We start from the raw sequence: 55,222 nt of genomic DNA, 5'->3' as shown, positions 1-55,222 counted from the left end.
GCAGGGCCGCCACTTCGGCCATCATGCGGTTCAGTTCCGGCGGCGGCCAGGCGCCCTTGGCGCTGATCACCCACAGGTCCACATCCTTCGGCGCCAGAGCGGGCGAGACGCCGCGATCCACGGTGACATCCCAAAGGGCGGCCCACCGATGCTCCAGCCCCCCGGTGTCGTCCCCGAGGGTGGACCAGTGAAGGCGCGGCAGTTGGGTCATACACTCCTAGTCTGAATTCAGCCTAGATGCAGATGTTTGCGGGTCAAGTCAAAAAAATGACGGCGAAATCCCCGCCGGCCCCGCGGCGTGCGATGGCTTGCCCTGCGGCGTACGATGGAAGGAGCCTCCGGAGGTTCCCATGGCCCTGACGGAATCCACCATGGTCCCGCTCGGTACGGCCTGCCCCGACTTCACCCTGCCGGGGGTGGACGGACGGCTCTGGTCGCTGCACGACTTCCACTGCCCGGCCCTGCTGGTGGTGGTGATGTGCAATCACTGTCCCTATGTGCAGTCCGTGGATGACCGCATCAACGCCCTGGCCAAGGCCTATGCGGGCCGCTGCGCCGTGGTGGCCTTGAATGCGAACGACGCCGTGACCTACCCGGACGACAGCTACGAGGCCATGCGGGCCCGCGCCCGGGCCAAGGGTTTCGTCTTCCCCTACCTCTGGGACGAGGAGCAGACCGTAGCCCGCCGCCTCGGCGCCGTGTGCACCCCGGACTTCTTCCTCTACGATGCGCACCGCCGCCTCGCCTACCGGGGCCGCCTGGACGACAACTGGAAGGATGCCACCCGGGTTACGCATCGAGATTTGAAGGAAGCCATCGACCGCCTGCTGGCTGGGGAGGAGCCTTTGGAAATCCAGCACCCGAGCATGGGGTGCAGCATCAAGTGGAGGTCCTGATGAGGCCCGGTCCGGCCTTCCTCCTGGTTCCGGCCCTGCTGGCACCCTCCCTTTGGGCCCAGGCCCCCCATGGGCTGAAACTGGGCGATCCCTGCCCCCCCTTCACCCTTCCGGGCACGGACGGGCGCACCCATGCCGCCGAGGCGACGGAACCCCTGCTCATGGTGGTGTTCCTCAGCACCGAGTGCCCCTATGTGATGGCCACCCAGGCCCGCATCAACGCCTACGCCAAACGGTACGCAGGCAAGGTGGCGGTCCGGGCCATCAACGCCAACAATGTGGAGACCCATGGCCGCGAGTCCCTGGCCGACATGCAGGCCCAGGCCAAAGGGCAGGGCTTCGCGTTCCCCTACCTCAAGGACGAGCCCCAGGCCGTGACCCGGGCCTTCGGCGCCGTCTGCACGCCAGATTTCTTCCTGTTCGACCACGCGCGGAAGCTGGCCTACCGGGGTCGCCTGGATGACAGCTGGCGCGACCCGTCGAAGGTCACCGTGCGCGACCTGGAGGCCGCCACCGAGGCCCTCTTGGCGGGCCGGCCCGTGGCGGCGGAGCAGATCCCCAGCCGCGGCTGCAGCATCAAGTGGAAGTAGGCCGGCGGCGCCTCTTCTTCGCCCTGCCCCTGCTGCCCCCGCTGCAGGAGGCCCTGGGCCGCTGGCAGAGCCTGTTACCGGGGGACGCGGGGGAGGGCGCAATGGCTGGCGCGCGCTGGTGCAGGCCCGAGGGGCTCCACCTCACCTTGGCCTTCCTCGGTGAGTGTGCCGAGGAGGCCCTGCCCCATCTCGGCGCGGTGGGCGAAGCCGTGGCCGGGCGCCGGAAGGCCTTCCTCCTCCGCACGGCGGGGCTCGGCGGCTTTCCGAGCTTCGGCGCGGCGCGGGTGCTCTGGCTGGGCCTGGAGCCCTCCCCTGCGCTGGAGGCCCTGGCCGCGGACTTGCGCCATACCCTGGGCGCCGCCGGAGACCCCTTCGAGGCTCCCCCGTTCCGGGCCCACCTCACCCTGGCGAGGTTTCGCCAGACTCGACCCCTCGCCGGATCCACGGCGCCGACCCCTGCGACCTTTGCGGCGGACCGGTTCGCGCTCTTCGAGAGCCGGCCCCAGGGATGTTACGCGCCGCTGCAGGTCTGGCACTTGCAGACGGTATGATCGGAGGTTTCGCTGGAGCCTCTGATGCGTCTCACCCTCCTGCCCCTCTGCCTCGCCGCCGCCACCGCACCCCTCTGCGCTCAGTGGGACCTGCGCCTGGAGCTGCCGCGGCCCTCCGGCCAGAACCTGCCCCAGACCCTGATCTCCGGCACGGGGCAGCTGGCGGCGGGTGACTTCGACACGGGCAAGGGCTTCATCGCCTCCGTCAACCACCAGATCTTCCAGGTGGGCCCCCTGCTCAAGCTCGAAGGCGGTCTTGAATACTCCCAGTTCACGGCCGACGGCCGCCTGGCCACGGGCGCCACCGCCCAGGGCACAAAGCTGAAGCAGCAGGGCGCGGGCCTTGGCTTGAACGCCCAGCTGTGGGTGCCCTTCGTGGGGATCGCCGGCGAGATCGGCCTCATCCAGCGCTTCCAGCGCTACACCGTGGACACGGCCGGGGCCGGCAGCGCCAAGGACCTGAGCCGCACCTGGCTGCGGGTGGGCGCCCGCTGGCGCATCCCCTCCGTGGTGGTCCACCCCTACCTGGCCGCCAGCTACCAGCAGCCCGTCACCAAGGACCGCCCCGTGAAGGTGGGCAGCGCCTCCGACCTGGCCACCTACTTCGCCGCCCAGGGCAGCGGCCAGGAGTTCGAGCGCCTGTGGACCTTCGGCGTGGGGGTGTCGTTCTGATGCGTGGGCTCCCCGCTCTCCTGACCCTGGTTCCCGTCCTCGCCCCGGCCCCCCTCCTCGCCCAGAAGTCCCCAGCTCCGACCCTGCCGACCCGGCCCCGCCTGGTGGTGGTCGTGTCCGTGGACCAGCTCTCCGCCGAGCTGATGCAGACCTACGGCCCCGAGCTGACCGGCGGCCTCGCGCGGCTGTCCAAGGAGGGCGTCTTCTTCACCGAGGCCTACCACGACCACGGCTTCACGGAGACGGGCCCGGGCCATTCCGTGCTCCTGTCGGGGCGCTTCCCGGCCAACACCGGCATCGTGGAGAACCGCTGGTTCGACCGCAGAGCGGACCGCCTGGTGTACTGCGTCGAGGATGCCGCCGCCAAGCCACTCCCCGCCACAGGCCTCTGGGGCTCTTCCAATGCCCGCTTCCTGGGTGATGGGCTGGGCGACTGGCTCCAGGCGCAGGTCCCCGGCAGCCGCGCCTTCGCCGTCTCGGGCAAGGACCGGGCCGCGATCTTGATGGCCGGCCGCAAGCCCACCGCCGCCTACTGGTTCAGCGGAGCAGCCGGCTTCGGCACCTCCACCACCTATGCCGAGCGCCTGCCCGAGTGGCTGCTGCGCTTCGATGGTGAGCTGCAGGCGCGGTTCGCCACCCGGAGCTGGTTGTGGACCAAGACTCCCGGCACGCCCGAGGGTCGCGTGGCCACCTGGACCTTCCCAGGACAGGTGATCCGCAACGGCGCCCTGCCACGCCTCATCCAGGGCGCGGGCATGCCCCTCGACAAAACCTTCGAGGCCCGCTTCCGCAAGTCCCCCTTCCTCGATGAGGTCACCCTGGAGGCCGCCGAGGCGCTGATGGACGCCGAGAAGCTGGGTCAGGGTCCGGCCACGGATCTGCTGGCCCTGAGCTTCTCCGCCACGGACTACATCGGCCACAGCTACGGCATCCTGGGCACGGAGATGCGGGACCAGCTGCACCGCCTGGATCGCACCCTGGGCCGCCTGCTCGAAGTCGTGCGTCGCCGCGATCGTGGGGCCTGGGTGATCCTCAGCGCCGATCACGGCGGCATGGACCTGCCCGAAGCCCTGTCGGACCAGGGCTTCCCCGCCCGGCGCGTGAACCCGCCCATCTTCCTGAATGAGCTGCGCGCCGAGCTCAAGGCCACCTTCAAGGTGGACGCCGATCTCATCCTGGAATCGCCCGAGCCCAACTCGCTCTACCTGCGGGAGGGCGCCCTGAAGGCCACGGGCCTCGACCGGAAGGCTGTGCTCGCGCGGATGCAGGCCTGGCTGCGGGCCCGGCCCGAGGTGGCCGACGCCTTCACCGCCGAGGACCTGGCCGCCACCGACCCCAGCGCCACCGGGAGCCCCCGGGACAGCAGCCTGCGCGTGCTGCTGCGGCGCAGCTTCCGCGCGGACCGCAGCGGCGATGTGCTGGTGGCCTTCAAACCCTGGGTGGTCTTCGGCGTGCCGCCCGTCGAATGGGCCACGGGTCACGGCACTCCCTATGCCTACGACCGCCGCGTGCCCCTCATCTTCTGGGGTCCCTGGAAGGGGGGCGAGCGGCCCAGCCCCGTCCGCACCGTGGACCTCGCCCCCACCCTGGCGCGGGAGCTGGGGATCCAGCCCGGAACCGTGGACGGCCGCGCGCTCGACCTCCGAAAAGAGGAAGGACTGCCAAGCTCACCCCCCAGGCACCAAGGAAAGAAGTAGCCCGGCCTTTCTTGGTGCCTTGGTGGCCATCCGTTGGCCATTCGGCTTTTCAACTGGTCAGGAGTCCCCATGACCCTTTCCCGCGATGCCACCATCGTCATCCTCACCGGCGCGGGCATCTCCGCGGAGAGCGGGCTGCGGACCTTCCGCGCAGCGGACGGGTTGTGGGAGAACCACCGGGTGCAGGATGTGGCCACGCCCGAGGCCTTCCACCGGAACCCGGCCCTGGTCTACCGCTTCTACAACGAGCGCCGGCGGAGCCTGGCGGCGGTCCAGCCCAATGCCGCCCATGTGGCCCTGGCGCGGTTCGAGCGCGAGTGGCCCGGCGAGGTCCTGCTGGTCACGCAGAATGTCGATGACCTCCATGACCGGGCCGGCTCGAAGAACCTGCTGCACATGCACGGCGAGCTGCTCAAGGCCCGCTGCCTCGCCTGCCGCGCCGTGGTGGCCTGGCCCGGCGACCTGGATGCCGACGACCACTGCCCCACCTGCCGGCGCGGCCGGCTGCGCCCCCACATCGTCTGGTTCGGCGAGATGCCCCTGGAGATGGAGCGCATCTACCAGGCCCTGGATCGCTGCGCCCTCTTCGCTGCCATCGGCACCAGCGGCCATGTGTATCCCGCCGCGGGCTTCGTGGAGGCCGCCGCCCCCGGCGCCCGCACCGTGGAGCTCAACCTCGAGCCCAGCCTCGTGGCCGACGCCTTCCAGGAGCAGCGCGTCGGCAAGGCCACGGAGCTGGTGCCCGCCTTTGTGGCGGAGTTGTTGGGGGACTGAACCCGGCGGCGGGAAGTGGCCCCGAAGCCCAAGGCTGCGCCGGGCAACGCCAGAGGCCGCAGAGGCCCGGGGCGGTGACGAAGAAGGCGGCCAGGATGGACATGCTGGTCGAAGCCACCACCGGGTGGACAGGAGGCCCAGGGCCGTGCGGGCTGCAGGGGATATATGGAAAGGCCCGCTGAGGGGTGGATGATCCAGCCCCAGAGCAGGGTGGACAAGACAAACCCGGCTCTGGAAAAGTCGAACAGGAAGGAAACGGGTCATGTCATGGGCTGGCCCATGAAGGTGCGTAAAACGCCTTTGTCTGCGTCATGCCACTGGCGGAGAGAAGCAAGCATTAGCAGGGGTGGCCGAAGGCGGTGGCCGAGCTGAATCCCGAGTTAGGCGTTAAACCTATACCCTTAAAATTGAATCGTGTATTTTTTAGCTTTATTATCTTCACCCTCACCAAATCCGAAGGGCGGATTGCCTGCTTTGATTTTCATTTTAATATTGATCACAGTTCCTTTATCTCCAACCAAAACCGCGACTCCTGGAACTACATCACTTACTTCCTGAGAAGTTTTGGTCTCTTGGGAACCCCAAAAGGTTGGTTTTGAATCCTGAATTATTTTTGTTTCGACAATACAGGTGTAGGTACCATTGAATTTTTCATTACTTTTATAATCTGTGGCTGTCATTTTTCCACTGGGCGCAGACAAGGCTGTTAATTGAATCTCCATGGAAAAAATATTTCCGTCCGAAAGGCTTATTATTTTCCCGGGAAGCATGGAGCCAACCGGATAAGGATCGGGTGCCATACAACCGACCATTAGGGCTGGAATAATGAAGAATAGAGCTTTTTTCATGTTGGCCTCTTTCATGAAAACCCGTTTGGGTTGGGGTTATAAAATCAAATCGCAGGGGTATGATATAAAATTTGATGCAATTTAAATAATTTATATATACCTGCGATTGGCCATTGAAATCATAATCAGTATTTAATGCTAAATTCGGCGAACCCATCCAAGGCCTGCCTGAATTTCCAAAAAATCGACTAAGCTCGAACATCTGCTCGAGAATTTCGCCCCATCCTACCCACGCCCTTGGAAAGGTCCAGTTAAAACGAGTCCAGGGTCAGCTTTTCTTGGGTGCCGGTCTTCAGCCTTTCAGCAGCCGCTCTTCCGCCAGCCGCAGCATGTGCTCGCAGGCGAGGACGCCGTCCTGGTGGTTCATGCGCTGGAAGTGGCTGCGCAGGTGGCGCAGGGTGCGGGGGACGGCGGGGGCGAAGTGGGCCTTGCGGCGGTGCACCAGCTGGTGGCCGAAGGTGCCCAGGGCCTTGAGGTTCCGCTGGAGGGCGCTGAGGTTCAGCTCCTCCAGGAGCGCCTCGTGGTTCCAGCCCAGCTCATCCTGGAGGGGTCCCACCAGGAGGCGGCCGGCCTCCCGGGACCAATCCCAGTAGCCGTCGTAGAGGATGCTGGCCAGGTCGTAGGTGGCGGCGCCGCGGCGGGCATCCTGGAAGTCGATCACCACCAGCCGGTCGCCGTGCACCATGAGGTTGCGCACATGGAAGTCGCGGTGGGCGAAGAAGTGCGCGCGGGTCTCCAGGCTGGCGTGGGCCTCGTCCATCATCCGTTCCAGCCAGCGCGGCGGGTCCTTCTGGAGGAAGTCCCGGAAGAAGTTCTGGCGGCAGTAGTCCCACTCGAACTGGAACTTGGCCTGGTCGAAGGCCCGGCCCATGAAGAAGGCGTGGGGCGGCGCGCCCAGGGTGAGGGGGCCGGCCAGGGTGGCCAGCAGCCAGCCGGCCTGCCGCGCCCAGTGCTGCTCTTCCTCGGGATGCGCCACCAGACGACTTTCCAGCGTGTCGTCTCCCAGGTCCTCCACCAGCAGGCAGCGGTCCTCGTCATCGCAGGCCACGATGGTGGGCACCCGCAGCACGGGATCCAGGTAGGCCTGCAGGGCCCGGAATTCGAAGTAGGAATCGTCGCTCTTCCCAGGCGCATCCAGCGGGTGCAGCACCACCAGGGCCGTGCCCAATTGCGGGTGGGCCGCGCGGAAGTATTGCCGCGCCCCGACATCCCCCGCCAGGGGCCGGGCATCCGACAGGCTCCAGCGGGCCAGGGCGCGGTCAAGGCGGGAATCCATGCCTCCAGAGTACTCCCGGAAGGCCCGACGCGCGGAGGCGATCCCGGGGCAAGGCGAGGAGCGGGGCTAACCCGAACTACGGAAGCTTTCGTAGGCATGGGACTCCCGGGGGTTCCATGCTCCTGTCCCTGCACCTGGCACTGAACTTGGCCAAACACCTGCCCGGCCGCTGGCTGGTCTGCCTGTGGGCCGGCCTCCTGCCCCTCCGGGCCGACGATGCGATCGACGCCTTCATGCGCCAGCAGATGGACCGGGCCCACATCCCCGGCGCCGCCGTGGCCGTGATCCGGAACGGCCGCCTCGAGAAGCTGGCCGCCTACGGCACCGCCAGCCTGGAAACCGGCGTCCCGGTGACACCGGACACGCCCTTCCAGATCGCCTCGGCCACCAAGCTCTTCACGGGCGTGCTGCTCATGCAGCTGGTGGAGGAGGGCAAGGTGGACCTCGACGCGCCCATCTCCACCTATGTGGGCGAGGTGCCCGCCCCCTGGCGGTCCATCACCGTCCGCCACCTGGCCGCCCACGCGTCGGGCATGAAGCCCAAGATGGTGGGCGAGCCGGGTCAGAGCCTTGCCCAGGTGATGAAGGCGGCCCAGGCCCTGCCGCTCGCCGCGGCACCCGGCGCGGTGTCGGCCTATGGATCGGATGACTTCTCGGTGCTGGCCCTGATCCTGGAGAAGGCCGGCGGCCGGCCCTTCCCCGACCTGCTGCGCGAGCGCGTGTGGAAGCCTCTGGGTATGAACCGCACCGCCTTCGAGGATGTCACCGAAGTTGGGGCGGTGCGCACCGCGGAGGTGATTCCCGGGCGGGCCAGCGTCTACCAATGGCGGGGCGACCGCCAGCGCCTGCACTGGTTCCTCTACCCCGTCCACGCCTATGCCGCCGGGGGCGCCTTCGTGAGCCTGCAGGACGAAGCCAGCCTCCTCCTGGCCATCGACCAGGGGCGCCTGCTCAGCCCCAGGAGCCGGGAGGCTCTGTGGACGCCTTTCCGCCTGAAGGACGGCCGGCCTGCGGGCTTCGGCGCCGCCTGGAGCACGGGCACCCTGGCGGGCCGGCCCACCACGGGCCACAGCGGTGGCCCGGCCCTCTCCGATGTGCTCTACCTCCCCAAGGAGCGCCTGGGGGTCATCGTCTTCACCAACCAGCAGCGCCTCTTCCCCAGCCTGGCCCGGGCCTTGGCCGCGCGCCTCCTCCCGCCCGGGCCCTTCGCAGCCGAGGCCGCCCCGGCGGACCCCGACGCCCCGCTGACGGCTCGCCATCGCGCCCTGATCGAGGCGCTGGGCCGCGGCCAGGCCGATCCCGCGGCCTTCAGCGGTGAGGCCGCCGCCGCGCTGCCCGAGGCCAAACCCTGGCTCGATCTCCAGCTGCAGCCCTATGGCCCCCTCACCCGCCTGGTCTTCCAGGCGGAGCGTTCGGAGGGTGGCCTTCGCGTGCGCACCTATCGGGCCTTCCACGAGAGCGGCGCCACGGTGGCCTGGACGCTCACCCTGGAAGGCCAGGGCCGCATCTCAGACTTCGACCTGAAGGAGGAGTAGCCCTCAGAGCCCCAGCCGCACCTGGTTCCCGTCCTCCTCGAACCACAGGGCGTCGGCGTCGGCCATGGCGGGATGCAGGGCGGCGCCGGGGCCCAGGACGCAGCGGGTGAGGCGCCCGGTAGATCCCTGGGGGAGCCGGGCCGCGGGGTGGAGGTAGCAGCCGGGCAGGCGGCCTTCCTCCTGCGGGGCCAGCTCGGCGGCGGTCTCGATCAGGGCCCCGGCGGTGCCCACTTCGCGCCAGGGGAAGGGCTCCACCACCACGCCCTGATGGCCCATGGGGAGCGCGGCCAGGCGGGGCCGCAGGTCGTTCACCTCGCTGGGCCCTTCAGGCAGCAGGGCCAGGGCCTCCGGCGACCAGGCCGCGGCGCCGGTGAAGTGATAGGGACCCCAGGGACCCGCCACGCCCTTCGGCAGCACGCGGCCCTCGTGGTCCATCCACACCGGGTTCCAGTCGCCGCCGGGATGGGGTACCAGCAACCAGCTGAGGGTGGCCCGCGCCTCGCGGTGCCGCGCCCGCAGAACCTCGAAAGGTACCTCATCGGCCCAGATGTCGGCGTTCCAGGTGAGGAGTTCCCCGGCCACGCGGCCCCGCGCGTGCAGCAGGCCTCCGGCACTGCCCAGCAGCTCGGGTTCGTCGAAGACCTCGAGCCCCTCGGCCACGGCCCGCAGCCGCTCGGGCCACAGGTGGGCGTTGCAGCCGAGGCGCCTTGCCCCTCCCTGCCGCAGGGCTTCCGCGCCCCACTGGAGCAGGGGACGACCTCGGAGCGTCCAGGCGGGCTTGGGCAGGCAGCGGCTCAGCACCCCCATGCGGGTGCCCAGCCCCGCGGCCAGGAGGAACCCCTCAATCGCTCCCGGCATCACCGTTCCCGGGGGGCAGGGGCTTCAGCAGGAACTGGCCCGGCGCCAAACCGCGCATGGAGAGGACGCGGATGCGCCAGCCCTGGAGCCGCAGCTCGTCGCCAGGGCGCAGCACGCGGCCCAGGCGCTCCTGGAAGAAACCGCCGAGGCTGACGGAGCCCGCCTCGGCCTGCAGGTCCAGCCGCAGGTGATCCACCAGCTGCTCCAGCATCACATTGCCCTGGGCCAGCCAGGCACCGCCGCGGGTCTTCCGCAACTGGATGGCCTCGCGGTCGAACTCGTCCTGGATCTCTCCGACCAGTTCCTCCAGCACATCCTCGAGGGTGACCAGGCCATCCACGCCGCCATGCTCGTTCACCACCAGGGCCAGGTGCTGCTTGCGCTGCTGGAACTCCAGCAGCAGGCCCTGGATGAGCTTCATCTCAGGCACGAAGAAGGCCGGGCGGGCCAGGGCCCTCAGGTTCACGACGCCGCCGCCATCCTGCATGGCCCAGAGCAGGTCCTTCATGTGGATGACGCCCACCACGCGGTCCAGGTCGCCCTCCACCAGCGGGAGGCGGGTGTGGACGGTGGTGCGGGCGAGGGCGAGGTTCTCCGCCAGGCTGTGGGCCAGATCGAAGCACACCACGCGGGCCCGGGGCACGGCGATCTCCTTCACTGTGCGGCGGCTGAAGTCGAACAGGTTCTCGATGAGCTCCTTGCGGTCCAGCTCCAGGCGGCCCTCGGCCTGGCTGCGCTCGAGCATGCGGCGGAACTCGGCCTCCGAAGGCAGCATGTCCTCGGCGTCGGCCTCGGGGTGGACGCCGAAGATGCGCAGGACCATGTGGCTCAGGCGCGTCAGGCACCAGGTGAGGGGGCGCACGAGGCGGGACCAGGCCAGCAGCGGCCCGGCGGTGCGCAGGGCCCAGGGCACGGCGGCCCGGATGGCCAGGCTGCGGGGCACCAGCTCCGCCAGCACCACATCCAGGGTGGTCATCACCAGCAGGGCCAGGCCCGAGCTCAGGGGGGCCACCAGCGCGGGCCAGGGCAGGTGGCCGAACGCGGCGCGGAAGCCGTGGCTGAACAGCTCCTCGCCCACGGCGCCCAGGGCCAGGGCGCACAGCACGATGCCCGCCTGGATGGAGGAGAGGTGGTGGCCCAGGTTTCGATGCACCTCCAGGGCGAAGGCCGCCCGGGGATCGGCGCCCACCAGGGCCTCCAGCTGCGTGGACCGCACGCGCACGGCGGCGAACTCGGCCATGACGAAGAAGGCACTGGTCAGGAGGAGGGCGGCGCAGATGAGGGCCGCGGCGAGGTTCACGGAGGTCAGCCCTTCGCGAGGTCGGAGCCGCGGCGCAAGCGCTCCTGGACTTCCTGGAGCAGGGCGTCGAGGCTCTGGAGGCGCTCACGGTGCTCGGAGAGCTGGCCGTGGACGGCCTGCTTCTCCTGCACCAGGGCGCTGTGCGCATCCTGCTGGTCCGCCAGGGCCTGGGCCATGCGGCTCAGCTGCGCCTCTTTCTGATCCAGGCCGTTCATCAGCTCCAGGCGCTCGCCATCGTGCTGGATGGTGGCCTCGTCGAGCCGCTGGCGGAATTCCGCGACCTGGTCGCCCAGCTGGGCGGCCTCCTCCCGGCTGACCGCCAGCTGCTGCTCCCGTTCCTGGAGCTGGGCCTGGCTGGTCGCCAGCTCCTCCTCCACCTGCCGGAGGCGGGTGCTGAGCTCGGCAAGGTCCCGGCCCTGGCCGCGCATGGTGGCCTCCAGACCCGCTACCTCGAGCTGCAGGACATGAGCCTTCTCCTTGTACCCCGCCACTTCCAGCAGGGCGGCCTGGTGGACGCCCTCCAGCGTGGCGTGCTGGCCGACAAGTCCTTCAAGCGTGGCGTTCAGCTGGCCCTGGGCCTCCAGGGCCGCTTCCAGGGCCTGCTGCTTGCCGGCGAGGGCCTCGTCCTTGGCGGCAAGCGCCTCCCCGTGGCTGAGGCGGGCGGCTTCCAGTTCCTGGGCCAGCTCCTGCGCCTTGGCGCGGAAAGGCTCCAGATCCAGGTTCTCGTGGAGCAGGCGGTCGCGCTCCTTGAGCAGCTCGATGGCACGCTGGGCCTTGTCGCCCACCTGCTGGTTCAGGGCTTCCACCTGGGCGATCAGGTCGGCCCGTTCCCCCAGGGCCTCCTTCAGCTGCGCCTTCAGGGACTCGGCCCCCTCGCCCTCCCGGACCTGGGTCTCCTGCAGCTGGCGCAGGGCCGTTTCCGCTTCCGCGAGCCGCGCCTTCAGGCCTTCGGCCTCCCGGTCCCGGCGGGCCGCCTCGTCGAGGTTCAGGGTCACGGAGCCCAGGTGCTGCTGGAGCTCCCCCTCGGTCTGGCGGAGGCGCTGATCCTTGGTGCGCAGCTCCTCGCGCAGGGCCGCCACCTCGGTTTCCAGCTGGTGGATCCGGGCGTTGTCCCGAGGGGCATCTTGGACGGCCGTCGCCAGGCCCGGAGTCGGGACTGTCGCCGGGCCTGCCGACGGGGCGAAGGCCGCCGGTTCCGCGGCGGCGGCCGGGCCATCCAGGGCGTTCCTCAGGCCATCCAGCCAGTCGTCGCCCAGCTCCGTGTCCACCAGCTCGCCCAGGGGATTGTCAGGGTCGAGGACGCGACCGGGCACCAGGGGCGTGAGCGCGGCCACAAGGGCGCTGGGGGCGATGGGCTTGTGGAGGTAGAGGTCGGCCTTGCCCTTCAGGCTCTGGTGGCGGCGGTATTCCTCCTCCGTGGCCTTGGCGCTGATGAGGGCCACCTTCAGGCCCTCCAGGGCCGCATTCTTGCGCAGGCTGGAGCAGAGGGCGTAGCCCTTGTTGTCCGCCACCTCCACGCAGATGAGCACCGCGGCGAAGTCGCCGCGCTCCAGGCGCGGCACCACACCCTCCGGCGAGGCCGCCACCTCGAGGTCGAAGGCCGCCTCAAGGCTGACCTGGTGCTCCTTGAGGAAGCTCCGGTCGCTGTCCACGAGGAGGAGGCGCTGGCCCATGATCGATCCTTAGCCTGGGTTGAACCTTCGAGTCTAACTGAATCAAGAAAGCCCCGGCAGTACCGGGGCTTTCTTGCTCGAAGGGGCCTCCCTCAGCGGGGCGGGATGGCCAGGGTGACCTTCTGGGCCCCGTTCGGGGACTGGATATAGAGCAGCAGGGTGCGACCCAAGGCCTTCTTCACCTGGGCGTTGAACTCGGCGAGGCTGTTCACGGGCTGGCGGCCCACCTCCGTGATGACCATGCCCTGGGCCAAGCCCCGGTCCGCGGCCGGGGAGCGGGGATCCACGGAGGTCACCACCACGCCCTTGAGCCGGTTCTTCACATCCAAGGGCTCCACGGTGAAGCCGTAGGCCTTTTCCAGGTTGATGCTCTTCAGGTCGCCCTGGGGCTTGGGACCCTGCTCGTCCTCGGGCTCTTCGCCGGCCTCGCGGCGGCGCTGGTCCTCGAGGGCCTTCCGGTCGCCCAGGGTGGCCGTGACGGTGAGGCTCTTGCCGTCCCGCCAGAGGGTGAGCTTGAGCGTCTCCCCGGCCCGGCGGCTGGAGACCATGGTCACCAGGTCCTCGGGGCTTCGGACGGGCTGGCCGTCGAGGGCCGTGATCACATCCAGGCGTTGGACGCCGGCCTTGTCGGCCGCCTGGCCCTTCTCGACGGTGCTCACCACCACGCCCGCCTTCACGCCCAGGGCATCCTGGTAGGCCTGATCCAGTTCCAGGGGGCCGATGCCGAGGTAGCCGCGACTCACGGGCTTGCCGCTGCGCAGCTCCTTGATGATGCGGTTCACCTGGCTGATGGGCACCGCAAAGCCGATGTTCTGGCCCGCGGGGTTGATGGCGGTGTTGATGCCGACCACCTCACCCTTCAGGTTCAGCAGCGGGCCGCCGGAGTTGCCCCGGTTGATGGCAGCGTCGGTCTGCAGGAAGGAGCTGACGCCGGTATCGAGCTTGCGGCCCTTGGCGCTGATGATGCCCTGGGTGACGGTGTGCTCGAGGCCGAAGGGGTTGCCGATGGCCACCACCCACTCGCCGATGCGCAGCGAATCGCTTTCGCCCAGCTTGGCGAAGGGCAGGTGCGCCGCGTCGATCTTGATGAGCGCGATGTCCAGTTCCTTGTCCTTGCCCAGCACGGTGGCCTTGTAGCTCTTCCCGTCGCTGGTCTTCACTTCCAGGGCGTTGTCGCCGCCCCCCATGCTGGCGATGACATGGTAGTTCGTGAGGATCTCGCCGGCGGGCGAGATGATGACGCCCGAGCCGCCAGACACGGCCCGCTGCTCATCCTCCCCGCCCCGGGGCGTGCGCCGCTGCTGGGGTCCGCCGGGGCCGAAGAAGAAGTCGAAGAAATCCTGGCCGCCCACCTGGGGGTGCTGAAACTGGCGGTTTTTCACGAAGCTGGTGTTGGTGATGGCCACCACCGTGGGATTCAGCTTCTCGGCAACCTCCGCGATGGGCGGCAGACGGTCCAGCCCCTTCGCGTCGACCACCACCGGCCGCTCTTCCTGGGCCGAGGCCTGCCATCCATGGCTGAGCCCCATCCCCAGGGCCATGCACCCGGCCGCAAATGCCGACAAACCCAGAACCTGCTTCACCTGACGATTCATGGAACTCCTCACTCGGCCGGATCCCCGGCATGCCCCTTCGATGACCGCAGTCCCCCGAAGGTTCCCGCTGGCCTTCCCGGGCCGCCCCGGATACTCTGGATGGTCCAACGGCGGCTGTAGCTCAGTTGGTTAGAGTACTGGATTGTGATTCCAGGTGTCGCCGGTTCGAGTCCGGTCAGCCGCCCCAGATTGAAAAAGGCCCCCACCCGGGGGCCTTTTTCAATCTGGGAATGGCTGGACCCGAACCGGCGACCCTGGGCTCGTGGAGACAGCGCGGAGCGCTGTCGGGAGCGGGATCGGCGGACGGCGCACCCGGGCGCGGCCCGTTCAAGGCCACCCCCCGGGGTGGGTCCCGTCTCCGGCCCGCCCCAGCCCAGGGCCCGGAAGCCCACCTTTCATTGTTTTTTACCTCCGCGACCCCATTCTCACTGGCGAAATCCCCCTTCCACCTTTAGGATTCGGGCAGCATCCGGAGTTTGTCTGTCGAACGAGCACCCCAAGGGACTGGACCTCAAGGGCTTCCTGCTCAGGATCGACCGTCTCGATGCGATCAGCCGCCTTCAGCAGGCCGAGTCGCGCATCAAGGCGCTGGAATCGCGGGTGGAGGAACTGAGCCTGATGGAGTCCGCCACCGGACTGCCCAATCACCGGCACTTCGCCGACCGCTTGTCGCAGGCCCTGCGCCTGGCCCAGCGCCACGGCCACATCATCAGCGTGCTGCTCGTGGACCTGGACCGCTTCAAGCGCGTGAATGACCTGCTCGGCCACCAGGGTGGCGACGAGGTGCTGAAGCAGGTGGCGCAGCGGTTGCAGGAACCGCTGCGCCAGGGCGACACGATCGCCTGCATCGGCGGCGGCCGCTTCATGGTGCTGCTCCAGGAGATCAAGGACATCATGGCGGCGGCGCGGGTGGGCCAGAAGCTGCTGGAGGCCCTCCAGACGCCCTTCCGCGCCGGCGCCAGGGAGCTGGACCTCACCGCCAGCATCGGCGTCTGCGTCTACCCCCAGGACGGCCTGGACGCCCAGGCGCTGGAGGCCCACGCCGAGTCCGCCATGTACCGCGCCAAGGAGCGCGGCGGCAACCGCATCGAGTGCTTCACCACCACCCTCAACGAAGTCTCCCTCGAGCGCCAGGAGCTCGAGAGCTGCCTGCGGGAGGCGCTCCAGAACGATGAACTGCAGATGTACTACCAGCCCCAGTTCTTCATGGACGGCCGCCTGGCCGGGGCCGAGGCGCTCCTGCGCTGGAACCACCCCCTCTTGGGCACGGTCCCCCCCATGAAGTTCATCCCTCTGGCCGAGGAGAGCCGCCTCATCCTGCCCATCGGCGAGTGGGCGCTCCGGGAGGCCTGCGGCCAGATGGCCAAATGGCAGGCCATCAGCCCCACCCCCCTCCTCCTTGCCGTAAATGTGTCCGTCCTCCAGTTCGCCAACGGGGACTGGGATGCCTGCGTGGCCAAGGCCCTCGCGGATACGGGCCTGGATCCGAAATGCCTGGAGCTGGAGCTCACCGAAAGCATGGTGATGCGGCAGGACCACGAGGACCTGGTGCCCCTCCACCGGCTGCGGGAGATCGGCACCCGGATCGCCATCGACGATTTCGGCACAGGGTACAGCTCCCTCAGCTACCTCCAGCGCCTGCCCATCACGACCCTGAAGCTGGACCAGTCGTTCACGGCGGCCCTGCAGTCCGAGGATCCCCAGACCTCCTCCGAGAACATCGTGCGCGCGGTGATCCAGCTCGCCCACAGCCTGCACCTCACCGTGGTGGCCGAAGGCGTGGAGACCGAGAGCCAGCGGGACATGCTGGAGTTGCTGGGCTGCGACTGCCTGCAGGGATTCCTGCTGGGCCGGCCCCTGCCCGCAGACGCCTTCGAAGCCCTGCTGGAATTCATGTCGACCAAGCAGTTCCTCAAGAAGGGGGGCCGGGCCCCGGAGGAAGTCAGGGTCGTCCGGACCTCCCCCACGGGCCGGAACCGGGGATCCCGCTGACCGATTTCAGGCGGGAGGCCAACCCGGGCCGGGTGCGCTTGTAAAAAACAATATGTGACCCCTGCAGGCCTTGGGTCCGGAAAGGATGGGGGTGCCCCCTGTCCTTTCCGATCCCCGCAGCCACCCATGGTTCCGGAGACCGGCGCTTTTTTTTAAGCGTTCCCCGGGAGGGCCCACCTGCCGAGGTTTCCATGCTGCGCCGCACCATCGACGTCGATGAACGCCTGCCCCTGCTGCAGACCGTGCCCCTGAGCCTCCAGCACCTGTTCGCCATGTTCGGCGCCACCGTGCTCGTGCCCTTCCTCTTCAAGGTGAATCCGGCGACCTGCCTGCTCATGAACGGCGTGGGCACGCTGATCTACCTGGTGGTGGCCAAGGGCCGCATCCCCGCCTACCTGGGCTCCAGCTTCGCGTTCCTCTCCCCGGTCTTCGCCGTGCTGGCAGCGGGCCTGAGCTACTCCGCGGCCCAGGGCGGCTTCATCGTCTTCGGCCTCATCTTCATCCTGGTCTCCCAGGTGGTGCGCGTCGCGGGCACGCGGTGGATCGACATCATTTTCCCCCCAGCCGCCATGGGCGCCATCGTGGCCATCATCGGCCTGGAGCTGGCCCCGGTGGCCACCAACATGGCGGGCCTCACCGCCGGCCCCGCGGTGCTGGGCATGCCGCTGCGCCTGGCGCTGGTGGTGTCGCTGTCCACCCTGGCCGTGACCATCCTGGCGTCCATCCTCCTGCGGGGCTTCCTGGCGGTGATTCCCGTGCTGCTGGGCGTGATCGCAGGCTATCTGATCTCCCTGGGCCTCGGTGTGGTCGACTTCCAGGCGGTGCGCCTCGCGCCCTGGTTCCAGGTGCCCACCCTCTACGCGCCCACCTTCAACCTGCAGGCCATCCTCATCATCCTGCCGGCCACGCTGGTGGTGCTGGCGGAGCATGTGGGACACCTGGTGGTGACCGGAAACATCGTGGGCAAGGACCTCATGAAGGAGCCCGGCCTGCACCGCTCCCTGCTGGGAGACGGTCTCTCCAATGTGCTGTCGGGCCTGGTCGGGGCCACGCCCAACACGACCTACGGCGAAAACATCGGCGTCATGGCCATCACCAAGGTCTACAGCGTGTGGGTCATCGGCGGCACGGCCTGCATCGCCATCCTGGTCTCCTTCTCCGGCAAGCTGGCGGCCCTCATCCGGAGCATCCCTGTACCGGTCATGGGCGGCGTCTGCATCCTGCTCTTCGGCGTCATCGCGGCCGCGGGCATCCGGATGCTCATCGAGAAGAAGGTGGACTACACCCAGTCCCGCAACCTGATCCTCACCTCCGTCGTGCTCATCAGCGGCATCAGTGGGGCGGCGGTGAAGGTGGGCACCGTGGAGCTCAAGGGCATGGCCCTGGGCACGGTGGTGGCCATCGCCCTCAGCCTGCTCTTCTGGGGCCTCGACCAGCTCGGCCTCAGCAACGACGCCCTGAACCCCGGCAGCGACACCCACCCCTGATTCAAAGGAGCTCGGCATGGAACGGTTCTTCAACCTCAAGGGAAGGGGCACGACCGTGGCCACGGAGGTGCTCGCGGGCACCACCACCTTCATCTCCATGGCGTATGTGATCTCGCTGATCCCCAACGCCTTCCTCAAAGTGGCGGGCATCGCGCCGGCCCAGGGCTTCACGGCCTTCGTGGTCTGCGCCATCCTCTCCACCCTCATCGGCGCCTTCTACGCGAACCTGCCCATCGCCTTCGCCTCGGGCATCGGCCTCTCGGCCTTCTTCGCGTTCACCGTCTGCGCGCCCGCCAACCAGGGCGGCATGGGCTACACCATCCAGGTGGCGCTCACGGCCCTGCTGCTGGAGGGCATCGTCTTCATCTTCCTCAGCGCCATGAAGGTGCGGGAAGCCTTCATGGACGCCATCCCCTTCTCGCTGAAGAAGGGCATCTCCGTGGGCATCGGCCTCTTCATCGCCATCATCGGCTTCGTGGACTCCGGCGTCACCCAGGTGGGCCTGAAGTTCGACGCGGACACCATCTTCCCCGTGCTGAAGAACGACCCCTCGGCTCTCTTCGGTCTGCATGATGTGAACAACCTCTTCATCGCGAAGTTCTGGGACCACGGCCACCTCACCCCCGCCTTCTGGTCCGTGGTGGGCCTCTTCCTCATCGCCGTGCTGGTGGCGAAGCGAGTGAAGGGCGCGATCCTGCTGGGCATCCTCGCCATCACCCTGGTGGGCCTGCTGCCCGTGAGCTGGGGCGGTGGCTTCACCCACCTGCCCAAGGGCGCCCTGTTCCAGATTCCGAGCTGGCCGAAGATGTTCCAGTACGACTGGAGCTGGACCCGATCCCTGGGCGGCGTGCTGAACATCTTCATCATCCTGTTCACCCTGCTCTTCGTGGACATGTTCGACACCATCGGCACGCTCATGGGCATCGGCGCCCAAGGCAAGCTGCTGGACAAGGAGGGCAAGTTCCCGGGTGCCTCCAAGGCCTTCATGGCCGACGCCGTGGGCACCACCTTCGCCTCCATGTTCGGCACCACCGCCATCACCGCCTACATCGAGAGCGCCTCGGGCGTGGCCGAGGGCGGCAAGACGGGCCTCACGGCCCTGGTGGTGGCGGGCTGGCTGGCCCTGGCGCTCTTTCTCTCGCCCCTCTTCCTCATGGTGCCGCTCCAGGCCACGGCCCCGGCGCTCATGATGATCGGCTTCTTCATGCTGTCGGAGATCAAGGAGATCCGCTTCGACGATGTCACGGATGCCATTCCCGCCTATCTCGCCGTCATCGTCATGCCCTTCACCTTCTCCATCGTGAACGGCATTGCCCTCGGCATGATCGCCTACACCGTGCTGAAGGCCGCCACAGGGCGGTTCAAGGAGATCAACCCGATCATCCTCGTCCTCTCCGTCATCTTCCTGCTCAAGCTTCTCTTCCTGTCCGCCTAGGACCCGCCTTCCTTCCCGGAGAATCCATGACCAAATTCGCCCTTGCCCTCCTCGCGGCCGCGGCCCTGCCCCTCGCCGCCGCCGACTGGAGCGACACCTTCATCGGCTACCGCTACGGCACCCAGTTCCGCGAGCCCGGCATCGACGGCACCGTGGAGAAGAACATCGTGCAGCTGAGCCATGCCAGCGGCTGGGCCTACGGCTCGAACTTCTTCAACGCCGACATGCTCATGTCCGACAAGAACGATCCCGCCAGCGGCGGCAAGACCGGCGCCAATGAGGTGTATGTGGTCTACCGCGGCTCCCTGAGCCTGGGCAAGATCCACAAGAAGGACCTCGGTTTCGGCCCCGTGCGCGACCTCTCCATCACCGGCGGGTTCGACTTCAACTCGAAGGACAACGCCTTCGCCTCCAAGAAGCGCTTCCTCGTCCTGGGCCCCACCCTGAACTTCAAGATGCCCAGCGGCTTCCTGGATCTCGGCATCTGGGCCTGCCACGAACAGAACTACAACGGCATCGTGGGCCAGTCCGTGGACTTCAAGACCACCTACCTGATCTCCGCCGCCTGGGGCATCCCTTTCCAGATGGGCACCGTGGGCGCCGAGTTCAAGGGCTACGCCAACTATGTGGGCGCCAAGGGCAAGGATGGCTTCGGCGTCGAGACCAAGCCCGAGACCCTCGCCAACCTCTCCCTGCTCGTGGACATCAGCCCCGTCTTCGGCACCAAGGGCAAGGTCTTCGTCGGCGGCGGCTTCGAGTACTGGAACAACAAGTTCGGCGGCCAGAACCACGACGGCCCCGCGCCACTCACCAACAAGCGCGTGACCGCCCCCATGGCCCAGCTGCAAGTCCACTTCTGAGACCTTTGGAAGACACGAAGGGGGGCCTCGCGGGCCCCCCCTTTTTCATCTGAGCGATGGACCTCAACCCAGGAACTTGGCCATCACCTCGGAGTGCAGGTTCCAGTGGAAGAACCCGGCCAGACCGAAGATCAGGCCGATGCCCGCGAAGACCCCCGCCACGGCGAAGAGCCACCGTTTCCGGGTGAGGGCCGTGACCCCCGCCAGCGCCACGGCGACACTCAGGCAGGCCTCCGCCAGGTCGAACTGGTCGTCATGAACATTCATCGCCTCGTAGTCTTTGGCGGCCTGCTCCGCCTCGGCCTTGATCTGCTCCTTTTCCCGCTCGTACTTCTTCGCGGCCGCTTCCTGGTCGGCGATGCGGGCTTCCACCTTGGCCTGCGCCGCCGGTTTCAACCCGGGGCTCATGTCAAGCTGGACCCTCAGCATCTCCACCGCGTTCTCGGCAATGTGCTGCTTGGTGCTCTTGCTCTGGTAGTAGGCCCACTGGTCCACCGCTTTGGCCTGGGACTGCTGCATCGCCTGGACGACATTGCCGTCTTTCACATTGCACAGGGCCATGAAGGTCGCCACCACGGCCACGAAAAGCGCAATGAACCCGTTCAGGCGACTGTCGCCCGCGTGATCCTGCACTTCCCCCTGGACCTGCTCAAGAGCCTCGGCCATGGTTCCCTCCTTACCAAGGCCCCAAGTCTAGGGCAGGGCCGCCCCATCCCAGCCATCCACCGTCCCCGACCCGCTAGACTGTTCCTCGCGCGCCTATAGCTCAGGTGGATAGAGCAACGGCCTTCTAAGCCGTAGGTCGCTGGTTCGAGTCCAGCTAGGCGCACCAAGGGCGCCTGGCTGGACTCGAATCAGGCCAGGACATCGAAGGCGCCGATCCTCGCACTGAACCCGGCGCTCGGCCTCCCCTGTGGCCCGTAGGGGCTCTCGTAGACGGGCGTCTTCCTGGTGGCGGCCCGGAACGGGTCCTCCTTCGGATGAGCCAGCGCGTACGCCAGATCCTCCGCAGGGGAGACCTGGCCGTTGCGATTGGCATCCCGCGGGTCGCTGGCCGCGACCAGGTTGGGAGTCTCCCGGGGGCCGTATGGACTCGGGGCGACCGCCTCGGTCCTGGAAGCCGAGCGGCCCTCCCTCAGGCGCCTGAGGATCTCCACCTGGGGGTGCCTCAAGGTGTAGGCCTGATCTTCGGCGGCCGAAACGACACCGTCCTGGTTGGTGTCCCTCGGGTCATAGGCGAGCGCCTTCAGGGCCGTGGTCCCCGAAGTCGTCGAAGCAGTCTGGATGCCACTGATCTGCATGCCCACTCCCCCCAGGGGGACGCCCCGAAAGAATAGGTTCCGGAACGCGGCGGCGCCCATCCATCCACCCAGACCCGCTAGACTTTTCCCTCCATGTCCCCTGATGCCCCCTTCCACCTCGATCCGGAGCTCGTGCGTTTCATGACGAGCGGTATCTCCATGAATGCGGGTTCCGGAAGTTCGGACGGGACTCCCAGCCAGTGCCGGGCCCTCGGCTGCCGCGTGGATCCCGGAACGGACCTTGTCTCGGTGTTCTTCGCCGAGCACCAGGCCGCCGACCTGCTGCGGGATGTCGCCCGGTCCGGCAAGCTGGCGGTGGTCTTCAGCGATCCCCCCACGCACCGGACCGTTCAGGTCAAGGGCTCCGATGCCCGCCGGGTGCCGCTGGCCGAGGGAGACCTGGCGCGGGTGGCCGCCTATCGCACGGCCTTCCTCCAGTGCCTCCTGCCCCTGGGGTTCACCGAACCCATGGTGCGCACCTTCCTGGACTGCCCGGACAGCAGCCTGGTGGCCCTGGCCTTCACGCCGGAGGCCGCCTTCAACCAGACCCCCGGAGCCCAGGCGGGCTCCCCCCTGGTCCTGGGGGTCTGATGCTCCCCACCCGCGCCCTCCGCGACTGCCTCGACGGCGTCATCCCCGGCGTGGTCTCCACCTGCGCGGCCGATGGGACTCCCAATGTGGCCTACATGTCCCAGGGCCAGTACCTCGACCGGCAGCACCTGGCCCTGTCCTACCAGTTCTTCAATCGGACCCGCCAGAACATCCTGGCCAACCCCCGGGCCACCCTGGGCCTCATCCACCCCCAGACCGCCCAGCAGTACCGGGTCCACCTCACCTACCAGCGGACGGAAACGACGGGCCCCGTCTTCGAGTCCATGAAGGCCAAGCTCGCCGGCATCGCCTCGCATACAGGCATGAGCGGTGTGTTCCGCCTGCTGGGCTCCGACATCTACCGCATCGACCGGGTGGAGGTGGTGCCCGGCAGCACGGTGGCGGCTCCCGCCCCGGCCATGGACGGCCTCTCGGCCCTCCGGGCCTGCATGGAGCGCCTGCCGGCCAGCCCGGATGCCGAGTCCCTGCTCGATGCCCTGCTCGACGGCCTCCTGGAGCACTTCGCCATCGAACACGCCCTGGTCATGATGCTGGATCCGGGTCGGTCCCGGCTCTACACCGTGGCCAGCCGGGGCTACGAGACTTCCGGCGTGGGCTCCGAGATCCCGCTGGGCGAGGGGGTGATCGGCGTGGCCGCCCGCGAGCGGGTGCCCATCCGCATCTCGCACATGACTTCCGAGTACGCCTACGGCCGCGCCATGCGCGAAGGCGCCGAGCAGCGCGGCCTGGGCGACCTTCTGGAGACCGCGATCCCCTTCCCGGGCCTGGCGGCGCCAGGCAGCCAGTTGGCGGTGCCCATTCCCGGGGCCCGGGAACCCATCGGCGTGCTGTTCGTGGAAAGCCCCTCGGACATGCGCTTCTCCCACGCCGATGAGGATGCCCTCGTGGCCCTGGCCACCCAGGTGGGGGGGCTCTTCCGCCTGTTCCTGGCCGAGCTGGAGCTGGGGGAGGAGACCCAACCCGCGACGGGGCAGCCGCCCCACCCCGAGGGCGCGCCCCTGCGGGTGCGGCACTATCCCGCCAACGACAGCGTCTTCCTGGGCGACGACTACCTCATCAAAGGGGTGGCCGGGAGCATCCTGTGGACCCTGCTGAAGGATCACCAGGCCCTGGGGCGCACCCAGTTCAGCAACCGTGAGCTGCGGGCCGACCCCCGCGTGCGCCTGCCGGACCAGAGCGACAACCTGGAGGCCCGCCTGGTCCTTCTGCACCGCCGTCTGGCGGAACACCGGGCCTGCGTCCAGATGGAGAAGACGGGGCGGGGGCGGTTCCGCCTGGTGGTGGACCGGCCTCTGGAGCTCGAAGACATGGACCCCGGGGCCTGAGCCCCCCAACCTGCCCTTTCTTAAAACATCCTTAAAGGCTTGCTAATTCTTCCTTAAGGGTGGAAAAAAGACATAAACCAATCCGACTTGATGCGATAAACCCCTCATCGGGCTTTGAACCCCCCCGACCCCTGATGAGGTGAATCATGTCCCTGACCCGCCCCTTCCTCCTGGCCCTGCTCGGCGTCGCCCTGGCCCAGGCCGGCACTCCCGGCAAGTCCGTCATCCGGCGCGGGGCCTACCTGGTCTCGATCTCCGGCTGCCACGACTGCCACACCCCCCTCAAGATGGGCCCCAAGGGCCCCGAGCCGGACATGACCCGCATGCTCTCCGGGCACCCCGAGGCCCTGAAGATGCCCCCGGCCCCGAAGCTGCCGGAAGGCCCCTGGGGTTGGGTCGGCTCCCTGAGCATGACGGCCTTCACCGGGCCCTGGGGCGTGACCTACACCGCCAACCTCACCCCCGACAAGGAGACCGGCCTGGGCAGCTGGACCGAGGCTCAGTTCCTCCAGATGGTGCGTACGGGTCGCCACCTGGGTCAGGGCCGCCGCATCCTGCCCCCCATGCCCATCCAGAACCTCCAGCTCGTCAGTGAGCCGGACCTGAAGGCCATCTTCGCCTACCTGCAGTCCATCCCCGCCATCCACAACCGCGTGCCCGCCCCCATCGAGCCGGCCGCGACGCCCATCCCCATGCACTGAGCCGAGTCCGACCATGCGCGCACTCCTCCTCGCCGCCCTGGCGGCCTTCGGCCTGGTGCCGGGGGCTGCCCGGACCCTCCCCCGAACCCTCCCCCAGCCGCCCCGCCTGCTGTCCCAGACCGGCCTCTACGCCGCCTCCGGGGTGGTGGACGCCCGCCACCTGGCCTATGCGCCCCAGTACCCGCTGTGGACCGATGGCGCCGCCAAGTCCCGGTGGCTCCACCTCCCGGCGGGGACGGTCATCGACGGGCGCGACGAGGAGGGCTGGGTCCTCCCCGTGGGCACCAAGGCCTGGAAGGAGTTCCGCTTCGGCGGCCGCAAGGTGGAGACGCGCCTGATCTGGAAGACCGGCCCGGCGACCTGGGTCTTCGCCAGCTATGCCTGGAACGAGGCCCAGACCGACGCCACGCTCGTGCCCGAGGGCGGCCAGCCGGAGGCCGCCGAGATCGCCCCCGGCCTGCGCCACAGCATCCCCTCCCGGGAGGACTGCCGCGGCTGCCACGGCCGGGAGCAGGTGGAGATCCTGGGCTTCAACGCCCTTCAGCTTTCGCCGGATCGCGATCCCGGCGCCCTCCACGCCGAGGCCCTGCAGCCGGGCATGATCACCCTCGACGACCTGGTGGTCCGGCGCCTCCTGCGGGGGGCCCGCCCGGACCTGCTGAGCCACCCGCCCCGCATCGCCGCCGAGGCCCCGGCCACCCGCACGGCGCTGGGCTATCTCCAGGCCAACTGCGCCGCCTGCCACCGCGCGGACCGACCCATCCCGGGCCTCCAGCTGGACCTCCGCCCCCGAGCCGCCCTCCGCACGGCCCTGGATCAACCCGGCTCGTACCGCATTCCCGGTCAGGCGGACTCGCGGATCCTGAGCCCCGGCCACCCGGAGCGCAGTGCGCTGCTCCACCGCATGGCCTCGCGCCATGCCCTCTCCCAGATGCCGCCCCTGGGCTCGGTCCTGGTGGACCAGGCGGCGGTGGACCACCTCCGCCGCTGGATCGCCGACTCGCCGTTCCTTCCCTCCCACTGACCTCCACCCACCCTCGAGGACGCCATGCACCCCTCCCGACCCGCCCCCACCCGCCTCGACCTGCTCGGGGCCATGCTCCGCATCCGGGCCTACGAAGAAAAGATCGTGGCCTTCCATGAACGGGGCCCCTTCCCCCATGTCTGCACCTCCGTGGGCCAGGAGGCCACCGCCGTGGGCGTGGTCTCCGCCCTCCACCCCGACGACCAGATCCTCACCAACCACCGCAGCGCCGGGCACCTCCTGGCCCGCGGCGCCGATCCCGGCCGCCTCCTGGCCGAGGTCATGGGCCGCAGCACGGGCTACTGCAAGGGCCGCAGCGGCACCCTGCACATCTCCGCCAAGGAGCTGGGTGTCATCCTCACCTCCACCATCGTGGGCGGGGAGCTCTCTCTGGCCCCCGGCGTGGCGCTCTCGCGCAGCCTGCTCGGCGGCGAGGGCATCGTGGTCTGCTTCTTCGGCGATGGCGCCGCCTGCGAAGGCATCTTTCACGAGTCGCTGAACCTGGCCTCCGTGTGGAATCTGCCAGTGCTCTATGTCTGCGAGAACAACCAGTGGCAGGCCTTCGTGCACCGCAAGGAGACCATGGTGGGCGACCACATCGCCCCCTGGGCCGCCTCCTACGGCATGGACAGCCTCACGGTGGACGGCAACGATGCGGAAGCCGTGCTGGAAGCCGCCACCCGTGCCGCGGCGCAGGTGCGCGCCACCCGCCGCCCCTTCCTTCTGGAAGCCTGGACCTACCGCCAGCGGGGCCACATGGAACCCCATGACCAGTCCTATGTGGATCCCGCCGAGATCCAGGCCTGGCTGGCCAAGGATCCCATCGCCCGCCTGGAGGATCGCCTCCTGGCCTCCGGCGAACTGACCCGGGAAAGCCTCGAAGCCCTCCGCGCCGAGGCCCGCGCCGCCATGGAAGCGGCTGCGGACTTCGCCACCGCCTCCCCCTACCCCGATCCCTCTGAACTCACCGCCGGCGTCTACGCCTGAGGAGCCCCCATGTCCCTGATGACCGCCCATGAAGCCCTCGACCAGGCCGTGGCCGAAGAGATGCAGCGCGACGCCCGCGTGCTGATGTTCGGCGAAGGCGTCGCCACCAAGCGCAAGCACCTGCTGGACGCCTTCGGACCCCAGCGCGTGCGCAACACCCCCCTCGCCGAGGGCATCATCGCCGGTACGGCCGCCGGGGCCGCCGCCACGGGCCTGCGCCCCGTGGTGGACCTGCTCTTCGCCCCCTTCCTCTGTTTCGCCATGGACGAGATCGTGAACAGCGCGGGCAAGCTGCGCTACATGTCCGGGGGCCAGTTCTCGTTCCCCATGGTGGTGGTCACCATGACCGGCGGCGGCTGGACCGTGGGCGCCCAGCACAACCACAACCTGGAGGCCTGGTTCGTCCACAGCCCCGGCCTCAAGGTGGTGATGCCGTCCACGCCCGAGGACTTCAAGGGCCTCATGAAGGCCGCCATCCGCGACGAGAATCCCGTTCTCTTCTTCATGGACATGGCCCTGGCCTTCGTTCCCGGCGAGGTACCCGAGGGCGAGGTCTTCGTGCCCCTGGGCCAGGCCGCCATCCGGCGGGAGGGCACGGAGGTCACCCTCATCTCGTACGCCAAGACCGTGCACACCTGCCTCGCCGCTGCCGAGACGCTGGCGGAGCAGGGCATCTCCGCCGAGGTGATCGACCTGCGCACCCTGAAGCCCCTGGACGAGGCGACCATCCTCGCCTCGGTCCGCAAGACCGGCCGCGCCGTGGTGGTGCACGAGGCCAGCCGCCTCTGCGGCGTGGGGGCCGAAGTGACGGCCCTCCTGTCTGAGCAGGCCTTCGACGCCCTCAAAGCGCCCGTCGTGCGGCTCACGGGTCCCGATGCGCCGGCCCCATCCAGCTATCCGCTGGAGCAGGCCTTCACCCCCCAGGCCGAGGCCATCGTCCAGGCCGCGGCCCAGCTGGTGGCGCGGAGCCCCGAGGTGGCCCCGATCTGGTGAGGCCGCGGATCACCGGACTGGATCACCGGGGAGCTGTTCCTCAAGCGCCCCGGTGATCCTTCAGGTACGCCACATAAGCCAGGTCCGACTCGCAGATGTGGTGATCCAGCCAGGCGTCCAGGAACGCGACCACCTCCAGATCCACCCGCTGTCCCTTGAGCCGCCGGTACTGGAGGTCGCGGGCCCGGTGGATCAGCTCCAGGTGCTGCTCCGCGTGGGCGAGGCGCCCGGGGAACCCCATCTCCTTCATGAGGGACTCCTCGGTCTGGCAGTGCCGGATGATGTGCTGGGCGATGAAGGCCAGCTCCTCATCCACCCGGGATTCATCCATTCGGCCCTTCGCCGTGGAGCCAAGGGCCCCCGCCAGCCGGTCCAGGGCCTCGAACAGCCCCCGGTGCTGGGCATCGATGGGCTCCAGCCCGGTCTCGTACTGCTCCCGCCAGCGCTCGGATGGCATCAGGCTCTCCATCGGGACGGGAGGAGATCCGCCCCGGGAGGGTAAGAATACTACAGGGTCGATTAATGGATGGCGCCTCGTGGAGATCGGCCACTCCCCCTTTTCCGCACCGCCCCACCGGAGCGGGATTCGACCTGCGTCTGGCTTCGCCAGCCGCCGATCTCGCTCCGGCGCCACATCAAGTGGCGCCTCGGGCACACTCAAGAAGTCATGCACAAGCTCACTGTTGATTGGGCAACGATCCACTCTCTTGAGGAATTCTGGGACTTCGTGTGCCGGGAGGGCGAGGAACCCGAATGGCATGGACGGAACCGAGCTGCGCTTGAAGACTCCTGGGGTGACGGGAGACATCAACCCCACTGGACCACCCTATGAGCTCTGCTTCGTAAGTTGCGACCGCGTCAGGGAACCTCTGAGGGGCTTTGCTGAGGCAGTCATAGAGATTGCCCAAAGGTCCGTGAGAGAGAACGGCGGTTCTGTGTCCTCGAAATGACCAAGCCCCAGGGTCTGACCTCTAACCCACCTTCCTGGTAAAGCCCAAACCCGTCTCTGCTGGAGCCCCGTGGAACCCCAAACTTCGATCCACGCCTTCGTTCAGTTCCTGAAGAACCCGCCGATGGAGGCGGTAGAACGGGGCTTGGACCTGGAGAGGCACCTGGATCGCCTCGCATGGGTCCGTCACGAGACCAGCTACTCCTTCGATGATCGAGACTATCCCGACCCTCCTTCCGCCGATCACGCCGCGACAAGGGCTGCCCTCGAAGCAGGCTTCCCGGGGTTCGGCTGGTATCACACCGTCTCCAAGGTCAAACCAGACGATGGGGAAGCGGAGATCGAGTGCGGCGATGCCCTGGATGACCTCGCAGACATTCAAGGCGACCTTGAGGCGTTCCTATGGCGATGGGAGCACACCAGCCATGACGATGCCCTGTTCCACCTCCAGACCCTCATGCCGCACTGGATGGGGCATGTGAGAGGTCTACAGGGCTATCTCGGTAACTGGCTCTGGTGACGCTCCCACGACCAAGAGCAGGCTTCCCATCGCCCTCAAGCCCCGAGTCCATCGATGTTGCAGGTTAGGAACGAGCGCTCTTGCTTGATGCTGCCTTCGGGGTTGAGAGCGAGCATCAAGTGCCCTGGCAATCTACTGCCTCTTGAAAGCCGGGTTAGTGATAAGGGTCCCGAGTTCTTCCTGGATGACCTTCGGAACGGTCGCATCCTGCTTCCAGGCATCCACGAAGTCAGTGACGAGGGGGTGGTGGCGAACAAAGGAGCCGAGGGACCAACCTGAGGCACCGTAAGCCATTGCCCGGGCGAGTTCGAGGGTAATGCCGTTGGTCCGCTTCCCCGTCTTCTGATACTCGTCCCGCATCTTCGTGAACACCTTCCAGTCGTCTCGCCATGCCAATGGCTGTGAAACGGCACGGACAGGCTTCTGGTCCCCCGTCACCAGGAACAAGCTCCACAGCATGTCCATTCGAGTAGTGACCTTGTAGGGATCGCTGGCGTCTGGTGTCAGGTCGTAGGGATCCGGAAGTGCCGATGCTGCTTCCCGAGCCTTGGCAAACCAGGATTGCTCCTCTTCCGGGAGTGTCTTGAGGCAGGAGGTCAGGTCATAGCCCGCCTCTGACAGGAGGAGGAGGGCAAACCCACGGACTGCTCGATCTTCACCCTTCAGCCGTTGAAGGAGGTCCTGGGCTGCCAAGGGTGAGGACTTCAGCACTGCCACATTGAAGGCGATCCCATTGGGCTGCTTGCTGGCTGGATTGTCCTTATCCAGTCTGAGCGCATGAAGGAGGCGCGGAGGTTCTGGATGCTGGTAATAGGTCATCATCCACTCATTGCTCTCCTTCTGATCCTTGAACCCACCTTCTTTCGCAACCCGGTCGAAGGACCAAATTTCCACAGTGCGCTCCTTCAGTGGGGCGACCTTCCCGGTGCTTGAGGTGACCGTTCCACGGATCTTCGCAGTGCCGTCCTTGGCGTCCGCTGGCACCACCCAATCAACCTCGAAAAGGGCGAGGCTGACCATCGACACAGCGTCATCAAGCTCACTGGATTCCACCTTGGCTTCCTTCATGACGAACTTGACGAAATCCGCCCCGTCAGCCTTGATGCGGCGAGATTGGGCTGGGTGCAGCGCACGAAAGGACTGGCTGGCACCTCCGAACTCCACGGTGAAGTCGTAGGTCCCTTCCTTCAGGAGCAAGTCCCGGTCCTTCCCTTGGGCACCCACGGCAATGGTCAGGTGCTGCCCCGGATACGCCTTTGAACGGTAGTTTGGCGCATTCACCGTGGGCAGCAACCCTTTCCACTGGGCTGCGGTTTCGCTTCCAACGATCCAGGGTTCAAGGATGAGTTCCGTTGGAATGGGCTTGTTCTGGACTGCTTGAACCTTCTGCGCCGTCAGAGTCAACTGACTCGCAAGCAGCACGGTCATCACAAAAAGGAACTTGGTCCGAGGCATACGAGTCCTTAGTGAGGGGATCAAGACAAGCCTACCCACCCTCTGGTAAAGCCCGAACCCGTCTCTCGGAATCACGACCTCGGTATGAAGGTTGACCACCCCGTGCCTTTCCAGCATGGGAGATCGAGTTCCCGGAAATACCCTCCCGGGGCGTGCCTGCGCTTGCTGAATGCCTAGTGGGGCAACGATCTACGGACCTCCGGTTACTGATAACCGGGACCCTCCGCGGTATCATGTAATCAGCACTTAACTGCGAAATGCGGTTCTTCGGACAACACGCGTTCATCACGCGAAAGACTGTGCCTGTTGGTGATATTGGTCGGAGCGGAGAGATTCGAACTCTCGACCCCCTGCTCCCAAAGCAGGTGCGCTACCAGGCTGCGCCACGCTCCGATGACATCAGTGTACCGCTACTTCCCGCTGATCGCGACGCTGCGGAGGTTGAGGCCGGCGCGCTGGAGGTCGAAGATGCGGCCGGCGAGGCCCACCAGGAGCTGGGTTTCCATCTCCTCGCGCCCGCGCTTGGTGGCGCCGGCGGGGGGGATGGCGGCGATGTCGGCGGCGGTGCGGGTCTTGGACCAGGCCAGGTCCATGGCGAAGGAGATGCGCTTGTCCTGGCTGGCCAGCTCGCCCGCCACATTGGACATGAGGCCGTCGCCGCCGTAGCCCAGGCGCAGCCAGCCCGGACCTTCGAAGCCGCGGCTGCTGTTGCCCACATTGACGGACTGGAGCTTGCCTCCGGCGCCGTAGCTGAAGTCCATGCGGGTCTGGACGCCCTGCTCATCGTTGCGGAACTCCAGGCGCTGCGGCAGCTTGGTGGCCTTGTCCACGGTCACCTCCAGGCGGCCGCGCTTCCAGAAGCCCAGGCTCTGCGCCAGGCTCTGCTCGCGCTTCTTCGCGTCCCAGGGCTGGGTGGGGGCGTTGAAGACGATGCGCTGGACGGTGCGGCCTCCGGCGGAGTCCTCACCGGCCAGACTGGGCTGGAAGGTGGGGGCATCCACATAGACGGTGCGGATGTCGTTGAGGGTCTGCCGGAACCAGGTCATGAAGGTCGTGGGGGCATCGGAGGGCGGCAGGTCCACGCGGGTGGTGTAGGCGTTCTGCTCCTTGCTGTAGAGGAAGCCGCGGTTGCCGCGCCGGGTGTAGAGCATGGTCCCGAAGTCGCCGGCCAGGTCTGTCTTGAAGTCGCCGTTGGCGAAGTAGATCCCCTTGACCCGGAGGTTGGCCTGGCCGCCCTGGCTGTTGCCCTTCACCTGGCCCTGGCTGAGGCTGTCCACCTTCTGGTTCACGGCGGCGCCGCTGAGGGTCACGCCGAGCGTCCCCTGCATCTGCACGGAGGTGATGCCCTGGTAGGGCTGGCCGAACCAGCCGGCATCCACCGCATCGAGCACCTGGCGGAAGGCCTGGCGGGCGGCTTCGGCATCGGGATTCGTCTTGGAGGCAGCCTTGGCGGCGGGCTTGGTGGTGGGCTTGGCCTTGGCACCCTGGGCGGACAGGAGGGTGGCACCGAGCACGAGGGGCAGGAAGATCAGACGCATGAGGACTCCAGGGTCAACGACGGGGATGCCCGGAGGCGGGCTTTGGTTCCGGCCGTTCTTTGGCGTAGCAGGCACGGCACAGGGCCTTGGCGGGATCCTCCGGCACGAAGGGCAGGTATTCCTGACCCCCGCAGACGGCGCAGGTGATGTGGGTGAGGATGCGGGCCGCATCCTTGCCCCCCTTCCGCTTGTAGGTGAAGGAGCGCCGGTAGCAGTCGGGGCAGAGGTAGAACTTCTGGCCCGTCTCGACCCTGAAGTGCATGCCGCACTCCGCGCAGATCTTCTCCCGGGGGGCCTTGGGGTCCGGCGGGGCCACGGCCACCCGCTTGGTCAGCAGGACCGGGGGCTTCGCCGGGGCGGTTGCGGGAACCGCCTCCCCGGATTCGGGGTCATTGGAGGGTTTCGGCCCTTTGATCATCGTGTTGGTCCCACAGCGGCCGGGGCCGGAACAAGCAGAGTACCGCATCCAGACCCGGGGGGCGAGTTCCGGTCCTGGCGGGGTGCTGGCATGCTGGGCTCATGGTCCCCCCCCTCGAGCTTCTGGAGCCCCTGCGCCGCGGCGAGCCGCGCGCCGTGGGGCGCGCCATCTCGTGGATGGAGAACGGCCACCCGGGAGCCCGGCCCCTCATGGCCAGCCTCTGGCCCCACCTGGGCCGGGCAGTCGTGATCGGCATCACGGGTGCCCCCGGGGCCGGCAAGAGCACGCTCACCGACCAGCTGGCCCGCACCCTCCGCGCCCAGGGCCAGAAGGTGGGCATCCTGGCGGTGGATCCCACCTCGCCCTTCAGCGGCGGCGCCATCCTGGGCGACCGCATCCGCATGCAGCGCATCGCGGCCGACCCCGGCATCTTCATCCGCAGCATGGCCACCCGGGGCGCCCTGGGAGGCCTGGCCCGCGCCACCCAGGACGCCATCGACATCCTGGATGCCGCCGGCTTCGGCACGATCCTCGTCGAGACCGTGGGCGTGGGCCAGGACGAGGTCGATGTGGTGGCCTGCGTGCAGACCTGCTGCGTGGTGCTCGTTCCGGGCATGGGCGACGAGATCCAGGCCATCAAGGCCGGGATCATGGAAGTGGCCGATCTCTTCGTGATCAACAAGGCCGACCGGGATGGGGCCGACCAGGTGGAGCGGGAGATCGAGGCCATGAAGTCCCTGGCCATGCCCCGGGGCTGGGATCCCCCGGTGCTGCGCACGGTGGCCCAGCGGGGCGAGGGCATCCAGGCGCTGCTGGACCGGGCAGGGGATCACGGCCGCTGGCTGCGGGTCCACGGGGGGTTGGCTGCCAAGGCACGGGAGCGCGCCCGCCTCCGTTTCGACTCCCTGCTGGCGGAGGAAGTCCTGCGGCGGGCCAAGACCCAGGCGGGCCCGGCCCGCGTGGAGGCCGCCATCCAGGCCATCGCCGACCGGGCCCTCGATCCCTATTCGGCCGTGGCGGAAATCCTGGGCGAAGCTTGAGTTGCAGGGCATTCACCCGATAGGCGGGACATGGGAAGCCGCAGCCTGAACAAGGAAGACCACGAAGCCATCCGCATGGTGTTCCAGCGCCTCTGCGAGGCCGAGGACAAGGTGGAGCTGCACTTCGGGGCCTTCAAGGGGGAGTTCCGCGTGCTGGCCGAGGCCTCGGACCGGGTCATCCTCGGCATCTCCGAGGTGGAGCGGGGCCAGTGGCGCCTGAAACCCGGCTCCCGGCTCACCCTGAACCTGCTGGACCGGGGCCTGCCCTTCGAGGCCGTGGTGGATTTCCAGGGCCACGGCCGGCTCCACGGCGCAGAGGCCTGCCATGTGACCCTGCCCCGCATGCTGCGGGCCATGGACACCCACCGGCTCGCGGATTTCTCCCCGGACCGGCCCGTGCCCTGCGCCTTCGGCGATCAGCAGAACAATGTGCGGGACGGCACGGCCACCGCGTTCGGAGAGGACGGCCTGGAGCTGGCCCCGCCGGAAGGCACGCGCATCCTGGGCGACATGCTGAGGCTCAACGCCACCTCCACCGTGGAGCTTCGCGCCGCCGTGGGCGACAGCCTGGCCCTGCCGGTCCGAGTGGCCTACTTCGGCGAGCGGGTCTGGGGCCTGCGCATCCTGGATTCGGCCGACCCCAAGCTGGTCGGGCGCTATCGCCAGTGGGTGATGGAGGCGCGGCACCGCCAGGAGCAGAAGGACCGCTCGCGCTTCAACCCGGGAGGCCTGGAGGCCACGCGGATCCCCGGCAAGCCGGATCCCACCCGCGCCTCCGCCGCCCCCCGCCTGCTCGTGGACAAGGACCCCCTCCTGCTCGTGGTGGCCGAGGACGAGGCCCTCTGCACCCGACTGGCGGAGGCCCTGGGCCGCAAGTACGGCGTGGCCGCCCTGGATGGCAGCCAGGGCCTCCTCAAGCCCAGCCTCGCCACCCTGGGGGCCGGCGAGCGGGACTGGGGCCGCGTCAAGCTCGTGATCATCCACCAGCGGATCCGCGCGGGCACCGCCTCGGAGCTGTGCCGGCGGCTGGTCAAGAAGGAAGGTTGTCCCCTGCCCGTCCTCCTGGCCGGCCAGGAAGAGGATGCCGAGCTGAAACGGAACCGTGCCATCGCCGCCGGGGCAGTGGATCATCTGGTGGTGGAGCCCTTCCACATCCTGAGCGTGCTCCGCACCCTCGACACGACCCTTGCCTTGTTCAACTAGATTTCAGAATCCCCCGCCATCCTCCGATGCAGAGGGGTTGCCCGTTTCGCCCCGATGGAGTTGTAGATGTCCTGGTCAGATCGCTTGAGCGTACGCGGTAAATTAGTGTTGATGCTTGCCTTGCCCATGGCCGGCTATGCCTTTTTCAACCTGCACGACACCTGGGGGAACTACCAGGAGCTGCGCGCCGCCGGCCTGGTCGAGCGGGGCCTGGACATGGCCCAGCCCCTCTGGCGCTCCTTCGTCTTCAACATCGCCGCCTCCTTCGTCGTCTGGATCGTCACCTTCCTCGTGGTCTACCGCCTCAGCCTCCGCATCACCCAGCCCCTGAAGGCCCTGGCTGAAGGCCTGCAGCGCAGCGACCTGACCCTTCAGCTGGCGGTGGCCAGCGAGGACGAGGTGGGCCAGGCCGCCGCGGCCTTCAATGCCTACAACAGCCGCCTGCGGACCATCTTCCGGGATCTCACCGGCTCTTCGGCCTCCGTGGCCAGCGGCGCCACCCAGCTCTCCGCCTCCAGCGAGCAGATGGCCGCCACCAGCAACTCCCTGGCCCAGAATTCCGAAGCCCAGCGCGCGGCGTTTGAGCGGGTGGCCGCGGCCGTCACCGAACTCTCCGCCTCCATCGAGCAGGTGTCCGGCAACATCCGACGCTCCCAGCAGGAATCCGAAGCCGCGGTCGCGGCCGTGAACCTGGGCTCCGGGGCGGGCCGCGAAAGCGCCAAGGCCATGGAGGACATCCGGACGGTGGCCGCCACCATGGTGACCGCCGTGCGCCTCATCCAGGACATCGCCCGGCAGACCAACCTGCTCTCGCTCAACGCCGCCATCGAGGCCGCCAAGGCCGGCGCCATGGGCAAGGGCTTCGCCGTGGTGGCCGAGGAAGTCCGCAAGCTGGCCGAGCGCAGCGGCGCCGCCGCCCGCGAGATCGGCGAGCTCATCGAGCGCAGCAACGCCTCGGTGGATCAGGGGGCGCAGATGGTGGCCGCGACCGTGGACGCCCTCGCCACCATCGAGTCCAACATCGAGGGCCTGGCGGCGATGATCCTCGAAGTGGGCGCTGCCGCCGACGAACAGGCCCGCACCAGCGCCGAGGTGGCCGAGCAGGTCGACACCAACCTCGAGCGCGTGGCCCACAATGCCACGGCCACCCAGGAGATGGCCCGGACCGTGGCCGAGGTCGCCGGCACCGCCGCCGAACTGGCCCGCGTCGCCGACAGCCAGAACCACCTGGTGGGGCAGTTCAAGGTCTAGGGACCAGGTCAGGGCTTGGCGATCAGGCCGTAGAGGTCCGGGCGGCGGTCCCGGAAGAATCCGAACGAGGCGCGGTGGCGCCGGATCTCATCCAGGTCCAGATCCGCCATGATCACGCCGGAGTCCGCCCGGCCCAGCTCGGCCACCTTGTCGCCGCGGTGGTTCGCGATGAAGGAATGGCCGTAGAAGGTCTGACCCCCTTCGAGGCCGATGCGGTTGGAGGCCACCACCGGCACGACATTCGACACGGCATGGCCGATCATGGCGCGCTGCCAGAGGTCCTTCGTGTCCAGGCCCGGGTTCTCGGGTTCGGTGCCGATGGCCGTGGGGTAGAGCAGGATCTCGGCGCCCAGGAGCATCATGGCCCGGGCGCACTCCGGGTACCACTGGTCCCAGCAGATGCCCACGCCCAGCTTGCCGAAGCGGGTGTCCCACACCTTGAAGCCCGTGTTGCCCGGCCGGAAGTAGAACTTCTCTTCGTAGCCCGGGCCGTCCGGGATGTGGCTCTTGCGGTAGATACCCAGCACCGAGCCGTCGGCGTCCACCAGGGCCAGGCTGTTGTAGAAGGCATGGCCATCCCGCTCGAAGAAGGAGACGGGGATCACCACGCCCAGTTCCTTCGCCAGCTTCTGGAAGCGGGCAATCGTCGGATGTCCCTCGGCGGGCTTGGCCCAGTCGAAGAACTCGTCCTTCTCCTCGCGGCAGAAGTAATAGCCCTCGAAGAGCTCAGAAGGCAGGATCACCTGGGCTCCCTGGGCGGCGGCCTCGCGCACCAGGGCCTCGACCCGGGCCACATTCTCCTCGAGGCTGCCCGTGAAGGCGCACTGGGTGGCGGCGACGCGGACGCGGGTCGTGGGCTTCACAGGACCTCCGGCTGCTGCTGGGTGATGCAATGGAAGGCGCCGCCGCCGCTGAGGATGGCCCGGGCGGAGCGGCCCAGAACCCGGCGCCCCGGGAAGAGCGGCGCCAGGGCGGCCACCGCAGCGTCATCGTAGGCCGTGCCGTAGGTGGGCACCACGACGCTGCGGTTGCCGATGTAGAAGTTCACGAAGCTGGCGGGCATGAGCCCGCCCTCCTCGTCGAGCACCACGCCCGGCGAGGGGATGCGGACCACCTGGAGCCGCCGGCCCCGCGCGTCGCTGGCGGCGGCCAGGTCCCTGGCGAGGCGGTCCAGGGTGGCGGCATTGGGATCAGCTGGATCCAGGGACTGCATGCACACCACCACCCCCGGCGCCACGAAGCGGGCCAGCGTGTCGATGTGGCCGTCCGTGTGGTCGTTGAGGAGCCCCTCATCCAGCCACAGCACCTTGTCCGCGCCGAGGCCATCGCGCAGGGCCGCCTCGATCTCGGCCTGGTCCAGGCCGGGATTGCGGTTGGGGTTGAGGAGGCACTGACGCGTGGTGAGCACGGTGCCCTCGCCATCGGCCTCCACGGAGCCCCCCTCGAGGACCCAGGCATGGTCGGTCCGGGGAGCGCCACTGAGGGCCGCCACCCGTCCCGCCACCCGGTCATCATCGGGCAGCAGGTACTTCCGGCCCCACCCGTTGAAGCCGAAGCAGGCCGCGTGCAGGGCGCCTCTGCCATCCTTCACGAAGATCGGTGCCGTGTCCCGCAGCCAGATGTCGCCCACGGGCACCCGGTGGAAGCGCACTTGGCCGAGGACGGAGGCCAGGGCGGCGCGGGCCTCGGCCTCGGTGGCGGGGTCCTGCACCAGGATGTCGAGGGCCTCGCCCCCCTCCTCTGCGATGGCCACGCAGAGGGCCGCCCATTCCGCCTGGGCCGGGCCCAGGTTCTCCTTCCAGAGGTGCCCATGGCCGGGCCAGGCCAGCCAGCAGGCGCTGTGGCGATCCCACTCGGCGGGTTGCAGGAAGGATGGCTGGGACATGGCTCGGGGACCCCGGGACTGGATGGGCTCCAGGCGGAGCCACCTTCCAGTTCAGCAAAAGCCCCTCCCCAGGTCGAGCCTTATTGCTGCGATGACAGGGATCGGCTCCGGAATTGCCCAAGGAACCGCGAGGCCGCATACCATGATGCTTCCATTCCGAGGCCCCCGTGACCCTGATCCGCGCCCTGTGCGCCACGCTCCTGTCCCTGCTCTTGCCCCTGGTCCTGTCCGGCAGCTCGACCGGGGCCCGCGCTCAAGAGGCCGGGGCCCCCGATCCCTCCCCGCGCACCCACTACACCAAGCGCGAAGTCCTGATCCCCATGCGGGACGGCGTCAAGCTCTTCACGGCCATCTACACGCCGAAGGACGCCCACCGCACCTACCCCATCCTGTTGCAGCGCACCCCCTACAGCGTGTGGCCCTACGGCGAGGCCGCCTTCCCTCCCCACCTGGGCCCCTCGGCCCGCTTCCAGGAAGAGGGCTTCATCTTCGTCTATCAGGATGTGCGCGGCCGGATGATGTCCGAAGGCGAGTTCGTGAACATGCGGCCCCAGCGCACCGTCAGCGGCGCCGCGGTGGATGAGAGCACGGACACCTTCGACACCCTGGACTGGCTGCTGGCGCACACGGAGCGGAACAACGGCCGCGTGGGCCAGTGGGGCATCAGCTATCCCGGCTTCTACACCGCCGTGGGCATGCTGTCGGGCCACCCAGCCCTCAAGGCCGTCTCGCCGGAGGCGCCCATCATGGACTGGTTCACGGGCGACGACTTCCACCGCAACGGTGCCCTCTGGCTGCCCCATGCCTTCAACTTCATGACGAGCTTCGGCCTGCCCCGCCCGGAGCCCACCCAGAAGTACCCGACGCCGCTCCAGCACGGCACCTCGGACGGCTACGCGTGGTTCCTGCGTCTGGGCCCCACGGCCGCCACCCGGCAGTACACGAAGGAAGTAGCCTTCTGGAACGAGATGCTGGCCCACCCCACCTACGACGCCTTCTGGCAGGCCCGGAACCTCCGGCCCCAGTTGAAGGCCGTGAAGCCCGCCGTGCTCACCGTGGGCGGCTGGTTCGACGCGGAGAATCTCTACGGCGCCCTCCAGCTGTTCCAGACCGTCAACCGCCAGAGCCCCGCCACGGACAACCGCCTGGTCATGGGCCCCTGGTTCCATGGCGGCTGGGAGCGCAGCAAGGGGGACCGTCTGGGCCCCGTGCAGTTCGGTTCCAACACCTCGGACTGGTTCCAGGCCGAGGTGCTCTTCCCCTTCTTCATGCACCACCTGAAGCAGGAGAAGTCTCCGGATCTCGCCAAGGCCACGGTCTTCGAGACCGGTGCCAACCGCTGGCACCGGCTGGAGGCCTGGCCACCGAAGCAGGCGAAAGAGGCCAGGCTCTACCTCCAGCCCGGCGGGGGCCTGTCCTTTGCGCCGCCCCCCGCCGAGGGGGGGGCCGAGTCCTTCATCTCCGACCCGGCCAAGCCCGTGCCCTTCATCGAACAGGTCGCCATCGGCATGCCCAAGGAGTACATGACCGCCGATCAGCGCTTCGCCGGGCGGCGACCCGATGTGCTGGTCTTCCAGACCGAGCCCCTGACCCAGGACTTGACCTTGGCCGGCCCCCTGCGACCCGAACTCTTCGTGGCCACCACCGGCACCGATGCCGACTGGGTGGTGAAGCTCATCGATGTCTATCCCGATACCTTCAGGAACCCTGACTTCCAGGAGGGCGGCTCACCCTGGGATCGCACGCCCAACCCCATGGGCGGCTATCAACAGCTGGTGCGCGGCGAGGTCATGCGCGGCAAGTTCCGCGACAGTCTGGAGCACCCGACCCCCTTCGTGCCCGGCCAGCCCACCCGCGTGGCCTGGTCCATGAACGACATCTTCCACACCTTTCAAAAGGGGCACCGCGTCATGGTGCAGATCCAGAGCACCTGGTTCCCCCTGATGGACCGCAATCCCCAGGTCTTCACCAACATCAACGAAGCCCGGGCCGAAGACTACCAGAAGGCCACCCACACCGTGTTCCACGACGCGGCAAGACCCAGCGGCATCGGCCTTCACCGGTGGCCGGAACAGCCCTGAGGGCGTTCCGCCCATAGGGATCGCCTTCGCCACGGAGCCACCGATGATTCAAATCCGTTCCATTCATTACAAGCGGCGCTGGTACTACGCCCTGTGGTGCGCCCTCCTCCTGGCGAGCCTCGCTTTCCTGTGGCGCTGGGAAACCCCGGCCAGCCAGGGATCCGCCGAGCTGACCATCAAGATCCAGGTGCTGAATGCTCCCCCGGAATGCACGGTCCTGTTCTGGACGGGCCCCAAGAAGGCCTGGCCCGGAGCCAACCGGGAAGCTTCCTTGAACCAGCCCGGACGGCCGCTCACGGCGGCCGCCGAGGCCGTCGGCAACCTGAAGGCCCGCGTGGCCTACCGCCGCTGGGTCGGGGACCTCATCCCCCGGCGGACCGATGATCTCCTCATCTTGAAGTTCCAGCCGAAGTCCGAGGCCCCGCGCTTCTTCGTCGTGCCCCTCGACGGGGATTGGCAGAGCCGGCTCCTGCGTCCCGGCAGACGGATGGGCATTTCCGCATCCGTTGACTGGAGCGGCCTCTGGCTGGATCCGATGTCGATTCCCAAAAGCAGCCGATGACGCGAGGGGCGAGCCGGAGGACCTCGACGAGGTAGCTACTCGGCCCGCCCTTTCCACCCCTCCAGCACCCGGAACCGGCTGCCCATCATGTCCGGGAGGGTGAGCTGGAGGAGGTTCTCGGTGCGCTTCATGCGCTCGGGGGTGGGCAGCGTCATCCATTCAGCCCCCCACCGTTCCAGGGGCGCGTGGGTGCGGATCCACTTGCTCAGCTCCATGTGCGAGAGCTGCGTCATCCCTTCCTGTTCCAGCAGGATGGCGAGTCGCGTGAAGTCCACATCGGCGGTCAGGTCGGCCTCGCCCAGGTCCTCGTGCCACTTGCCGTCCACGCTGTGGGCCTTGTAGCGGCGCAGGTCGGCTCCCTTGGCCAGCAGCCGGTCTGCGGCCTCGCCGTAGTCCACGGTCAGGAAGAGCCCCGCCTCCAGGGACCGCGCCAGTTCGTGGACCAGGCCGGGCATGGACTCGCACCAGATGCTGCCGTCGCGGGGCTCCAGGCCATCGGTCCGCGCGGCGAACCAGGCTCCGGCCTCGCCGGGATCCGCCGCCTGCCACTCGGGACCCGCCGGCGTCAGCACCTCGCGCGTCCACCGCGTGCCGTCCCATCGCCAGGGCTGGGCGGGCAGGGCATCGAAGAGTTCGTTGCTGAACACCGCGCCCGTAAACGGTTCCAGGGGTTCGTCCTCGGCGGCGAATCGCGCGCGATTCGCCATCAGGAAAGGCGCCAGGGCTTCTTCCGCCGCCCGGTGGGCGGCAGGGTTGTCGTCGCGGTGCACATAGATCAGCGCTTCGGCGAAGGGACCTGAGACGGCATTCAGCACATCGCGGCCCAGCCAGCCGCGGCCCGCGCCGGGTTCGAGTGCGGTGAAGCGGGCGGGCCGATCCAGGCGCTCCCACGCGGCTTCCAGACGCAGGGCCAAGGTCTGCCCCAGCAGGGGTCCCAGATCCAGGGCCGTGTAGTAGTCCTTGCCGTCGAAGCCCCAGGGGCCCTCCTGGCGCCGGTAGTAGCCGTGCTCCGGATGGTAGAGGCCCAGGGCCATCACCTCGGCGGCGGGGACGGGGCCTGCGGAAAGTCGGGTCTGCAGCAGCTCGTTCAGCGGATTCACTTCTTCTCCAGAGGCCACTTCTCCAGCAGCACGGGCAGCAGCCACTGGGTGAGGAGCAAGGCCAGGGCCACGCCTCCCAGGCAGGCGAGACCGAGACCCCGCAAGCCGCGGTAGCCGCTGAACACCATGCCGCCGAATCCGGCGAGGGTCGTGCCCGCGCAGACGGCGTTCACGCGGGCCACGCGCTGGGGGGCGTCGGCCTCCCCCCGGGCGCGGTGCAGCAGGTTGAAGGCGGTGTCCACGCTGACGCCCAAGGCGATGGGGATGGCCATGAGGGACAGGAAGGTCAGCGGCTCTCCGCCCCAGCCGAGGGCCCCCAGGGCGCCAGCCTGGCTGGCCAGCAGCGGCACCAGGGCGAGGCAGGCGAAGCGGAGGCTGCGCCCGAACCAGGCGATGACGGCGAAGATGCCCGCCAAGGCCAGCAGCACCGCCTCCCGCACCGCGTCCCGGGCGATGCCCTTCACCACCCGGAAGAGGGGCTGGGTGCCCACGAACCGCCCCCCCGCCGCTTCCACCACCGGTGTCAGGCGGGTGAGGGAGGCCTCGTCGAGGCGGATCGGCACCGTGAGGGCGGGGGCCAGCGGCGCGGATTTCCCGCGTCGGTGCAGGCCCTCCCACAGGTTCCAACGATGGCTCCCCTCGGGCGGCTGGGCCGCCCGCGGCAGCAGGGACTGGAGGGCCCGCACGGGTTGGGCCGGATCCGCGGCGGCGGCGGCCAGGGCGGAAAGGGGGCCCTCCAGGCCCGCGGGATCCAGCCCGGCCTTGGTCGCGGCCTCCAGGACTTGGTGGCGCCAGGTTTCAGAGCCCAGGACATGGCGCAACTCCGGATCCAGGGTCTTCCAGTCCGGCACCGGCAGGCCCGCCTCCCGCAGGATCGGGCTCAGCTTGTTCCACCGGGCCGGCAGGCGGTCGGGATCATCGAGGGGGATCTGGATGGCCAGGGGCTGGAGGCTGGCGCCAAGGTTCTTGGTCAGGCGCTCCTGGAGCGTGAGGGCGGGGTTGCCCTGGGCGCGGAAGCGGCGCAGGTCCTCCTCCCAGCGGGTGCGCGGCGCACCCGCCAGAGCCAGCACCAGCAGGGCCAGCGCGGCCCAGGGGGCCCAGGCCCGGCGGTGCGGCAGGGGTGCCGGTGGGCCTGGGGCGAAGGTCCCCCGGCCATGATCCAGGGCCATCAACAGGGGCGGCAGCACCAGGAAGGTGGCCGCGAGGCAGGCCAGCAGGCCCAGGCCCGTGGTCAGGCCCAGGTCGCGGATGCCCGGGAAGGGCGCGAAGGCCAGGGCCAGGAAGGCCAGGGCCGTGGCCAGGGCGCCCGCCACCACGCCGGGGCCCGTGCCGAGCAGGGCGGCGCGCAGGGCCCGGGGTTTCGGCCGGCCGGCCCGGCGCTCCTCGCGATACCGGCTGAAAAGCAGGATGCCCACATCATCGCCCACGCCCAGCAGCACGGCGCCGAAGCCCGCGGCCATGAGGTTCACGCGGCCCAGCATCCAGCCCGTAAGGCCCAGGGCCCAGAACATGCCGACCAGGAGGGGCACCATCACGAAGCCGTAGCCCGCCAGGGTGCGGAAGCCCAGCCAATAGACCAGGCCGATGAGGACGAAGCTGAGAGCCAGGCTGAGCAGCACCTCGCCCGTGAGCCGGTGCGATTCCCAGGCGGTGATGGCATGGGCCCCCGTGGCCTGGAGGGGGAAGGCCCGGTCCGCCTGGGGCCCCAGGGCCGCTTCGACCTCCTGGAGGCTGGCGGTGGCGGGCAGGGGGCCCCCGCCACCGCGCCCCAACCAGACCAGCGCGCGGGTGGTGGCCTTCACCTCCGAGGCGGGGAAGCTGGCCACCAGTGGCAGCATCACGAAGCGGCCGTCCTTGGTCTCGAGATACCCCGTGCGCATGCGCAGGGTGAACGCGCGACCCAGCTCCCGGGCCTTGGCCATGCCCTCGCCGTTCTGGGGCGCGAGATCCCGCAGCCCGAGCGGATCCAGCCGTGCCAGCGCCGCGGGCAGCGGCTCCGGGGAGGCCAGGGCCTTGGCCGTGGCCTCCAGGCGGCGCCTCAGCCCTTCGGGATCATTCAGGGGGGCGAGGCGATCCCCCAGCCAGGCCGGGGCCAGCGTATAGAGCGTTTCCGTGGTGAGGCGGCTGACGGCGGCATCCCCTTCCGTGATGGCGCCCACGGCCAGCAGGGCGGGCCAGGGACTCAGGCCGCCGGGGCCCGGCACCGGGACGGGGTCCGACAGGCGCCCTTCGGCCGCCAGGCCGTTCAGGGGCAGGTTGCCTTCCTGGAGCAGGCGGTCCACCAGGCCTTCGGCCCAGGCCCGGCGGGCCTCGAGATCAGCCTCGCCGCCCTCGGCCACAAGCCAGAGCAACTCCTGCTGACCCACGCCCGCCTCCAGGTTGGCCCGCACGGCCGGGTGGTCCGTGGGCAGGAGGCTCATCAGATCCAGGGCCCGCTCTACGCGGAGGGTGCCCAACCCCAGCAGCAGCGTCAGGCCGGCCGTGAGGAGCCAGAGGCCCGGCGACCGGGAGAGGTGCAGACGGAGCAGGCGGCGCAGCAGCGAGTCCATCGCCTAACGACGCTCCAAGCGATCGATCCAGAACCGGAGGGCCGGTACCATCTCCACGCGCTCGGCCCCGCGGAGGCGCTCCAGGAGGCTCCCGTCCTCGAGGCGGGCCAGCGGATGGTTCTCCCGGCGATCCAGGGCCTCCGGAGGCCCGGCCGCGGTAAGGATCGTGGGCAGCTCTTCGCTGTAGCGATGGTCGAGCAGCTGCGCCAGTGCCTGAGCGACGCGGATGTCGGTATCCATGCGGTCCCAGTCGTCCAGCACGAGCAGGGGTTGGTCCTGCAGCGGCTCGATGAGGTCGCGCACGCTCTGGAAGGCCTGGTTCTGATAGCTGCGGATGTCGTGATAGACATCCTTGATGGACTGGCTCAGGGTCCGCAGCGAGACAAAACGGCCCCCCTTGCCCACGCGCTCGGTCCAGGCCCGCAGCGCCGCGGCGGCCAGGGTGCTGCGCCCGCTCTGGGCGGGGCCGTGGATCCACCAGAGCTCCCAGCCATGGCGGAACTTGTGCTTCCCGTTCAGCGCCCATTGGGCGAGGGCCTCGGCGCCGACAGGGCGGATGCCGTGCTCCGGTCGCCGCTTGAGGGCCTGCATCAGCTTGACGAGGTCGTCGCGCCCTTCCAGTTCGCCCACCTCCTCCGCCGGCCGGGCCAGCAGCTCCTCCAGGTCGCCGACGCGATCGAGCAGGGGGCGGACATGGCTGGCCTGGGCGTTGTTCCACCACTTCCAGAAGCGGGTGAACTCCGCCTCGCGGTAGCGGGCGGGCAGACCCAGCGTCTCGACATCCGGCGCCAGGTCCACCGTGCAGCCGCACAGGACCACCGGTTTCTGCGGATCGGGATCGAAGATGAGGCCTTTTCCCTGGCAGCGGGGACAGTCGGGACGGCCCTTCATGGCTCGTCCCCGCCCCACAGGAAACCACCCAGGATTTCGCGGCGGCGCTCGCGGATGCGCGAGAAGGCGCGCTCCTCCAGCTGCCGCACGCGCTCGCGGGAGATGGGCGGGTCGAACTGCTTGCCGATCTGCTCGAGGGTCAGGGGATCGTGGCCGCCCAGGCCGAAGTGCAGGGCGATGATCTTCCGTTCCTTCTCGCTCAGCGTCGCCAGGCTCGCTTCGATCTGCTCGAGGAAGGCCTCCTGGTCGAGCGTGTGCATGGCGGAGGGCTCCACCTCCTGCTCCAGGCTGTCGCCCACGGTGAGGTCGGAATCCCCCAGGCCCTGCTCGGTCGAAACGGTGGAGGTGGTCTGCTGCAGCACCTGCAGCCGCTGGACCTCATCCACGCTGAGGTTCGCGGCCTCGGCGATCTCCTTGATCATTGGTGTGCGGCCCAGGGACTGGCTGAGTTTCTGGGTCACCCGATTGAGCTGCACCAGATGGCCCGCCACCTTCTGGGGCAGGCGGATCTTGTTCCCGTGCTCAGCCAAGGCGTGGAAGATGGCCTGCCGCACCCACCAGGAGGCGTAGGTGAGGAACTTGTTCAGCCGCTCGGGGTCGTAGCGCTTGGCGGCTTCGATGAGGCCCAGGTTGCCCTCGCTGATGAGGTCCAGCAGGTCGAGGCCCATGCCTTCAAACTTCCGGGCCTCCTTCACCACGAACCGCAGATTGCCCTCCACCAGCTTGCGCAGGCCCTCGGGATTGCGGTCGTTCTGCCACAGCCGCCCGTTGATGCGCTCCTCCTCCGCCGTCAGCAAGGGCAGGTGGCGGATGGAGTCGAAGTACTTGTCGAGCGAACGCTCTTCGAGATGCCGGAGGGGCACGGTTCACCTAGGAGGAAGGTTCAGCATAGCAAGCGATCCCGGCTCCCAGCGAAGCCTCGCATTCAGCTGCGCTTGCGCAGCCCGTGGGAAGGCAGCTTCACCAGACCTGTGGCCGAGGTGCCCGGCTTCGGAATGTCTTTCAGGCCCGCGGCTTCCAGGGCCTGCACCAGGCGATCCACATCCTCCTGCATGCGGTTCAGCCGGTCCCGCAGGCCCAGCACCACTTCCACACCCGCCAGGTTCACGCCCAGGTCGCGGGTGAGGTTGAGGATGAACTCGAGGCGCTCCAGGTCCTCATCGCTGTAGAGGCGGGTCTTGCCCTCGGTGCGGCTGGGTGTCAGCAGACCCTCCCGTTCGTAGAGCCGCAGGGTCTGGGGGTGCACGCTGTAGCGCATCGACACCACGCCGATCATGTAGGCGCCCATGCGGGGATCTTTAGCCATGATTCGCACTCCGCTGCTCGCGCACTTCGGCATCGTTCAGGTCGGCCAGCTCCCGCAGCAGCTCCTTGCTGCGCTCGTCCTGGACCTTGGGCGTCACCACGGCCACCTCGGCGATGAGGTCGCCCCGCTGGCTGGCCCGGGGGATGGGCATGCCCTGGCCCTTGAGCCGGAGCTTGGCGCCGGTCTGAGTGCCGGGCGGCACCTTGATGGTGGCCTGCCCCTCCGGGGTGGGCACCTCCACCTTGGCCCCCAGGGCCGCCTCGGAGAAGCTGATGGGCAGCCTCACATACAGGTTCGGGCCCCGGCGCTCGAAGCGGGCATCCGGCTCCATGCTGATCTGCAGGAAGAGGTCGCCCGGGCCGCCGCCGCGCCGGCCAGCCTCACCCTTCCCCGCCACCCGCAGCCGGGCGCCATCCTCCACCCCTGCGGGAATGGCGATGGTGACAGTCTCCTGGCGGGCATGGCGCCCGGCGCCGCCGCAGTCGGGGCAGGCGGGAGCCCGCATGCCACGGCCCTGGCAGTCCGGGCAGGTGCGGCCGAAGGACAGGAACCCCGAGCCGCCGCCCAGCTTGCCCTTGCCGTGGCAGGTGCGGCAGGGCTCCTGCTTCTTGTGGGCCTCGCCCGTGCCATGGCAGGTCAGGCAGGGTTCGGAGCGGTTGACGCGCAAGCTGAGGCGAGTGCCCTCGAAGGCCTCCCGGAAGCCCAGGCGCACCGCATGGACGAGATCTTCGCCCCGCTCGGGGCCGTGACGGACGGGGCGGCCCCCGAAGCCCGCGAAAACATCCTCGAAGGAGAAGCCCCCGCCCTGGGGGAAGCCCGGCGGGACCTGCGCCCCGGGACCGTTGGGATCGCCGTGGAGGTCGTAGTTCTTCCGCTTCTCGGGGTCCGACAGCACATCGTTGGCTTCCGAGAGCTTCTTGAACTCGGCCTCGGCCTTGGCGTCGCCCGGGTTCAGGTCGGGATGGTGCTTCCGTGCCAGCTTCCGGTAGGCCTTCTTGATCTCCTCTTCCGAGGCTGATTTCGGCACGCCCAGGATCTTGTAGTAGTCGGGGTGGGACATGAGTTTAGTCTAGAGCACTCAGATTTGTTCCGTGCGCAAAAAAGGGGAGCCCGGGGGCTCCCCTTTTTTGGGTGGGACCTAGCTGACGACTTCGGCGTCGATCACATTGTCGTCGCCCTTCTTGGCGTCGCCGGCCGGGGCGCCGGGAGCCGCGCCGTCCTGGGGCGGTTCCTGCTTGTAGAGGCTCTCCGCAAGCTTGTGGCTCTTGGCCGTCAGGGTCTCCAGGGCCTTCTTGATGCGCTCCTTCTCCAGACTGGCCAGGGCGGCCTTGGCCTCGACGATGGCCTCTTCGGCCTCCTTCTTGTCGGCCTCGGGCAGCTTGTCGCCGCTGTCCTTCAGGAGCTTCTCCACCTGGTAGACCATCTGGTCGAGGTGGTTCTTCTCTTCGAGCATGGACTTGCGCTCTTCGTCGTCGGCCTTGTGGGCCTCCGCATCCTTCACCTTGGCGTCAATCTCCTCCTTGGAGAGGCCCGTGCTGCCCGTCAGGGTGATGCTGGCGTCCTTGCCCGTGCCCTTGTCCTTGGCGGTGACATGCACGATGCCGTTGGCGTCGATGTCGAAGACCACCTCGATCTGGGGCATGCCGCGGGGGGCCGGGGCGATGTTGCCCAGGTGGAACTGGCCCAGCAGCTTGTTGCCTTCAACCACCGGGCGCTCGCCCTGGAACACCTCGATGTCCACACCGGGCTGGTTGTCCACGGCCGTCGTGTAGATCTCGCTGCGCTTGGTGGGGATGGTGGTGTTGCGGGGGATGATGACGCTCATCTGCCCGCCGTTGGCATTGATGCCGAGGCTGAGTGGCGTCACATCGAGGAGCAGCACGCCCTTCACATCGCCGGCCAGCACGCCGGCCTGCACGGCGGCGCCCAGGGCCACGACTTCGTCGGGGTTCACGCTGTGGTTGGGTTCCTTGCCAAAGATCTGCTTCACGAGCTCCAGCACCTTGGGGATGCGCGTGGAGCCGCCCACCATCACCACTTCATCGATCTCGTGGTGGGCCAGCTTGGCGTCCTTCACCGCGTTCTCGCAGGGGCCCTTGAGCTTCTGGAGGATGGGCTCGATCATCAGCTCGAACTTGGCGCGGGAGAGCGTCTGATTGATGTGCTTGGGACCGCTGGCGTCGGCGGTGATGTAGGGCAGGCTGATGTCGGTCTGGGTGGTGCTGGACAGCTCGATCTTGGCCTTCTCGGCCGCTTCTTTCAGGCGCTGCATGGCGTCGGCCTGCTTGCGGAGGTCGATGCCCTCGGCCTTCTGGAACTCGTCGGCCAGCCAGTCGATGACAGCCTGGTCCACATTGTCGCCACCCAGGTGGGTGTCGCCGTTGGTGGACTTCACTTCGACCACCCCCTCGGAGACTTCGAGGATGGAGATGTCGAAGGTGCCGCCGCCGAAGTCGAAGACGGCGATGGTGCCGTCCTTCTTCTTGTCGAGGCCGTAGGCGAGGGCCGCGGCGGTGGGCTCGTTGACGATGCGCTTCACCTCCAGGCCCGCGATGGCGCCGGCGTCCTTGGTGGCCTGGCGCTGGGCGTCATTGAAGTAGGCGGGCACGGTGATGACGGCTTCTGTGACCTTCTCGCCCAGGTAGGCTTCGGCGGCCTCCTTCATCTTGGTCAGCACCGCGGCGCTGATCTCCTCAGGACTCAGCTTCTTGCCGATGACATCGATCACGCAGCCGCCCTTCTCCGCCCGCTCGACGGTATAAGGCACGAGCTTCTGCTCGCGGTCCGAGTCGGCATAGGGCAGACCCATGAACCGCTTGATGGAATAGATGGTGCTCTTGGGCTGGGCCACGGCCTGGCGCTTGGCCGAGGCGCCCACGAGGCGCTCGCTGGTCTTGGGGTTGAAGCCCACCACGGACGGTGTCGTGTCCGCGCCCTCGGGGTTCGGGATCACCTTGGGCTGCCCGCCTTCCATGACGGCCACGCAGCTGTTGGTGGTACCGAGGTCAATGCCGATGATCTTGCCCATGTCGTTCCTCCTGGGGCGAGGCCGGGTGGAACCCGCCCTCGACTTCTTGAGGATAGGGGATATGGGGCCCGTGTCAATATAATCTTCTAAAAATTACTCATATTTTCTTCTCGATCAATGTAGACATCAGTCGAGCTATGCTGGCCTCCATGACCCTTCGACCCTGCCCCATCTGCCGCACCCCCACCTCCTGGGAAGGGAACGCCTTCAAGCCCTTCTGCTCGGAGCGCTGCCGCCTCCGGGACCTCGGGGCCTGGTCCACCGAGAGCTACCGCATCCCCGAGAAACCCCAGGAAGAACATGGCGAGGGGTGGAGCGAAGCGATCCCGGAGGAGTGAGCCCCCCGAGAGACCCGTGCCCGGTCGGGCCTACTTGGCCTGGTGGACCTTCTTGACCATGTACCGGGGCCGGTCGCGCACTTCCTGGTAGATGCGGCCGATGTACTCGCCCAGCAGGCCGAAGGCGATGAACTGGCAGCCCACGAAGAAGAAGAGGATGGCGAACAGGGTGAACACGCCCTGGGCCGTGCCTTCGGGGTGCAGGAAGCGGTAGGCCACCAGCCCCAGGAAGAGCAGGAAGCCGAAGCCCGCCGTCAGCACCCCGAACACGCTGAGGGCCTGGAGGGGCAGAAGGCTGAAGCTGGTGAGCAGGTCGAACTGGAGGTTGATGAGCTTCCAGAGGCCGTACTTGCTCTCGCCGGCGGCCCGCTCGGCATGGGCCACGGGTACTTCCGTGATGCGCTTGGCGAAGCTGTTGGCCAGCGCCGGGATGAAGCTCGACCGTTCCTTGCAGAGCAACATGGCGTCCACCACATCGCGGCTGTAGGCCCGCAGCATGCAGCCGTAGTCGTGGAGCTTCACCCCCGTGGTCCGGCGGGTGACGGCGTTGACGATCTTGCTGGGCATGGTGCGGAAGAAGCTGTCGTTGGCCTGGCGGCCCTGGCGCCAGCCGCCCACCACATCGAAGCCCTCCTCCACCTTCGCCACGAGCTTGGGGATCTCCTCGGGGGGGTTCTGGAGATCCGCGTCCAGCGTGACGATGATCTGGCCCTTCGCCTCGGCGAAGGCGCCGAAGATGGCGCTGTGCTGGCCGTAGTTCCGATTGAACTCCACCACCTTCACCCGGGGCTCGGTCCTGGCGATCTCGATCAGCATGGCCAGGCTCCGGTCCCGGCTGCCGTCGTCTGTGAGGATGATCTCCCAGGGCTTCCCGGGGTCCGCAAAGTGCTCCGTCATCACCCGGGAGAGGCGCTCCCACAGGGCTGGGATGTTCTCCTCCTCGTTGTAGATGGGGATGATGATGCTGAGATACGGGTCCATGAGTGCTCCGAGGCCCTATTCTAGGAGCCTGACCTGGAGTTTCCCATGCCCGAGCCCAAGATCCTGCTGGTGGAAGACGAGCTCAGTCTCGCCGAGGGCATCAAGCTCAACCTGGAACTGGAGGGCCTGGCCTGCACCTGGATCCCCCGGGGCGATCAGGCCCTGAAGCAGATCCTCGCCGAGACCTTCGATCTGGTGATCCTCGATGTGATGCTGCCGGGCATGGACGGCTTCACCATCTGCGAGAAGGTGCGCGAGGCCAAGAACTTCACGCCCATCCTCTTCCTCACCGCCAAGAACACGGACGACGACCGCGTCCACGGCTTCGAGACCGGGGCCGACGACTACCTGGGCAAGCCCTTCCAGGTGCGCGAGCTGCTGCTGCGCGTGCGGGCCATCCTGCGCCGCGAGTCCTGGTACAAGAGCCGGGAGATCAGCAGCCGCCAGGTCTTCGGAAGCCACTGGGTGGACTTCGACAACTTCTGCGGCGAAGGGCCCCAGGGCCCCTTCCAGCTGGGCGTGAAGGAAAGCATGATCCTCAAGCTGCTCATGGAGCGGCCGGGCCAGGTGGTGAGCCGCACGGACATCCTGGACAAAGTGTGGGGCGAGGACGCCTATCCCACCAGCCGCACCGTGGACAACTTCATCGTCCGCATCCGCCGGGTCATGGAGCAGGATCCCCACCACCCCCGCTGGGTCCACACCATCCGCAGCGTGGGCTACCAGTTCGATCCCGAAGGGAAGCAGCGCAAGGGCGAGGAATGAAAAACGGGGCGCAATCGCGCCCCGTTTTTCCAGGCGGGAAACCCTATTTGACTTCGAGCTCCCGGCTCCGGCCCTGCTTCTCGAACGCGGCCATCTGAACGGCGAGGCTCGCGGCGGGGGCACCCTGCTTCACCTCGGTGAGCACGGTCCGCTTCTCCTCGCCCTTGGCGAACTTGCTCTCGCCGACCACGGGTTCCAGCGTGGGCAGCAGGGTCAGTTCCCCAGCGGGGCCCTCGGGAGCCTTGCCCGTGGCCATGTCGCCGGCATGGGCCAGCAGGCCCATGCCGGGCTCGGCGCCGAGGCGGCGCAGGTCCATCCAGCCGAAACCAGGATCCCTCAGCAGGTCCAGGTCCTCGTTTTCCAACCAGATGAGCAGGCCATTCAGGGCCTTGGTCTGGGCAGGGTCGGGCAGGCGGCGCATCTTCTTCTCGCCCTTGACCTCGACTTCCTGGGGTGTGTTCTCGATCCAGGCCTGGGCCCGCTTCACCCACAGGGCCGTCACGGCCTTCTGGGCTGCGAAGCCCTCGGGAGCCTTGGGGCCCTTCGGAGCCTTCTTGCCCTTCTTCCCGGGGGCGGCCGCTTCAGGTTCCGCCCAGACGGGCGCGGCGGCATCGACCTTGGGATCCAAGAGCAGGCCCTTCACCTTGAGGAGACGGGCTTCCAGGCCCGGGGCGCCGAGCTTGGCCGCGGCGCGGGCGGAAGCCTGGAGGTCTTTCCAGGTGCCTTCCAGGAGGACCTTCTTCCCCTCCGCATCGTAGAGGCCATGGTTCGCCCGCAGACGCACCAGGTAGGCCTCCACCCCGGGGATGGCCGCCTGGGCCTTCTCGGGCAGGGTGGCCTTGGTCTGCACCAGGGCTTCAAGAACCTCACGCACCTCCACCGCCTTGGGGTGGCTGCGGTAGTAGCCCAGCTCGTGGGCCGCCAGGGCCGCACGCTGGAGGGTGTAGGCCAGCTTGCGCTGGGTGGGGCGGAGCTGGTCGAAGGGCTTCGCCTCGCCGACCTTCAACACCGGCGCCGCAGGCTTCGGCTCCTCGGGCTTGACCTCCTCGGGCTTGGGCTCGGGGGGCTGGGCGGCCGGCGCCTGAGCCGGTGCGGGAACGGGGGGAGGTTCGGAAGGGGGCGTCTGGGCCAGGAGGCCCGACCCCACGATGACTGCCAAGACCCAACTGCGCTGCATGGGGGACTCCTCGATGAGGGTGCTGTGGAGATCGACCCCCATTATGCCGCAGGGGGGGCCTTCACGCGTCGATCGGAGTCCCTATCAGGCGCTCGAGACTTTGCTTCAGCTGCTTTAGATCGAAAGGTTTACCCAGGTAGGGGAGCTGGTTGCCCTCGAGGAAGCCGCGGGTCTTGGCGTCGAAGGAATCCCCCGTGGTGTAGAGGATGCGCTTGGTCATGGCGGGCCGCTGGGTTCGCAACCAGTCGAACAACTCGACGCCGGAGAGTCCCGGCATGCGGATGTCGGACACGATCAGGTCGAAGTTCCCCTGCTCCAGCTCCCGGATCGCCTCGTCGCCCCGCGCGCTGGAGGAAACCTCCATGCCCCAGGCGCCGAGGGCATCCACGAGGCACTCCAGCAGGAAGGTTTCGTCGTCCACCACCAGGGCCCGGCGGCCTTCCAACCCCGCGGGGGCGGGGGCGGCCGATGCGACGGGGGCGGCCACCGGTGAAGCCTCCAGGGGAAGCTCCAACAGATAGGCGTTCCCCAGCCCCTCCTGGCTCCGCACCGTGAGGCGCCCCCCGTGCTGACGGGCGATGATGTCCACCACGGGCAGGCTCAGGGCTTCGGGCGTGGCCGCGGCGGCGGGGTCGAACAGCTCGGCCTGGCGCGCCTCCGAAAGAACCGGGCCCGAGTCCTGGACCACCACCTGCAGGTTCCCCCCCGCGGCGCGGGTGGCCACCCGCAGGCGCTTCGCGGGACTCCCGGCCACGGACTGCAGGCCGTTCAGCAGCAGATTGGTGAGGGCCTGGAGAACCAGGGTGGCATCCAGGTTCGTCTCGCGGAGCCCTGGATCCAGGTTCAGCTCCAGGCTGGCGTCCATGCGCTGGGCCTTCGCTTCCACCAGGGCCGCGGCCTCCTGGACCAGGCGGTTGACCGGCACGAGTGTCCGGTTCGGGGCCGGGGGATTCAGCACGGTCTGGAGCGGCTGCAGCAGGCTCTGCACGGACTCCACGGCCTGCACCAGCCGGGTCGCCTGTTCAGCCTGATGGGGCTCCATCGCGGCCTCGGCGATGAGGCGGGATTCCAGGAGCACCGGCGTCAGGCGGTTGGCCACCTCGTGGAAGAGCGAGGGTACCAGGCGCCCCAGGGCCTCGTGCCGCTGGGAATGGACCAGCCGATCCTCCAGGGCCTGGGTCTGGCTGGTGTCGCGCACCATGGCGGAGAAGGCCAGGATCCGGTCATCGGCGCTCCGCACCGGCGCGTAGGTGATGCTGGCGGGGAAGGCCAGCCCCCCCTTGCGCATGCGCGTGGTGGCCGCGTCGTGGATCACCTGGCCCCGGGCCACCTGCAGGACAACCTGCTCCAGCTCGCCCAGCAGGTGGTCGGGCATGAGCTGCGCCATATTGCGGCCCACGATCTCGGGTCGCGCGTAGCCGAAGATCCGCTCGGCGGCCATGTTCCAGGTGAGGATCTTGCCATCCGGCGCGAAGGAGATCACCGCCTCGGCCATGTTCTGCACGAGGCCTTCGAGGTACTTCCGCGTCTTCAGATTGTCCTGGTTCGCGCGGTCGAGCTGGGCGTAGAGCTGGCTCGACTCCTCGTTCTTCTTCTCCAGCGCCTCCTTGGCCTGCTTCAGCTCCGAGTAGAGCCGTGCCGTCTCCATGTTCGACTTGAGGGCATCCTCCAGCAGCTCCTGGGCATCGGCGATCTTCCCGGGCACCAGGTCCGCGACGCTGACATTGCTGTGCCGCAGCACGGTCGCGTCCGGGGCCGGAGCCGGCGCCGGGTCGGTCTCGGAAGGAGGCGGCAGCTCCCGCATGCTCGACCGAACATTGGATTCGATGAGATTCAGCATCTCGTCGAAGTCCTTGATCTTCTTGTCCAGGTGGTACTTCTTGAAGGTGTAGCCCACGGTCTCGCGGGTGATGGACAGGAAGGTATCCAGCACGCCCGTGCCCTGGCTGGCCACGGATTCAAAGTAGGGGACGCTGCGGAAATTCAGGCGCCGGTTCATGACGCCCACGGCCATGGCGTCCGGCAGGTCCCGCTTGTTGTACTGGAGCACGAAGGGGATCTGCTTGATGTTCAGGCGGTTCGCGTTGAGGTTGTGGTACAGGTTCGACAGCGAGTCGACATTGTCCTGCATCTTGGCTTCGCTGGAATCCGCCACGAACACCACGCCGTCGGCCCCGCCCAGCACCACCCGGCGGCTGGCGTCGTACTGCACCTGCCCCGGCACCGTGTAGATCTGCAGGTGGATGGCGTTGCCGTAGATGTAGCCCAGGTTGATGGGCAGCAAGTCGAAGAAGAGGGTGCGGTCCTCCTGGGTGTTCACGGAGAACATCTCGCCCCGCTGCGTGTCGGTGCACATGGCGTGCAACGACTTCAGATTCGTCGTCTTACCCGAAAGACCCGGCCCGTAGTAGACCAGCTTGAGCAGGATCTCGTTGGCTCGGGTGTTGAACTGAACCATGGGGTCGCCAGGAAGATAGATGGGGTCAAGCCTAACACGGGGGTTTGGAAGGCAAGTGGCCTCTTCGGTTCCACTTCAGACCCCGTGATAGCATGACCTTTTTCACCCTTTCGAGGTTTCCGGCGCGATGACCGTCCCGACCCAAGTCGCGATCCCTTTCTCGGCATCCCCTCCCGGGATGCGCGAGGCCGCCCATGAGGAACCGGCCGCTCGGATCGGCATCTAGGCCCACAATGAGCATTCCGACCCATGTGGCGATCATTATCTCGGTATGCCCTGCGGGCCTACACGAGGCCGGCTTGGTGGGCCGCCCTGGCCCCACCCCGGACAGGAGCACGCGATGACCGTGCCGACCCATGTCGCGATCATTATGGATGGCAACGGCCGCTGGGCGGCGCAGCGGGGCTGGCCGCGGATCAAGGGCCACAAGGCCGGGGTGCAGGCGGTGGAGCGCATCCTGGAGGCCGCCTCGGATGCGGGTATCCGGCACCTGAGCCTCTATGCCTTCTCCACCGAGAACTGGAAGCGACCCCCGCAGGAGGTGGGGGCCCTCATGGCCCTCCTCCGCATGTACCTCCGCATGTTCGTCCATCAGCTCACCAAGAAGGGCATCCGCTTCCACCACCTGGGCGCCCTCGAAGGCATGCCTTCGGGCATCCAGGCGGACATGAAGACCCTGGAGGCGGCCACCGCCCAGAACACCGGCATGACCTTCCACCTGGCCGTGAACTACGGGTCCCGGCTG

General features: G+C 68.1%; 51 protein-coding genes and 3 tRNA genes (2 of these 54 running past the window's edge). 28 read left to right on the top strand and 26 right to left on the bottom strand.

Annotated features, from left to right (window positions below; genetic code table 11):
* A protein-coding gene (locus QZ647_RS15290; protein WP_291272988.1) for a sigma 54-interacting transcriptional regulator crosses the window boundary here: on the bottom strand, positions 1-211 show its 5' portion. The gene continues 1,277 nt to the left of window position 1, outside the view; only the first 211 of its 1,488 coding nucleotides appear in the window; the start codon lies at positions 209-211; the stop codon falls past the left edge of the window.
* Positions 212-350: 139 nt separating this feature from the next.
* Here QZ647_RS15290 and QZ647_RS15285 point away from each other — a divergent pair, with 139 nt between their 5' ends.
* From QZ647_RS15285 to cobB, 6 genes are all read left to right on the top strand, one after another.
* Positions 351-896: a thioredoxin family protein gene (locus QZ647_RS15285; protein ID WP_291272987.1), complete on the top strand. Its 546-nt coding sequence runs from the start codon at positions 351-353 to the stop codon at positions 894-896.
* Positions 896-1,486 carry a thioredoxin family protein gene (locus QZ647_RS15280; protein WP_291272986.1) on the top strand — a complete coding sequence of 197 codons (591 nt, stop codon included), beginning with the start codon at positions 896-898 and terminating at the stop codon, positions 1,484-1,486. Before QZ647_RS15285 ends, QZ647_RS15280 begins: the two co-directional genes overlap by 1 nt.
* Positions 1,477-2,037, top strand: a complete 561-nt coding sequence (gene thpR / locus QZ647_RS15275; protein ID WP_291272985.1) for an RNA 2',3'-cyclic phosphodiesterase — start codon at positions 1,477-1,479, stop codon at positions 2,035-2,037. Before QZ647_RS15280 ends, thpR begins: the two co-directional genes overlap by 10 nt.
* 24 nt (positions 2,038-2,061) lie before the next feature.
* Complete coding sequence (locus QZ647_RS15270; RefSeq protein ID WP_291272984.1) at positions 2,062-2,709, top strand: hypothetical protein; 648 nt, start codon at positions 2,062-2,064, stop codon at positions 2,707-2,709.
* Positions 2,709-4,406 (top strand): alkaline phosphatase family protein, encoded by a 1,698-nt coding sequence (locus tag QZ647_RS15265; RefSeq protein WP_291272983.1) that lies wholly within the window; start codon positions 2,709-2,711, stop codon positions 4,404-4,406. The genes QZ647_RS15270 and QZ647_RS15265 overlap by 1 nt, the downstream gene beginning before the upstream one ends.
* A 69-nt stretch (positions 4,407-4,475) precedes the next feature.
* On the top strand, positions 4,476-5,180 hold the full coding sequence (cobB, locus tag QZ647_RS15260; protein WP_291272982.1) for a Sir2 family NAD+-dependent deacetylase: 705 nt from the start codon (positions 4,476-4,478) through the stop codon (positions 5,178-5,180).
* A gap of 401 nt (positions 5,181-5,581) precedes the next feature.
* On the opposite strand, the gene QZ647_RS15255 is transcribed toward cobB, so the two are convergent.
* Together QZ647_RS15255 and QZ647_RS15250 are read right to left on the bottom strand one after the other, a co-directional pair.
* Positions 5,582-6,043, bottom strand: a complete 462-nt coding sequence (locus QZ647_RS15255; protein ID WP_291272981.1) for a hypothetical protein — start codon at positions 6,041-6,043, stop codon at positions 5,582-5,584.
* Between the two features lie 277 nt (positions 6,044-6,320).
* Positions 6,321-7,304, bottom strand: coding sequence for a phosphotransferase (locus tag QZ647_RS15250; protein ID WP_291272980.1), 984 nt, complete (start codon positions 7,302-7,304; stop codon positions 6,321-6,323).
* 116 nt (positions 7,305-7,420) lie between these two features.
* Between QZ647_RS15250 and QZ647_RS15245 the strand changes: the two genes are divergently transcribed.
* Positions 7,421-8,839 (top strand): serine hydrolase domain-containing protein, encoded by a 1,419-nt coding sequence (locus QZ647_RS15245; RefSeq protein ID WP_291272979.1) that lies wholly within the window; start codon positions 7,421-7,423, stop codon positions 8,837-8,839.
* Between the two features lie 3 nt (positions 8,840-8,842).
* Here the strand turns inward: QZ647_RS15245 and QZ647_RS15240 are convergent, their stop codons facing one another.
* From QZ647_RS15240 to QZ647_RS15225, 4 genes are all read right to left on the bottom strand, one after another.
* On the bottom strand, positions 8,843-9,697 hold the full coding sequence (locus QZ647_RS15240; RefSeq protein WP_291272978.1) for an NTP transferase domain-containing protein: 855 nt from the start codon (positions 9,695-9,697) through the stop codon (positions 8,843-8,845).
* Positions 9,681-10,997, bottom strand: coding sequence for a hemolysin family protein (locus QZ647_RS15235; RefSeq protein ID WP_291272977.1), 1,317 nt, complete (start codon positions 10,995-10,997; stop codon positions 9,681-9,683). The genes QZ647_RS15240 and QZ647_RS15235 overlap by 17 nt, the downstream gene beginning before the upstream one ends.
* Positions 10,998-11,002: 5 nt before the next feature.
* Positions 11,003-12,670: a response regulator gene (locus QZ647_RS15230; RefSeq protein ID WP_291272976.1), complete on the bottom strand. Its 1,668-nt coding sequence runs from the start codon at positions 12,668-12,670 to the stop codon at positions 11,003-11,005.
* A gap of 92 nt (positions 12,671-12,762) precedes the next feature.
* A complete protein-coding gene (locus QZ647_RS15225) occupies positions 12,763-14,265 on the bottom strand; it encodes a trypsin-like peptidase domain-containing protein (protein ID WP_291272975.1) in 1,503 nt (500 codons plus the stop codon).
* Between the two features lie 110 nt (positions 14,266-14,375).
* Here QZ647_RS15225 and QZ647_RS15220 point away from each other — a divergent pair.
* From QZ647_RS15220 to QZ647_RS15200, 5 genes are all read left to right on the top strand, one after another.
* A tRNA-His gene (locus QZ647_RS15220) sits at positions 14,376-14,452 on the top strand.
* Positions 14,410-16,257 carry an EAL domain-containing protein gene (locus tag QZ647_RS15215; RefSeq protein ID WP_366526199.1) on the top strand — a complete coding sequence of 616 codons (1,848 nt, stop codon included), beginning with the start codon at positions 14,410-14,412 and terminating at the stop codon, positions 16,255-16,257. Before QZ647_RS15220 ends, QZ647_RS15215 begins: the two co-directional genes overlap by 43 nt.
* 191 nt (positions 16,258-16,448) lie before the next feature.
* Complete coding sequence (gene uraA / locus QZ647_RS15210; protein WP_291272973.1) at positions 16,449-17,744, top strand: uracil permease; 1,296 nt, start codon at positions 16,449-16,451, stop codon at positions 17,742-17,744.
* Positions 17,745-17,760: 16 nt separating this feature from the next.
* Positions 17,761-19,179 (top strand): NCS2 family permease, encoded by a 1,419-nt coding sequence (locus QZ647_RS15205; RefSeq protein WP_291272972.1) that lies wholly within the window; start codon positions 17,761-17,763, stop codon positions 19,177-19,179.
* Positions 19,180-19,205: 26 nt separating this feature from the next.
* Positions 19,206-20,039, top strand: a complete 834-nt coding sequence (locus tag QZ647_RS15200) for a hypothetical protein (RefSeq protein ID WP_291272971.1) — start codon at positions 19,206-19,208, stop codon at positions 20,037-20,039.
* A gap of 63 nt (positions 20,040-20,102) precedes the next feature.
* Here QZ647_RS15200 and QZ647_RS15195 read toward each other — a convergent pair whose 3' ends face one another.
* The gene (locus QZ647_RS15195) at positions 20,103-20,705 is read right to left on the bottom strand and encodes a DUF4337 domain-containing protein (protein ID WP_291272970.1); all 603 of its coding nucleotides are present in this window, start codon (positions 20,703-20,705) and stop codon (positions 20,103-20,105) included.
* A gap of 89 nt (positions 20,706-20,794) precedes the next feature.
* Between QZ647_RS15195 and QZ647_RS15190 the strand changes: the two genes are divergently transcribed.
* Positions 20,795-20,871: transfer RNA gene (locus tag QZ647_RS15190), tRNA-Arg, on the top strand.
* Between the two features lie 22 nt (positions 20,872-20,893).
* Here the strand turns inward: QZ647_RS15190 and QZ647_RS15185 are convergent.
* Positions 20,894-21,340: a hypothetical protein gene (locus QZ647_RS15185; RefSeq protein WP_291272969.1), complete on the bottom strand. Its 447-nt coding sequence runs from the start codon at positions 21,338-21,340 to the stop codon at positions 20,894-20,896.
* Positions 21,341-21,481: 141 nt separating this feature from the next.
* Here QZ647_RS15185 and QZ647_RS15180 point away from each other — a divergent pair, with 141 nt between their 5' ends.
* The 6 genes from QZ647_RS15180 (at position 21,482) to QZ647_RS15155 (ending at position 26,982) form a co-directional block, all read left to right on the top strand.
* Positions 21,482-21,931 carry a pyridoxamine 5'-phosphate oxidase family protein gene (locus tag QZ647_RS15180; protein ID WP_291272968.1) on the top strand — a complete coding sequence of 150 codons (450 nt, stop codon included), beginning with the start codon at positions 21,482-21,484 and terminating at the stop codon, positions 21,929-21,931.
* Positions 21,931-23,277, top strand: coding sequence for a GAF domain-containing protein (locus QZ647_RS15175; protein WP_291272967.1), 1,347 nt, complete (start codon positions 21,931-21,933; stop codon positions 23,275-23,277). The genes QZ647_RS15180 and QZ647_RS15175 overlap by 1 nt, the downstream gene beginning before the upstream one ends.
* Positions 23,278-23,423: 146 nt before the next feature.
* Complete coding sequence (locus QZ647_RS15170; RefSeq protein ID WP_291272966.1) at positions 23,424-23,978, top strand: hypothetical protein; 555 nt, start codon at positions 23,424-23,426, stop codon at positions 23,976-23,978.
* Positions 23,979-23,991: 13 nt separating this feature from the next.
* On the top strand, positions 23,992-25,002 hold the full coding sequence (locus QZ647_RS15165; protein WP_291272965.1) for a c-type cytochrome domain-containing protein: 1,011 nt from the start codon (positions 23,992-23,994) through the stop codon (positions 25,000-25,002).
* 24 nt (positions 25,003-25,026) lie between these two features.
* A complete protein-coding gene (locus QZ647_RS15160; protein ID WP_291272964.1) occupies positions 25,027-25,989 on the top strand; it encodes a thiamine pyrophosphate-dependent dehydrogenase E1 component subunit alpha in 963 nt (320 codons plus the stop codon).
* 9 nt (positions 25,990-25,998) lie between these two features.
* On the top strand, positions 25,999-26,982 hold the full coding sequence (locus tag QZ647_RS15155) for an alpha-ketoacid dehydrogenase subunit beta (protein ID WP_291272963.1): 984 nt from the start codon (positions 25,999-26,001) through the stop codon (positions 26,980-26,982).
* A 40-nt stretch (positions 26,983-27,022) separates the two neighbouring features.
* Here the strand turns inward: QZ647_RS15155 and QZ647_RS15150 are convergent, their stop codons facing one another.
* The gene (locus QZ647_RS15150; RefSeq protein WP_291272962.1) at positions 27,023-27,439 is read right to left on the bottom strand and encodes a bacteriohemerythrin; all 417 of its coding nucleotides are present in this window, start codon (positions 27,437-27,439) and stop codon (positions 27,023-27,025) included.
* A gap of 562 nt (positions 27,440-28,001) precedes the next feature.
* On the opposite strand from QZ647_RS15150, the gene QZ647_RS15145 reads away from it, so the two are divergent.
* The gene (locus QZ647_RS15145; RefSeq protein ID WP_291272961.1) at positions 28,002-28,451 is read left to right on the top strand and encodes a hypothetical protein; all 450 of its coding nucleotides are present in this window, start codon (positions 28,002-28,004) and stop codon (positions 28,449-28,451) included.
* Between the two features lie 132 nt (positions 28,452-28,583).
* Here QZ647_RS15145 and QZ647_RS15140 read toward each other — a convergent pair whose 3' ends face one another.
* From QZ647_RS15140 to QZ647_RS15125, 4 genes are all read right to left on the bottom strand, one after another.
* Complete coding sequence (locus tag QZ647_RS15140) at positions 28,584-29,906, bottom strand: hypothetical protein (RefSeq protein ID WP_291272960.1); 1,323 nt, start codon at positions 29,904-29,906, stop codon at positions 28,584-28,586.
* Between the two features lie 316 nt (positions 29,907-30,222).
* A tRNA-Pro gene (locus QZ647_RS15135) sits at positions 30,223-30,299 on the bottom strand.
* Positions 30,300-30,316: 17 nt separating this feature from the next.
* Positions 30,317-31,444, bottom strand: coding sequence for a hypothetical protein (locus QZ647_RS15130; RefSeq protein ID WP_291272959.1), 1,128 nt, complete (start codon positions 31,442-31,444; stop codon positions 30,317-30,319).
* A gap of 13 nt (positions 31,445-31,457) precedes the next feature.
* Positions 31,458-31,862, bottom strand: a complete 405-nt coding sequence (locus tag QZ647_RS15125) for a hypothetical protein (protein WP_286354467.1) — start codon at positions 31,860-31,862, stop codon at positions 31,458-31,460.
* A 101-nt stretch (positions 31,863-31,963) separates the two neighbouring features.
* Here QZ647_RS15125 and meaB point away from each other — a divergent pair, with 101 nt between their 5' ends.
* The 3 genes from meaB (at position 31,964) to QZ647_RS15110 (ending at position 35,356) form a co-directional block, all read left to right on the top strand.
* Positions 31,964-32,902, top strand: a complete 939-nt coding sequence (gene meaB / locus QZ647_RS15120) for a methylmalonyl Co-A mutase-associated GTPase MeaB (RefSeq protein WP_291272958.1) — start codon at positions 31,964-31,966, stop codon at positions 32,900-32,902.
* A gap of 30 nt (positions 32,903-32,932) precedes the next feature.
* Positions 32,933-34,105 carry a hypothetical protein gene (locus QZ647_RS15115; protein ID WP_291272957.1) on the top strand — a complete coding sequence of 391 codons (1,173 nt, stop codon included), beginning with the start codon at positions 32,933-32,935 and terminating at the stop codon, positions 34,103-34,105.
* Positions 34,106-34,216: 111 nt separating this feature from the next.
* Complete coding sequence (locus tag QZ647_RS15110) at positions 34,217-35,356, top strand: methyl-accepting chemotaxis protein (RefSeq protein ID WP_291272956.1); 1,140 nt, start codon at positions 34,217-34,219, stop codon at positions 35,354-35,356.
* Positions 35,357-35,364: 8 nt separating this feature from the next.
* Here QZ647_RS15110 and aguB read toward each other — a convergent pair whose 3' ends face one another.
* Entirely contained in the window at positions 35,365-36,219 is an 855-nt protein-coding gene (gene aguB, locus QZ647_RS15105) for an N-carbamoylputrescine amidase (RefSeq protein ID WP_291272955.1), read from the bottom strand.
* Positions 36,216-37,241: an agmatine/peptidylarginine deiminase gene (locus tag QZ647_RS15100; protein ID WP_291272954.1), complete on the bottom strand. Its 1,026-nt coding sequence runs from the start codon at positions 37,239-37,241 to the stop codon at positions 36,216-36,218. Before QZ647_RS15100 ends, aguB begins: the two co-directional genes overlap by 4 nt.
* 167 nt (positions 37,242-37,408) lie before the next feature.
* Between QZ647_RS15100 and QZ647_RS15095 the strand changes: the two genes are divergently transcribed.
* Both QZ647_RS15095 and QZ647_RS15090 read left to right on the top strand, forming a co-directional pair.
* Positions 37,409-39,322, top strand: a complete 1,914-nt coding sequence (locus tag QZ647_RS15095; RefSeq protein WP_291272953.1) for a CocE/NonD family hydrolase — start codon at positions 37,409-37,411, stop codon at positions 39,320-39,322.
* A 43-nt stretch (positions 39,323-39,365) separates the two neighbouring features.
* Positions 39,366-39,884, top strand: coding sequence for a hypothetical protein (locus QZ647_RS15090; RefSeq protein ID WP_291272952.1), 519 nt, complete (start codon positions 39,366-39,368; stop codon positions 39,882-39,884).
* A 35-nt stretch (positions 39,885-39,919) separates the two neighbouring features.
* Here the strand turns inward: QZ647_RS15090 and QZ647_RS15085 are convergent, their stop codons facing one another.
* The 7 genes from QZ647_RS15085 to dnaK all read right to left on the bottom strand — a co-directional run bounded on the left by QZ647_RS15085 (position 39,920) and on the right by dnaK (position 48,758).
* On the bottom strand, positions 39,920-40,984 hold the full coding sequence (locus QZ647_RS15085) for an SAM-dependent methyltransferase (protein ID WP_291272951.1): 1,065 nt from the start codon (positions 40,982-40,984) through the stop codon (positions 39,920-39,922).
* The gene (locus tag QZ647_RS15080; RefSeq protein ID WP_291272950.1) at positions 40,981-43,533 is read right to left on the bottom strand and encodes an MMPL family transporter; all 2,553 of its coding nucleotides are present in this window, start codon (positions 43,531-43,533) and stop codon (positions 40,981-40,983) included. Before QZ647_RS15080 ends, QZ647_RS15085 begins: the two co-directional genes overlap by 4 nt.
* Positions 43,534-43,536: 3 nt before the next feature.
* A complete protein-coding gene (locus tag QZ647_RS15075; RefSeq protein WP_291272949.1) occupies positions 43,537-44,424 on the bottom strand; it encodes a hypothetical protein in 888 nt (295 codons plus the stop codon).
* Positions 44,421-45,287, bottom strand: a complete 867-nt coding sequence (locus QZ647_RS15070; protein WP_286354478.1) for an RNA polymerase sigma factor RpoD/SigA — start codon at positions 45,285-45,287, stop codon at positions 44,421-44,423. The genes QZ647_RS15075 and QZ647_RS15070 overlap by 4 nt, the downstream gene beginning before the upstream one ends.
* 62 nt (positions 45,288-45,349) lie before the next feature.
* Positions 45,350-45,730, bottom strand: coding sequence for a helix-turn-helix transcriptional regulator (locus QZ647_RS15065; RefSeq protein WP_286354479.1), 381 nt, complete (start codon positions 45,728-45,730; stop codon positions 45,350-45,352).
* The gene (gene dnaJ, locus QZ647_RS15060; protein WP_291272948.1) at positions 45,723-46,790 is read right to left on the bottom strand and encodes a molecular chaperone DnaJ; all 1,068 of its coding nucleotides are present in this window, start codon (positions 46,788-46,790) and stop codon (positions 45,723-45,725) included. Before dnaJ ends, QZ647_RS15065 begins: the two co-directional genes overlap by 8 nt.
* A gap of 78 nt (positions 46,791-46,868) precedes the next feature.
* Positions 46,869-48,758 carry a molecular chaperone DnaK gene (gene dnaK, locus QZ647_RS15055; protein ID WP_291272947.1) on the bottom strand — a complete coding sequence of 630 codons (1,890 nt, stop codon included), beginning with the start codon at positions 48,756-48,758 and terminating at the stop codon, positions 46,869-46,871.
* A 149-nt stretch (positions 48,759-48,907) separates the two neighbouring features.
* On the opposite strand from dnaK, the gene yacG reads away from it, so the two are divergent.
* Complete coding sequence (yacG, locus tag QZ647_RS15050) at positions 48,908-49,096, top strand: DNA gyrase inhibitor YacG (protein WP_291272946.1); 189 nt, start codon at positions 48,908-48,910, stop codon at positions 49,094-49,096.
* Between the two features lie 30 nt (positions 49,097-49,126).
* Here yacG and QZ647_RS15045 read toward each other — a convergent pair whose 3' ends face one another.
* The gene (locus QZ647_RS15045; RefSeq protein WP_291272945.1) at positions 49,127-50,077 is read right to left on the bottom strand and encodes a glycosyltransferase; all 951 of its coding nucleotides are present in this window, start codon (positions 50,075-50,077) and stop codon (positions 49,127-49,129) included.
* 45 nt (positions 50,078-50,122) lie between these two features.
* Here QZ647_RS15045 and QZ647_RS15040 point away from each other — a divergent pair, with 45 nt between their 5' ends.
* Positions 50,123-50,842, top strand: coding sequence for a response regulator transcription factor (locus QZ647_RS15040; RefSeq protein ID WP_286354484.1), 720 nt, complete (start codon positions 50,123-50,125; stop codon positions 50,840-50,842).
* 43 nt (positions 50,843-50,885) lie between these two features.
* Here the strand turns inward: QZ647_RS15040 and QZ647_RS15035 are convergent, their stop codons facing one another.
* On the bottom strand, positions 50,886-52,019 hold the full coding sequence (locus tag QZ647_RS15035) for a hypothetical protein (RefSeq protein WP_291272944.1): 1,134 nt from the start codon (positions 52,017-52,019) through the stop codon (positions 50,886-50,888).
* A 61-nt stretch (positions 52,020-52,080) separates the two neighbouring features.
* Positions 52,081-54,477 (bottom strand): PAS domain S-box protein, encoded by a 2,397-nt coding sequence (locus tag QZ647_RS15030; RefSeq protein WP_291272943.1) that lies wholly within the window; start codon positions 54,475-54,477, stop codon positions 52,081-52,083.
* A gap of 340 nt (positions 54,478-54,817) precedes the next feature.
* On the opposite strand from QZ647_RS15030, the gene uppS reads away from it, so the two are divergent.
* Positions 54,818-55,222, top strand: the 5' portion of a protein-coding gene (gene uppS, locus QZ647_RS15025) for a polyprenyl diphosphate synthase (protein ID WP_291272942.1). It continues 282 nt past the right edge of the window; the window shows 405 of its 687 coding nt (coding positions 1-405); it begins with the start codon at positions 54,818-54,820; the stop codon falls past the right edge of the window.

Source organism: Geothrix sp. (assembly GCF_020622065.1).
In the GTDB taxonomy this organism is placed as follows: Bacteria; Acidobacteriota; Holophagae; order Holophagales; family Holophagaceae; genus Geothrix.
The sequence above is the reverse complement of the archived record's forward strand: the minus strand, read 5'-3'. Positions and strand labels throughout refer to the sequence as shown.

What these genes read in the sequence shown, in the direction of transcription:
- QZ647_RS15195 (WP_291272970.1), bottom strand. Translation starts at nt 20,705, where the DNA reads ATGGCCGAGGCTCTTGAGCAGGTCCAGGGGGAAGTGCAGGATCACGCG.
- yacG (WP_291272946.1), top strand. Translation starts at nt 48,908, where the DNA reads ATGACCCTTCGACCCTGCCCCATCTGCCGCACCCCCACCTCCTGGGAA.
- QZ647_RS15205 (WP_291272972.1), top strand. Translation starts at nt 17,761, where the DNA reads ATGGAACGGTTCTTCAACCTCAAGGGAAGGGGCACGACCGTGGCCACG.
- QZ647_RS15185 (WP_291272969.1), bottom strand. Translation starts at nt 21,340, where the DNA reads ATGCAGATCAGTGGCATCCAGACTGCTTCGACGACTTCGGGGACCACG.
- meaB (WP_291272958.1), top strand. Translation starts at nt 31,964, where the DNA reads ATGGTCCCCCCCCTCGAGCTTCTGGAGCCCCTGCGCCGCGGCGAGCCG.
- cobB (WP_291272982.1), top strand. Translation starts at nt 4,476, where the DNA reads ATGACCCTTTCCCGCGATGCCACCATCGTCATCCTCACCGGCGCGGGC.
- QZ647_RS15035 (WP_291272944.1), bottom strand. Translation starts at nt 52,019, where the DNA reads ATGCAGCGCAGTTGGGTCTTGGCAGTCATCGTGGGGTCGGGCCTCCTG.
- QZ647_RS15280 (WP_291272986.1), top strand. Translation starts at nt 896, where the DNA reads ATGAGGCCCGGTCCGGCCTTCCTCCTGGTTCCGGCCCTGCTGGCACCC.
- QZ647_RS15155 (WP_291272963.1), top strand. Translation starts at nt 25,999, where the DNA reads ATGTCCCTGATGACCGCCCATGAAGCCCTCGACCAGGCCGTGGCCGAA.
- QZ647_RS15160 (WP_291272964.1), top strand. Translation starts at nt 25,027, where the DNA reads ATGCACCCCTCCCGACCCGCCCCCACCCGCCTCGACCTGCTCGGGGCC.
- QZ647_RS15245 (WP_291272979.1), top strand. Translation starts at nt 7,421, where the DNA reads ATGCTCCTGTCCCTGCACCTGGCACTGAACTTGGCCAAACACCTGCCC.
- QZ647_RS15255 (WP_291272981.1), bottom strand. Translation starts at nt 6,043, where the DNA reads ATGAAAGAGGCCAACATGAAAAAAGCTCTATTCTTCATTATTCCAGCC.
- QZ647_RS15115 (WP_291272957.1), top strand. Translation starts at nt 32,933, where the DNA reads ATGGGAAGCCGCAGCCTGAACAAGGAAGACCACGAAGCCATCCGCATG.
- QZ647_RS15110 (WP_291272956.1), top strand. Translation starts at nt 34,217, where the DNA reads ATGCTTGCCTTGCCCATGGCCGGCTATGCCTTTTTCAACCTGCACGAC.
- uraA (WP_291272973.1), top strand. Translation starts at nt 16,449, where the DNA reads ATGCTGCGCCGCACCATCGACGTCGATGAACGCCTGCCCCTGCTGCAG.
- QZ647_RS15165 (WP_291272965.1), top strand. Translation starts at nt 23,992, where the DNA reads ATGCGCGCACTCCTCCTCGCCGCCCTGGCGGCCTTCGGCCTGGTGCCG.
- QZ647_RS15080 (WP_291272950.1), bottom strand. Translation starts at nt 43,533, where the DNA reads ATGGACTCGCTGCTGCGCCGCCTGCTCCGTCTGCACCTCTCCCGGTCG.
- dnaJ (WP_291272948.1), bottom strand. Translation starts at nt 46,790, where the DNA reads ATGTCCCACCCCGACTACTACAAGATCCTGGGCGTGCCGAAATCAGCC.
- QZ647_RS15045 (WP_291272945.1), bottom strand. Translation starts at nt 50,077, where the DNA reads ATGGACCCGTATCTCAGCATCATCATCCCCATCTACAACGAGGAGGAG.
- QZ647_RS15100 (WP_291272954.1), bottom strand. Translation starts at nt 37,241, where the DNA reads ATGTCCCAGCCATCCTTCCTGCAACCCGCCGAGTGGGATCGCCACAGC.
- QZ647_RS15180 (WP_291272968.1), top strand. Translation starts at nt 21,482, where the DNA reads ATGACGAGCGGTATCTCCATGAATGCGGGTTCCGGAAGTTCGGACGGG.
- QZ647_RS15270 (WP_291272984.1), top strand. Translation starts at nt 2,062, where the DNA reads ATGCGTCTCACCCTCCTGCCCCTCTGCCTCGCCGCCGCCACCGCACCC.
- QZ647_RS15140 (WP_291272960.1), bottom strand. Translation starts at nt 29,906, where the DNA reads ATGCCTCGGACCAAGTTCCTTTTTGTGATGACCGTGCTGCTTGCGAGT.
- QZ647_RS15125 (WP_286354467.1), bottom strand. Translation starts at nt 31,862, where the DNA reads ATGATCAAAGGGCCGAAACCCTCCAATGACCCCGAATCCGGGGAGGCG.
- QZ647_RS15065 (WP_286354479.1), bottom strand. Translation starts at nt 45,730, where the DNA reads ATGGCTAAAGATCCCCGCATGGGCGCCTACATGATCGGCGTGGTGTCG.
- QZ647_RS15130 (WP_291272959.1), bottom strand. Translation starts at nt 31,444, where the DNA reads ATGCGTCTGATCTTCCTGCCCCTCGTGCTCGGTGCCACCCTCCTGTCC.
- QZ647_RS15265 (WP_291272983.1), top strand. Translation starts at nt 2,709, where the DNA reads ATGCGTGGGCTCCCCGCTCTCCTGACCCTGGTTCCCGTCCTCGCCCCG.
- dnaK (WP_291272947.1), bottom strand. Translation starts at nt 48,758, where the DNA reads ATGGGCAAGATCATCGGCATTGACCTCGGTACCACCAACAGCTGCGTG.
- QZ647_RS15225 (WP_291272975.1), bottom strand. Translation starts at nt 14,265, where the DNA reads ATGAATCGTCAGGTGAAGCAGGTTCTGGGTTTGTCGGCATTTGCGGCC.
- QZ647_RS15175 (WP_291272967.1), top strand. Translation starts at nt 21,931, where the DNA reads ATGCTCCCCACCCGCGCCCTCCGCGACTGCCTCGACGGCGTCATCCCC.
- QZ647_RS15075 (WP_291272949.1), bottom strand. Translation starts at nt 44,424, where the DNA reads ATGAAGGGCCGTCCCGACTGTCCCCGCTGCCAGGGAAAAGGCCTCATC.
- QZ647_RS15250 (WP_291272980.1), bottom strand. Translation starts at nt 7,304, where the DNA reads ATGGATTCCCGCCTTGACCGCGCCCTGGCCCGCTGGAGCCTGTCGGAT.
- QZ647_RS15285 (WP_291272987.1), top strand. Translation starts at nt 351, where the DNA reads ATGGCCCTGACGGAATCCACCATGGTCCCGCTCGGTACGGCCTGCCCC.
- QZ647_RS15240 (WP_291272978.1), bottom strand. Translation starts at nt 9,697, where the DNA reads ATGCCGGGAGCGATTGAGGGGTTCCTCCTGGCCGCGGGGCTGGGCACC.
- QZ647_RS15030 (WP_291272943.1), bottom strand. Translation starts at nt 54,477, where the DNA reads ATGGTTCAGTTCAACACCCGAGCCAACGAGATCCTGCTCAAGCTGGTC.
- QZ647_RS15040 (WP_286354484.1), top strand. Translation starts at nt 50,123, where the DNA reads ATGCCCGAGCCCAAGATCCTGCTGGTGGAAGACGAGCTCAGTCTCGCC.
- QZ647_RS15090 (WP_291272952.1), top strand. Translation starts at nt 39,366, where the DNA reads ATGATTCAAATCCGTTCCATTCATTACAAGCGGCGCTGGTACTACGCC.
- QZ647_RS15200 (WP_291272971.1), top strand. Translation starts at nt 19,206, where the DNA reads ATGACCAAATTCGCCCTTGCCCTCCTCGCGGCCGCGGCCCTGCCCCTC.
- QZ647_RS15230 (WP_291272976.1), bottom strand. Translation starts at nt 12,670, where the DNA reads ATGGGCCAGCGCCTCCTCCTCGTGGACAGCGACCGGAGCTTCCTCAAG.
- QZ647_RS15170 (WP_291272966.1), top strand. Translation starts at nt 23,424, where the DNA reads ATGTCCCTGACCCGCCCCTTCCTCCTGGCCCTGCTCGGCGTCGCCCTG.
- QZ647_RS15150 (WP_291272962.1), bottom strand. Translation starts at nt 27,439, where the DNA reads ATGCCATCCGAGCGCTGGCGGGAGCAGTACGAGACCGGGCTGGAGCCC.